The following is a 57671-nucleotide window of genomic DNA, read 5'->3' on the forward strand; positions in this document are numbered from 1 at the left end:
CCGAGCCGAAAGGACCACCCGCTTTCGGGGCCGTGGACCCCGATGCCACCCGACCACATCGGGCGCCTGCTCATGCCCGACCACCGGTTTCACGGCTGAGAAACCCAATCCGAAACCGCTCAGGCCGGCACACGGAACTTACGAAAGATCGAGGTTAATACGAGAATTGATCACGTTCTACATCTGCGTAGGCACCGGTGTCGAACGTGTGGGAACAATGCTCACCTGATCAATACGGCTCCCACGGCGAAGGACGCCGCCACCCTCCCTGTCTGTCTGTCTGTCTGTCTGTCTGTCTGTCTGTCTGTCAGGGTGGCGGCGTTCTCGGGCTCCACAGTGCGGGTGTCAGCTGAAAGCGCTGTCTGCGCCCGAGCCGCTGCCTGTCAACGAACCGAGATCGAAGCACAAGGATCCGGTGCGCCACCAGACCCACACCGCCTAACCAATTCCCACCGTTCCACAGACTTACTCTCTAATATCAAACTCACGCATCGCCCCCTTGCCGATTCGAGAAAAATGTGCACTTGCACATCCATACGCCCAAATCGTGTGCGAATAGCGATTGCCGCAGACAACCGGCTCAGACAACGTGTTCCTTATTCACCACGACACATGCGGGAAGGCGGCCAGCGACTCGAAGCCGAGTTGCTGATTCCGGCGAAAGTTCGGGTTCGCAAACGCCTGTCGACGTGCGGTGACCTTCGGCCACACGGCGCCTGACACCCTCACGGGCCAATCGAATGTGCCGGGATTCCTCGGTGACGTGGATCCGCATCAGGCGGGAGATCATCGGCTGCAGCTCCGAATCCTCGAGTACACGCCGCTGCGTGGCGTCGAAAATCTCTTCACCGGTGAGCGCCGCTACCCACAACATTGTTCCGCGAAATGTCTTGGGCAGCAAGTTGACCACCACTGCCTGATGCCATCGGAGTTGGTACGGTAGTGCGCCCATCCGCTCGATGGCGCGTCCGAACATCGTCATGTGCCTGCACTCATCACCCATCTCGGTGAGCATGTATCGCGCGTGGAGTGAACCCGCACACGCCGACACCATCAAAGTCGGAAGCTACCCCGACCGGGTGGCGATCACCCCCGACGGCACCCACGCGTAGGTCACCGTCAAGTCATTCGGGTTTTCGACGTCGTTGTCGGAGGTGTCGGTGATCGTGATCGACGAGGGACAATCGTCACTCGGCAGCCTCGGTTCACTGGCCTGGCCGATCTGACCGACAGGCTCGGACCACCGCACGAGATATGGCCGCCCACCCCACCGGGGTAGGCGGCCATTCATCGTTCCACCGCCCTCTGCCCAGGCGAGGTGACCCAAAGCCATGAGTGCGCGGCTTCAAAGGTGACGACCTGGGAAAATTGTGCGGGGCAATGCTTCCTCATCGACACGCACGAAGCTCGGTAGCCGGGTTGTTCGAACGGGACTCCTACTGACGAACACAGAGGAACCCTGGTCATCAACGCACTGTTCGGCGTCCCGGCGATTCGAGAGAGATGTGCACTTGCACATCAGCGCGCTCAAATCGTGGGCGAATAGGGGTTGTCGCAGATGATCGGCTCAGACAACGTGTCCTTAATGACCACGACACGTGTGGGAAGGCCTGGATCATCATGGAGACGTATAGCCGGTGAAACGAGGCGAGCCGACGTCGTCGATCGATTTTGCAGCGAAAGGCCACACAGTGGAGGTCTATACAGACGCCCAGAGTCCCCGCGAGAAAGTGCAAGGAGGAAAGCACCGACGCATTGCCCTGGCTGCGTTCACGGGCACAGCGATGGAGTGGTACGACTTCTATTTGTTCGGAACCGCTGCGGCACTAGTTTTCGGTGATGTCTTCTTCCCGTCCGAAGATCCGGTAGCAGGCGCTCTCGCCGCATTTGCGACATTTGCGATCGGATTCATTGCACGCCCACTCGGCGCGATCATCTTCGGACATATCGGGGACCGAGTCGGTCGCAAGAAGAGTTTGATGATCACGATCTGGATGATGGGAATTTCGACTTCCCTAGTCGGGTTCATTCCCGGTTCTCATTCGATCGGGATCATGGGTGCGGTTTTGCTGGTGTCTCTTCGTCTCGTACAGGGAATCGCGATGGGAGGTGAGTGGAGTGGGGCATCCGCAATGATCACCGAGCAGACTCCGTCAGGGAAGCGAGGCTTTTATGCAATGCTTCCGCAACTCGGAAATCCGGCGGGCATTCTCATCGGCACCATTACGTTCAGTGCCCTGACCGCAGTGCTCACCACGGAGGCATTCTCGGACTGGGGCTGGAGGGTGCCATTTATCATGGCACTGCCGTTTATGCTCATTGTCGTTTGGCTTCGGCGCGCGCTGCCTGATGCTCCCGTGGTTGATCCTTCAGAATCAAAGAACCACGGGGCCCCACTGGGAACCGTTGTCAGCACACACAAAAAGCCGTTGTTCATAGGAATTGGCGTTGCCGTACTGGGAGTTGCCGGGTACTATTTCGTCAATACATTCGTTCTCAACTACGCCACGCGCGAACTGGGACTGGATCCAACACCACTCTTGAATGCCTCGCTTATCGGATCAGCAACGAACGTTCTGTTGTTCTTGGGTTGGGGGTTGCTTGCCAATCGGATTGGTGGCGCAAATGTTGGATTGATCGGAGCAAGTGCATCTACCCTACTCGCCCTACCGATCTTCGCAATTGTCGTAGGAGGTACGCAGTACAGTATCGCATTCGCCATGATTGCCGGTTCCGCCTTGATTTCCATATCGTATGCGGCGTGTGGTGAAGTCCTGAACGGTCTATTCCCTGCACATGTACGCCAGACGGCAACTGGCATCGCGTACAGCCTGGCGGGTGTAATTGCCGGACTTGTCCCCTTCTTTGCCACCTTCGTTCTGGACATCACAGATAATTCGATATGGTGGACCGGTTCAATTCTTGTTGCACTTTCCCTGGTCACGCTCGTGTCCCTCCTTTCGGCGAAGCGCCGCCCAGTACTCTTCGACGATTGAAACGATCCACTCTGATAGCTGAGATAGAATATGGGAGCAATCTATATGTCGAACCCAAAAAATGTTCATGAAGTTCTCGGACCTGAGCCCAAACCGGGGTTTCTTGATCCTGAAGAACTCCGCTCCAATTGGGGGCGATCCTGGGGCGCAGCAGATGAGGTAAGTCAGCTCCGCACCGTTCTCATGCGGCCGCCGAACCCTGGCCTGCGCAAGATTCGCGCAGAGGCCTGGAACGAAGAACTCGGCGCCTGCATCGATCCCGACGGCAGCTGGTACTGGAAGGACCGCAACGCACCCAACTGGGAAAGACTTGTCGACCAGTACGCAGGCTACGTTGCCACCCTCGAGAGTCAGGGAATCGAAGTGCTGATGGCTCCTGAACTTCCTGAGACATTTACGAAGTCGATCTACACGCGTGATCCGTTGATTACGGTGCCCGGCGGCGCAGTTGTTCTGCGTCTTGCTCCTCGGATGCGTCGGGGTGAGGAACAGTCGATCACTCGGACTGTCGCCGCGGCGGGTATGCCCATTCTTGGAACGCTCACCGGAACTGCTGTGGCGGAAGGAGGAAGTTTCATGAAGCTGCGCTCAGACTTGGCGGCGTTCGGCACATCCATTCGGTGCAATCACGAGGGCTTTCTTCAGATTCGGCGGCATCTGGAGGCCGTTGGAATGGAAGTCATCGAAGTTCCGCTGCCAGGGTATTGCATTCATATTGATGGAAGCCTGGTAATGCTCGATCATGATCTTGCACTCATCGAGAGCGCTGAGCTTCCCTACGAGTTCATCGTCGAGTTGAATCGACTCGGCATCGAGACAGTCGAGGTGCCCCGGGGCGAGGAGTGGGCAATCAACTCCTTGACTATCGCTCCTCGAAAGGTGATGATCGGCGCCCATCTGCCTCGGACCGCCGAGCTTCTCACGTCGAAGTTCGACGTGGAGGCCATCCCGGTTGAGTATGACGAGATCCAAAAGAATGGCGGAAGTTTGCATTGCAGCACCATGGAGCTGCAACGCGACTGGTAGGCAACGTCGAAGTCCCTGATGGAAAGCGAACATCCCTATGCAAACTCTCATCGCGCTGGATATCGGCACCACAGGCACCAAAGCTACGCTCGCCGCACAGGACGGTCGGTTGCTGGCCAGCGGCTATGCAGGCTATGCGACCTACACAAACTCCGGCTATCGTGTCGAGCAAGAGCCCAACGCGTGGTGGCAAGCGACTCGAGACGCGCTCGCTCAGCTTCGACAAAAGGCCGATCCGCCCGCGCATGATCTGGTCGGAATTACGTTGAGCGGCCAGATGCAGGATTTGATCCTCATCGGTACCGATGGTGCGATTGGGCGCGCCATCCTTTACTCGGACACACGCGCGCAACACGAAGCGCAGGAAATCGCCTCCCAGATAGGCGGAGACGAGTTGCTACGCCTAACCGGCAATACGCAAGATGCGTCCAGCCTCTTGGCAAAGTGGCGTTGGCTGCAGATACACGAAGCAGATCGATTGACAGCGGCGCGAACAATTCTCCTCGGCGCACACAGCTACATTGGCTGGCGGCTCTGCGGTGTTGCCAGCTGCGATTACACGACCGCCAGTACCACCGGCCTGCTGAACCTGCACGAAAATGTTTGGGCGACAGAACTTTTGGAACGTGTGGGGTTGGACGCGCAAAAGCTACCGTGTCTAGCGGCGGCCCACGAACACATTGGGACTCTGACAACTACCGCGGCACAGGAACTCATGCTGCCGCCTGATCTGCCCGTCTTTGCCGGTGCGGGCGATCTGGCGGCCGCAACCGTGGGCGTGGGTGCGGGTGAACCGAATCGCTCCTACTGCTACCTCGGCACCAGTGGCTGGATTGCATCCACTGCGCTGGACACGGTTCAACCTTCCGCGGCCGGCGCGGAGAACGGCATCTTCACATTGCGCCATCCCGACCAGCAGCGTTTGATCCAGGTCGCCCCCATGCTTACAGCCGGGGGCAATCTGGATTGGGTGCGCGGCGAAATAGCGGAGGGAATGGACTATGCAACGCTGAACGCGACCGCAGCAATGGCACCCGTCGGCAGCAACGGTGTGATCTACCTTCCGTACTTGGCCGGCGAACGTTCCCCATTTCGCGATCCCGACGCCCGCGCCTGTTATATCGGCATCTCCAATCAGACCGTGCGCGCCGACCTCATCCGCGCGGTCATGGAAGGCGTTTGCTTTGGTTATCGATCGCTCTTCGAGGCGTTGGGAACAACGGCGCAGACGCTGTACGTAGTTGGGGGTGGGGCCAAGTCGACGATCTGGATGCAAATATTGGCCGATGTCCTGGCACGTGACCTGCAGGTAGTGTCTCAGCCGGAGAATGCCGCGGCACACGGAGCAGCCATCATCGCCGGACGCACACTGGGTTGGTACGAGACGTACGCGCCACCCGGACTATTTCCCGTCGCCCAATCGTATGAACCGCGGGACTCGGCGCGCGCAACCTATGAGGCGCAATATGGTGTCTTTGCGGCCCTCTATCCACAACTGAAAAGCACCTTCACGGACTTACTGAAACCTCGATCCACCGACTGACGTGTGATCGGTGTCGCGGCTGGTATTGCCCATTTGCCTGCGAAATGCCGATCTCTATATGTCCGGCTTCTTCCGTAGGTTCTTCGTCTGTGCGCGCTGCTTCTTCCCCTCGAGTCTTCGTCGATGCGAGCCCTTGGTCGCGGTGGTGGGGCGACGCTTGCGTGGCTCAGTCAAGAGTGCATCTCTCAGCAACGCCGACATCCGCGCCCGCGCCGAGCGCCGATTGCGTAGTTGCGACCTCATGTCGGACGCCGTCACGGTGATCATCCCGTCAACCAGCCTGTGCGCCAGCTGAATCTGCATGCGTCCAAGCTGCTCAGGCGATAGCGTCGACAAGGTCGAAAGGTTGACGGCCAATTGCACCCGCGAGTCCGTAGTGTTGATTCCCTGGCCGCCCGGGCCGCTCGAGCGAGAGAACCGCCAGTGCAATTCCGCAGCGGGAACGATCAACGATCGCGTGATCTCCAGATCGTCGGTAACGTCAGCCTGCGCCGGCCGCGACGTGCTGCCTGCCTCGCGAGCGTGCACCCAGTTCCGCAAAACCTCACTACTGATCCCCAGGTCCCTCGCGACGCCTTCCAGCGTCTTCTCCGGATCTGATAGGTACGACGCGACGGCATCGGCTTTGAACTTCGCCGGGTACGCCTTCATCACCATCATCGGCATCTTTCTCTGGACCTCATGATCCAGTGTCCAAGATGCACACAAGCAAGGAAACCCCGACCACGAGTGGTGGCGCAACTTCTATCCCAGCTCTTGCGCCCCCAGGTCTTCCGCCGATGTCGTCGAGCCATTGCTCACTTAGCCGCAGACTCTCTTGAAACACCTTGATTTCCTCGGTCGATACAGGCCCTGGGGTGAACGCAACCAGCGATAGCCACGTCCAAATCGTCAAGCAGGTCTGCGGGATCGCTTTCGAATTCCGCTCGCACACACAAGCAGCACTGAGCGTACGGTGGTCGCTGGACCCGCCAGTCACGAAAGGGCACGTCCACCCGGATCCGGCGCCCAATGAAGACAAAGGACCCGGATACCGAACAAGGAGCACCACATCATGAACAATTCGCATGCACCCTCACGACGGATTCTCCCCAAGATTGCCAAGATTGTTGTGGCAGGAGCGCTCGTAGCGCTGCCCCTCGGGATCGGAGTAGCGCCAGCTACCGCCGCGCCCGTCGTATCGCACTCGGCGCATTCCACTGAACTCGTACGTGGCCCCGAAGGTTACGGCGGTCCGGGGTTCCACCCCGGACCAGGCGGTTACGGCGGACAGGGATTCCACCCAGGACCTCCCGGACACTTCTCTGGACCCGGTTTCGGAGGTCCCGGCTACCACCCCGGTCACGGCTACTAAAGAGCACATTCACAAACTTGTTGAACTCTCAACCGATCGGCTTACGTAGGCCGCCGTCGGCCGGGAACAGGTGAAACGGGCGGACGGAAGCGGCCCCCTGATGTGAGCACGCGGGCGATAGCTTCGTTCGAATCATTAAGGCGGTCGGCGGGATCGCGTTCGAATTCCGCTCACAAACACAACCAGCACCGAGCGTACGGTGGTCGCTGGACCCGCCAGTCACGAAATGGCGCGTCCACACGGATCTGGCGCCACCGCTGAAGGCCAATGATCCGGATGCCGAACAAGGAGCACCAAATCATGAACAACTCGCACATACCCTCACGCCGGACTCTCGCCAAGATCATTGCCGCCGGAGCGCTCGTCGCGCTTCCCCTCGGGATCGGAGTCGTGCCGGCTACCGCCGCGACAGTCGTATCGCACTCGGCGCATCCCACTGATCTCGTGCGTGGCCCTGGAGGCCCCGGTGGCTTTGGGGGTCCCGGGGGCTTTGGAGGGCCCGGGGGGCCGGGTGGCTTTGGAGGGCCCGGGGGCTTTGGAGGGCCCGGGGGGCCGGGTGGCTTTGGAGGGCCCGGTGGCTTTGGAGGGCTCGGGGGGCCGGGTGGCTTCTTCGGGCCGGGGCCCGGCGGTCCGATGGGTTTCGGAGGGTTTGGAGGACCCCCCGGTGGCTTTCCTCCGGGTCAGATACCCGGATTCCCCGGGTTCGGGTCGCTCTGAGCGGCCAGTTGTCGGGCCCCGCGACGTTACCTCTCCATCGATCCTGTCCTCGCGCATTTCGACGCTGCCTGCCGTTCATTTGATCGGCGGGCAGGGTCGCTCCCGGGGCGGCGCACGTCTTCGGCGAGGTGACGGGCGAGCCGGGTCCGGGCACAGTTTCAGGCCGACTCGCTCGCACAGAACCTGACCAACCCTGCATGTTCAGCCATACTCTGACGCATGCTGACACTCTCGTACTGCCGAGTAGCGGAAAGACATTCCGTTGCTCGATGAACATCGGTTCCCGAGTTCATCGAGTGACAGCGTGACCTACCTCCCGTCCTCAATGCCTGCCACGCGCAAGAAGTGGCCCTGGATCGCTGCCGGATCCATCGTGGTCGTATCCGCGGTCCTCTTGCTCAGCCCGTGGCAGGACGACCAATCATCCGAGGTCGCAGCAGAATCGGCGACCCGCACGGTTGCGAGCCCGGCGACCACGCTTGGTCCATCGCATACCACTTCGACACAGGCACCGGCGGCGTCTGCGCCTGCGTCACCGATCGATCCCCTAATCGCGGGCGCCGTCGACAAGAACGACGCACTGCGCCTGCTCGCCACCCTCGAGATCAAGGGACGCGCACCGAAGACCGGCTATGACCGGGAACTGTTCGGGTCGTCGTGGACCGACGACGTCAGCGTGGAGGGCGGTCACAATGGGTGCGACACCCGAAATGACATCCTCCGGCGCGATCTCGAACAGATCGTGTTCAAGCCGGGTAGCCGTGACTGCGCCGTGCAGACTGGAACACTGCTCGATCCCTACACCGGGAAAGCCATTTCCTTCGTGCGCGGCGAACGCACGTCCACGGCTGTGCAGATCGATCACGTCGTCGCTCTGTCCGATGCGTGGCAGAAGGGCGCCCAGCAACTCGACACCGCCACCCGTAAGAACTTCGCGAACGACCCACGGAACCTGAAAGCCGTCGACGGCCCCGCCAACCAGCAGAAGTCGGACGGTGACGCCGCAACGTGGCTGCCGCCGAACAAGAGCTTCCGATGCACGTACGTGGCCGATCAGGTGGAGGTGAAGGCCGCCTACGGACTGTGGGTTACGCAGGCCGAGCACGACGCAATCGCGCGGGTTCTCCAGGACTGCGGAGCCGTGGAACCCGCCTCGGCCATGGTTCCCAGCACCGATCTCGCGCCGATCGCGTCGCCGGCGCCGGTCGTGCCGGACCCCGCCCCGTACGTCGACACGGCACCGCAGAGCGACGTGTACTACAAGAACTGTTCGGCGGCCAGGGCTGCGGGCGCCGCACCGGTCCGTATCGGCCAAGCCGGCTACGGAACCCACCTGGACCGCGACGGTGACGGCGTGGGCTGCGAAAGCTGACTTACGCTCGACGCAGCGCGGTCCGATCGATCTCGGCGACGGACCTCAGACCACTCAACCCCATCGTGAGGTCGAACTCGGCAATCACGTTGGCCGTGGCGTCCCGAGCACCGGCCTGACCCGCGAGGGCCAGGCCGTAGAGGTGCGGGCGGCCGAGGGTCACCGCGTCCGCACCGAGTGCGAGGGCCTTGAAGACATCTGCTCCCGTGCGGACTCCGCTGTCGAGGAGCAGCTTCAGTCTGCCGTCGACGACGGGCGCGATGTCCACCAACGCGTCGAGCGAGGACACACTGCCGTCCACCTGTCGCCCACCGTGGTTGGACACGACGATGCCGTCCACCCCGGCGTCGAGCGCGCGACGGGCGTCGTCCGGATGGAGTACGCCTTTGAGTAGGACCGGGAGGGACGTCCTGCTGCGAAGGGTCTCGATGTCTGCCCAACTCAACGACGGCCGCGAGTAGATGTCCAGGAACGTCTCGACCGCGGCCCGGGGCTCCGGCGACCGGAGGTTGTCGAGGAAACGGCCAGGGAAGCGCCGGGTCATCGACACCAGCGACCGGATCGCGCCGAGCGTCACCTCGACGTCCGCCTTGCCCACCGTCGCCTTGATCCTGTCGTGCACGATCCTGCGGAACACTGGATCGGAGGTGTACTGCGCGATCCCCTGCCCCTGCGCGAAGGGGAGCGAGCCGAGGTTGAGATCCTCCGGACGCCAGCCGAGCATGGTCGTGTCGAGAGTGACGACGACGGCGTCCGCCCGAATGTTCTCGGCGCGCTGGAGCAGGCTGTCGACGAGGTCGTCGTCCGTACTCCAGTACAGCTGGAACCACCGGGGAGCATCGCCCATCGCCGCCGCGCTTTCCTCCATCGGAGCGCAGCCTTGGTTGGAAAAGATGTAGGGCACACCCAATTCGGCGGCGGCCGCGGCGATCGCGACATCGCCCTCCGGCCGGGCGAGTTCGGAGGCACCAACGGGAGCGAGGAGAACCGGTGCCGGAATCCGGCGACCGAACAGTTCGATGCCGATGTCGCGCCTCGAGACGTCGCGCAGCACCCGGGGAACGATCTGCCACTTGTCGAATGCGTCCCGGTTGGCTTGCATCGTGCGGCCCAGGCCCGCGCCGCCGTGAACGTAGGCCCAGCCCTTCGCGCTCATTTTCTTCCGTGCCCGCCGCTCAAGAGTGTCGAAATCGGTGGGGACGGAAGGGGTACGACCGAGGACGCCGTCGCGATAGATCAGATTCTGGCGGGCCCGGCCCGGGCTGTCCCGGTTCTCGCTCTCAGACATGAGCAGAGTCTTCCACAGCCCCGGACGGCTGGTTGCGGCGCGAACCGCGCATGCTTGCGCCGGACACCGAGTCCATCGACGAGAACTTCATTCTCGACGCGAGGGTAGCGCCGTCGGTGTGGGTAGTGGTAGCTGCCCCCTGGGGTGGCTATGGTCCGCGTATGCGCGACGAGACCGGGATCGAAACTGCCGGGATCTGAACCCGCATCCACGTGAGCGGCGGTGGGTGAGTGCGATCTTCTGCGTGCTCGACGCGGTCTACAGCATCGGTGCCCACTACGACAACCACGTGGTGCCGGTGGTCAAGCGGGTCGCCACAGATTTAGAGGTCTACTCACCGTCTGTGGAGATGTCGGGTCCGTAATCGGGCGATCCCGTTCCGCTCGATACCTTCCTCGACCGCTACCCCGCCGCCGAGGCGCTGCTGGCGACAACGAAGAACCGGCAGAACACCTCGCCTCGGGGCGGGATACGCAAGGCTGACGCGGTACTGCAGTACGCAGCAATTCTGCATGAGCACGGGGTACGGACCCTCGCTGAAGCTCACGCGGTACTGACCGATCCCCTGCGCCTCGACGCAGTGGAAGCGGCGCTGCGGAAGGTGCCCGGCGAGGGCAAGTAGGGTATCCGCCGTGGCTACCTGTGGATGCTCATCGGGGATGAAAACACTGTCAAACCCAATCGGATGCTGCTGCATTGGCTTGCGTGCCACGGCGTGAAGGTGACGGCTGCCGAGGCCCGCATCGTGCTTCGGGACATCGCACAGCAGCTGAGCGCAATGATGGGCCGACAGGTTACTCCGTGGGAGGTCGACCACGCCATCTGGCTCGCGGCGCGTTCCGGACGCTAGCGGAGCACGCTTCTGAGTGAAGACGGAGCGAAGCGAATACCAGGCCGATCGTCATAGTTTCGGCTATCGGAATCGAGGATCCGACGCCCCGACTTTGGGTGTTGGGATGCGGTGTTGGGATGCGGTGTTGGGATGCGGAGAAGCGACGGACCGTCCGACGCGCTTGTCTGCGAGGAGGATACGGTCACGCCACCTTCCGCTCAACAACGAAATCCCGCCCGTCACACCGAGCGGAACCGCACCTACGCCCCCCTTTCGTCCCAGATGTCGAGGAGCGATCGGAGGATCTCTTCCGACATGCCCAGGCCACCGAGATGACTTTCACCTTGCATCATGTGGAACTCGGCGTTGGGCAGTAGCGAGACCATGTGCTGACCGTGCCGCATCGGGATGATGTGGTCACAGTCGCCGTGCCACCATCGCACCGGAGTCGTCACAGAACTCACTTCAAATCCCCAGTCCCTGGTGAACAACACCAGGTCGGCGAACGGCGCACTGAGTTGCTTGCGGGTGCCGTTGAGAAGATCGTCGAGAAACATCGCCTTGAACTCCGGGCGTGCGAGCAGCCGGCGGTCGCCTTCTGGCGACATCCGTCCGTAGAGGTCGATGATCGGAGACGCGAACGGCCTCGCGAGCCGTATTACCGAACTAGCTGCCACTCCGACGGGAATGCCGCCCGCAGCCAACACCGGAGCCACCAGCGACGCAAAATCCATCAGCCCGCTACGGATTGCGTCGGGGCCTTTCGTCGGTGCGACACCTCCGATTACGGCGGTCGCGACCACCCGATCGGGCATGGCTCGGGCTGCGGCCAGCGTGTAGGGCCCGCCACCCGACAGCCCGATCACAGCCATCTGATCGACACCCAGCGTGTCCGCGACCGTTCGGAGGTCGTCGGCAAAGTCGATCACCGCGCCGTAGTGGTGCAGCGTCGACGACCCCACACCCGGCCGGTCGATCCCGATCAACCTGACGTGCTCGCGTTCGGCGAATGCCCTTGCCTCCATCGGAACCTGACGCCTCGCGCCCGGCGTGCCGTGCAACCAGAAGATCGCTCTCCCCTGGGCCGAACCGAACTCCGCGAAACCGAGTCGGCGCCCCTCGCCTACAGCAACCGTGCCCTCCAACTGCGGGCGTGCAATATCCACCATGACCCACAGCTTCGCACGTGACTCCAGTCACGATTCGCCCCGGGACCAGTTCTCCGTCACGCGGCAGATGTGAACTGGCCTTTTGCCGTGTCAGGATCTACTCGGATCGCCGACTCACCCTCAGCGGCCAACCTGAGGCCTGTACCGCGCCGGGTTATGAGCCGATCGGCCATAGTGGATTGCATGACCGTCTCGGCGCCCCAACTCGACGTGTACTCACAGCCCACGCTGTCTACCCTGATGCCGTCCGTCCTCGCCTCGCTGGGCGCCGCCGGCGAGGCCAATCGCCTACACCTGCCGGACAGCCGGCACACCGTGGTCCTGTTGATCGACGGCCTGGGCTGGAACCTGCTGCATCGTCACCGGGAATACGCGCCTTTCCTCGACAGCCTGTCCGGCCGGCCGATCCGCGCGGGATTCCCCACCACTACGGCCACCAGCATCGCGTCCCTCGGTACCGGGTTGCCGTCCGGCAGCCACGGCATCACCGGCTACCAGTCATACGTTCGTGAGGTTCGCGGCGCTCTCAACTGGTTGTCTTGGCAATCGGGGCGCGGCCGGGACGAACGCGGGCGCCTGGTACCCGAGGTCACCCAGCCCTCACCCACGGTCTTCGAACGTGCTACGGCAGCGGGCATTTCATGCCGCACCGTGGCTCCCGCGAAGTTCGACGGGTCCGGACTCACTCGCGCAGTCCTGCGCGGCGGCACGTTCACGGGCATACATGCATATGGCGACTTGATCGCACACGTCGCCGCAGCGGCCCGGGCAGGGGATCGGACCCTCACGTACTGCTATCTCAGCGAAATCGACACATTGGGCCACATCTATGGACCTGGTTCCGAGTCCTGGCTCAATCAGTTGACCCTGGTCGACCGTCTCGTCGAGAACGTCGTCGCGGGCCTCGAGGGCACCGACAGCACGCTCTACGTGACCGCGGACCACGGCATGGTCACCGTGGACGACAAGGACAAGATCGACTTCGATACCGCACCTGCTCTGTCGGACGACGTCGTGACGCTCGCGGGTGAGCCGCGGTGCAGGCACGTCCACACACGGCGGGGTGCCGCAGCCGACGTCGCGGATCGTTGGCGGGCGGAACTGGGACACCGCATGTGGATCGGGACAAGGGATGAGGCCCTCGCCGCAGGGCTTTTCGGGCCCGCCGTGCGATCCGAGATACACGACCGCATCGGACACGTCGTCGCCATTGCGCAGGGCGGTGTCGCCGTGGTCCGGCGGAAAGTGGAATCGAGGCTGTCCGCACTGCCCGGACAGCACGGGGCGCTCACGGACGACGAGTTGCTGATTCCCTTGTTGCACGGCACCACCACTGCCTAGCCGCCCTGGTGCCACTCCATCGTCCCGCCGCTCTCCAGTCCGGCTCCTCCAGCAGCCGGCCTGGCGGGACCGGCTCGGGTCACTTCTTCGCGAGGACCGGCATCGTCACGACCTGAGCCGCGTAGGACAGCCCGGCACCGAATGCGAGCAACAGGGCTGTGTCACCCGGCTTGGTGTCGCCAGACTCCAACATGGCTGCCATCGCCAGCGGCACCGATGCTGCCGAGGTGTTACCGTTCTCGGCGATGTCGTCAGAGACCGGGACGCTCTCCGGGAGCTTCATGCTCCGGGCGATCACCTCCGTGATCCGCGAGTTGGCCTGGTGCGGAACGAACGCGTCGAGATCATCGACCGACAGCCCTGCCTTGTCCAGCGCGGAGAGCGCAACCTTACCCATCTCGAAGGCGGCCCAGCGGAACACCGCGGTTCCGGTCATCTTGATGTACGGGCGCGTGGCGCCCGGCGTCGTGATGTATTCGTACCAATCCATATCCTGCACGATGGCGCCGGACTGGGCGCCGTCCGAACCCCACTCCACCGGCCCGATACCCGCGACGTCGCTCTTGCCGACGACGACAGCCCCGGCGCCGTCACCGAAGATGAAACGAGTGGCGCGGTCGGTCGGGTCGGTGGTGACGCTCATCTTCTCGACACCCACCACGAGTACATAGTCGACGGATCCTCCCCGCACCAGATCTGACGCCACGGTCAGCGCCGTGCAGAAGCCCGCGCACCCGCCGCTGAGGTCGAACGCGCCGGGTCCACCAGTGCCCAGCGCGTCGGCAACCACGGCCGCGGCCGGGGGCGTCAACAAGAGATACGTCGACGTGGCGACGATGACGCAGCCGATCTGCGCGGGATCGACCCCACTCGCCGCGATCGCGTCGCGTCCTGCGGCTATGGACATCGTGACGACGTTCTCGTCTTCCGCCGCGAATCGCCGGTTCCGAATACCCGAACGAGACTGGATCCACTCATCCGTCGAGTCGATCAACTCACAGATCTCGTCGTTGGTGACGACCCGTTCGGGCCGATACACGCCGAGTCCGAGAAGGGCGGACTGCCGACCTCCAGCCGCGGTGGCGATCTGCTTTCCCATCGATCGATCTCCTCATCAGGTCCCGCGTGGTTACGCGCAGTGTCGACTTGCTGTTTTGCACACGTTACGTCGAAGACCTCCTCGCGGGTAGCGCCGGTGGCTGGTTATCGACCGATCACACCGCCAGGAGCGGTATCGGACGGAACGTAGACTCAGAGATCAAGATGCTTGGCGGGGGTCAAATCGACACACCAACGGGAACCAAATTGTTAAACTTCTTGCGATTTCCAGCAGTTGTCACCGCTAGCGGTGATCGGTCGGGCCACACGATTCCGCCTGTTGCTAGAGATTGGAGTGTCCCCTCTTGAAGCGAACGAAAGCTCTCGCGGTGGTGTCCCTCGCCAGCGTCGTGATGTCGTTGATTGCGTTCGCCGCGCCCACAGCGGCCAACCCGAACATCATCAATCCGATACCCGGACTCAACGGCACCAACGGCATCCCCAACCTCACTGGACGCACACGCGCTGTGGCGCAGCAGACGGGACTGCTCAGTGCCAACCGCACCCAGGACGCCAACGTCCTCGGCACCGATCTCGGCATCATGTGGGACAACGGCCGGGGACAAATTCTCACGGCGTTCGGCGACTCCGCCGGACTCGGACTCCCCAATCTGCTGTCGGGCAGTTTGTGGGCCTGGCGCAGCAGCACCCTGTTCCGCAGCTCGGACCGCAACCTCTCCGACGGCATGAGCTTCGACAGCTCCCCACGCGACATCTTCGGCCAGGCGAAGGAGCTCGTCCCGAGCCCCAAGATTCCGTTCGTCGAGATCAGCCGTGTCCCCACGGCCGGCGTCGCGGTCGGTGACACCCAAATCCTGAGCATGATGTCGGTGCGAGACTGGGGCGAGGCCGGATCGTGGCATACCAACTACTCCGGTCTCGCCTACTCGCACGACAACGGTGAGAACTGGGCCGTCGCCCCCGAGACGCAGCGTCCGAACGTCGGCGGCAACGCCAACTTCCAGATGAGCGCCTTTGTCGAGTCCGACGGTTTCGTCTACCAGTACGGAACTCCACCCGGACGCGGCGGGCTCGTGCACCTCGCGCGTGTCCCCGAGGCCCAGATCATGGACCTGAGCGCCTACGAGTACTTCGACGGTGCCGAGTGGATCGAGTCGAACCCCGACGTCGCCAGACCGATCATGCCCGGCAGGGTCGGCGAACTGTCCGTCGCCTACAACGAGTTCCTCGGTCAATACCTCATGCTGACCACCGACCAGTTCAACTCCGTGGTGATGCGTCGCTCACCGTCGCTCACCGGCCCGTGGAGCGAACCCGAGACCCTCATCGACACCAGAGAACTCCCGAGCGCGTATGGAGCCTATATCCACCCGTGGTCGTCGGGGCCGGATCTCTACTTCCTTACGACCGTTCACAGCAACTACAACGTGCTCCTCATGCACACGACGCTGGCGTAGTTCTCGTACTAGCGTCGGGTCCATGGATGCATCGGCATGGGATGAGCGGTATTCGCAGAGCGACCTCGTATGGGGCGTGCCACCGAACGCGGTACTAGTCGAGCAGGCCACCTCACTCCCCCGCGGTTGCGCACTCGACCTCGCGTGCGGCGAGGGCAGAAATGCGCTCTGGCTCGCCACCCGTGGCTGGAAGGTGACGGGCCTCGACTACTCGGTCGTAGCCCTCGACAAGGCCGCCCGGGTCGCCGCCGAAGCGCCCCGGTCGGTCCGCGAACGGCTCGACTATCGGGTTGCCGATGTCACCGGTGCGGACCTCGGCGGCGAGTACAACCTCGTCCTGATGATCTACCTCCACCTCGCCCCGACGGAACGTCTACAGGTTGTGAACCGCGCCATATCCGCTCTGAAACCTGACGGAATCCTCATGATTTTGGGCCACGACGCCGTTAACCCGACGCAGGAGGTCGGAGGTCCGCAGGATCCCGAAATCTTCTACACACCAGATGATTTAGTAGCATCGGTCAAAGGCAAACTCGAGGTCGACGTTGCCGAACGACGCTACCGGGAGACCGACGCCGGCACCGCGATCGACGCGCTCGTGGTCGCGCACCGCCCTGGTCTTGGCAGTCAGGAAAATGGGGCGTAATATCGGGCAATGTTACCGACGAGTAATAACTTGGGCGGTACTTGCTGATAGACCGCACCATCTCACCGGGAGAGATAGAAGACATGGGCCATTACAAGAGCAACGTCCGCGACCTGGAGTTCAACCTCTTCGAGGTACTCGGTCTCGAGCAGCCGCTGAGCGAAGGCGTGTGGGGCGATCTCGACGCCGACACCGTCCGCAACATGCTCAGCGAGGTTGCCCGCCTCGCTGAGGGGCCGCTGGCCGAGTCGTTCGCCGACGCCGACCGCAACCCCCCGGTCTTCGACCCCGAGAACCACACCGTCACCCTGCCGGAATCCTTCAAGAAGTCGTTCAGCGCCCTGTGGGACGCCGAGTGGTACCGCATGGGACTCTCCGAGGAAATCGGTGGCGTCCCCGTCCCCCGATCCGTCGTGTGGGCCATCAACGAGCTGATCCTGGGCGCGCAGCCCGCGGCGCACATGTACCAGGCCGGACCGGCGTTCGCCGACGTGCTCTTCGGCAACGGCACCGACGAGCAGAAGCGGTGGGCCACCACCGCCGTCGAGCGCGGCTGGGGTGCCACGATGGTCCTCACCGAGCCCGACGCCGGCTCCGACGTCGGTGCCGGTCGCACCAAGGCTGTCAAACAGGACGACGGTTCCTGGCACATCGAGGGCGTCAAGCGGTTCATCACGTCCGCCGACTCCGACGACCTGTTCGAGAACATCTTCCACCTGGTCTTGGCCCGCCCAGAGGGCGCAGGCCCCGGCACCAAGGGACTGTCGCTGTTCTTCGTCCCGAAGACACACTTCAATTTCGAGACCAACGAGTTGGGCGAGCGCAACGGCGCCTTCGTCACCAACGTCGAACACAAGATGGGCCTGAAGGTCTCCGCCACCTGCGAGCTCACCTTCGGTGGCCACGGCATTCCCGCGCAGGGCTGGCTCGTCGGCGAGGTCCATGACGGCATCGCCCAGATGTTCGACGTCATCGAGCACGCCCGCATGATGGTCGGCACCAAGGCCATCGCCACGCTCTCCACCGGCTATCTCAACGCCCTCGACTACGCCAAGGAACGCGTCCAGGGCGCCGACCTCACGCAGATGACCGACAAGGCCGCTCCGCGCGTCACCATCGCCCATCACCCCGACGTCCGTCGCGCCCTCGCGATGCAGAAGGCGTACGCCGAAGGCTTGCGCGCCGTGTACCTCTACACCGCGGCGCACCAGGACGAGGCCACCGCCAAACTGGTGTCCGGCGCAGACAAGGACCTCGCGTTCCGCGTCAACGACCTGCTGCTGCCGATCGTCAAGGGCGTCGGCTCCGAGCGCGCGTACCAGTACCTGACCGACAGCCTGCAAACCTTCGGTGGCTCCGGCTTCCTCCAGGACTACCCGATCGAGCAGTACATTCGCGACGCGAAGATCGACTCCCTGTACGAGGGCACCACCGCCATCCAGGCGCAGGACTTCTTCTTCCGCAAGATCGCCCGCGACCGTGGTGTGGCACTCGCGCACGTTGCCGGCGAGGTCAAGAAGTTCATCGACAGTGAGGCAGGCAACGGTCGCCTCAAGACTGAGCGAGCACTACTGGCCACCGCACTCGAAGACGTCCAGGCCATGGCCGCCACCCTCACTGGGTATCTCATGGGTGCGCAGGAACAGCCGGCCGAGCTGTACAAGGTCGGCCTCGGCTCCGTCCGCTTCCTGATGGCCGTCGGCGACCTGCTGATCGGCTGGCAGCTGCTGCGTCAGTCGGAGATCGCAATCAAGGCTCTCGACGAGGGCGCATCCGCTGCGGACAAGGCGTTCTACGAGGGAAAGGTCGCCATCGCGTCCTTCTTCGCCAAGAATGTTCTGCCCGAGCTGACCGCGACGCGCGGCATCGTCGCCAATATCGACAACGACATCATGGAGTTGGACGAAGCCGCCTTCTGATCGGCTCCTGATTTCCGCACGAAAGCACCCCTTCTCCGGTTCGGAGAAGGGGTGCTTTCGTGTGCGGCGGCTACTCGCCCCTTTGTGGCTTCGGCCTGGACGTAGTGGTCTTCGGACTTTCCGGCGGGGAGGACGGCGCCCGCGTGGCGGCGGGAGTCTGCTCGGCAGGCTTGGGCATCGCGGCGGGTGAGCGTTCGGCCGATTCGGGTGCGCCGGCGGGTTCCTCGCACTTGACGATCGGGATGGGGTCGTAGCGAACCGTCCTCGTATTACGAGAGATCTCCCGCCCGGTGTCGTGATCGGAGATCACCCGGGTGTCGCTGGCGGTGAACCCCGGTGCGCCGCTGGTGGGGATGCAATTATCACCGGCCGGCAGGGTGACTGTGTCCGGTTGGGTCGGCTTCGTACGGTTGCCGGTGATGGACTGGACATCGACCGTCTTGGTTCCCCACATCCTGATGGTCAGATCCGAGCTTCCACCGATGGCCTGGATCAGTACGCCGGTGTTGGCCGTGTTGCGGAACTGGAGGTCGATAACATCCGCGAATACGGTGGCCTCGCGAGCCTCCGGGTACCGCGAGATGTAGTACGAGTGCTCGGTGTGAGCGACGTCTTCCATGCCCGCGAAGTACGAAGCGTTGTACAGAGTCGTCGCCACCTGGCTCACGCCGCCGCCGACAGCAGTATCCGGGCGACCGTAGTTGATGATCCCCGACTCCACATAGCCCTGGTCCCTGCCACGTGGGCCGGTGTACCCGTTCAGCGAGAAGGTGTCGCCGGGCTTGATCAACGCGCCGTCGATCTGGTCGGCCGCGAGTCTGATGTTCGTGCCGGACGCCGCAGAGAACCCACTGGTGGTGAACTCGCTGATCACTTCCTTTACCCCGAGCGCCTGCGCGTCTTCCGTTGTCAGAGCAGCGGGGACGGCTCCATATACGGCGTTGATTTCGTGAGAATCGTTGCCGCGCAACAATTCGGGCAGCGCATCCAGAGTCTCGGGCCACTGCACCAAGTCACCTACGACGGCCGGAACCACTGTGGGTGATCCCCCGCTGAGCATGATCGTCGCATCTTTGGGCTCAACCTCCGTCGATACCAACTGTGGCGCCAGAATACCGATGGCCGCCTCGACGTTGTACGTAGGATTCAGCCCCCCGTCGCCGTCCGGTTCGAATCCGAGGATGGCGCCGATCTGCTGACGCGGCACGGTCGCGGCTTCACCGTCACGTCCGGTGACCACCAGGTCCGCGGACGCGGCGGGCGTCGCGATCTCGTCGAAAGCCTTCTGGACGCCTTCTCTCGTCACCGTCACGGGCACCACGTCGACGGGCAGTTCTACCGTCCGACCGAATGCCCATTCTTCGGTCAACGCCGACGCCGCCCCCTCACCGTTCAAGGTCTGCCCCCTCAACGGGTCGACCGGCACAGGGGTGGCGTCCTCGAACACGACTGTTCCCTCACGCGGAGCGCGGTCGGTCTGTCCGCGTAAGTCGTCGACGGCCGCAGCCATTGCGGCGGCGTCGCGGGTCGACACCACGCCGATCTCGTCGGTGGTGAAGAACGACGCAAGTCGGGTGAACGGGTTGAGCGGTTGTGCATCGGCCCGGTCGAGTGTGGACTCCCAGTCGACGCCGAGACCGGCGGCAGCGGGCACGAGTTCCGCCGACACGTCGCCTGCCTGCACCGCCACCGGTTGATTCACGCGGGGCTCGACCTGGGCCTCCAACTTGACGGCGGCCGCCTCGCGGGTCATACCACCCACATCGACGCCGACCACGGTCACCCCACGCGGGATTTCCCCGGAAGACACGGCGAGGTCCGCGGCATAAGCGATACCGATCACCGCGATGATTCCTCCGGCGATTGCGGCAATCTTCGCCCAGGGCGCGCGGGCCGAGGTGACGGCAGGTTCGGGCTCCGAGGCCGTCGGCGAGACCTGAGCGTCGACGCTCGCAACCGGCACGGTGGGCTGCTCTGCTGCCGAGGCGTACGCCTGCGCCGACTCGGAAAGAGGACCCGGAGAAACCGCAGGGATCACCTGCGTGGCGTCGGCATCGGCCCCCGGTTCCGCCCGCGTCGAGGCTTCCGAATTCAGCAGTTCCGGATCCACGCCGTTGAGGTTTTTGCCTAGGTCACCGAGGTACATTTGCGTCGTGGGTGCTTCGTCGGAGTTCGGCTCGGGCGGCGCCCCTTCGGGTGTAGCACTCCCTGTATCGCCGTCTTCGTCGCTCACCGTGGCCCTCTCACCGAGTTGTCCTTCGTACGGGTTGTCCTTCGTACGGGCCTCGGCTTGCCGTTGATGCTCGTTGCATTTCAGGCGGGATCCGATTCGAGCGAGGTCCGGTTCAGACCCCGCGACCCTACGACAGACTACCGGCGCCGGAAACGCGAGAGCCCCGCGCTGCTGCCAGGTCGGGGGCCAGGCAGCAGCACGGGGCTCATAGAGATATCGCCAGTTAATCTCCAGCGTTACACCTGTCGCAAGGAGTTTTCGGAAGATCCGACCAACTCCTCGTTGCCGGATGCCCGTTCGCCATGCGAACATGCTGGCCTTTCCGGACTGTCAGCTACCGGAAAGACCAGTCGGATCACGCCTCTATGATTGCCGTCACGCCTTGACCACCAGCTGCACAAATCGAGATCAGCCCGCGTCCCGATCCCTTCTCGGCGAGCGCCTTGGCGAGCGATGCGACGATGCGGCCGCCGGTAGCAGCGAATGGGTGACCCGCGGCCAACGACGACCCGTTGACGTTCAGCTTGCTGCGATCGATGTAGCCGAGTGCTCCGTCGAGACCCAGCCGTTCCTTGCAGTACTCCTCCGATTCGAATGCCTGCAGCGTCGCCAACACGACGGACGCGAAAGCCTCGTGGATCTCGTAGTAGTCGAAGTCCTGAAGTGTGAGGCCGTTGCGGGCCAGTAGGCGCGGGATCGCATACGTCGGCGCCATCAGGAGCCCGTCCTTGCCGTGGATGTAGTCGACAGCCGCGGTCTCGGAGTCGACGAGATGAGCGAGCACCGGCAGCTTGCGCTCGGCGGCCCACTCGTCGCTGGACAGCAGGACCGCCGACGCGCCGTCGGTGAGCGGGGTCGAGTTGCCCGCCGTCATCGTGGCATCGCCCGCCTTCACGCCGAAAGCCGGCTTCAGCGTCGACAGCTTCTCGACGGTGGAGCCGGGACGCAGGTTGTCGTCACGGGTGAGCCCCAGGAACGGCGTCACCAAGTCGTCGAAGAATCCGCGGTCGTAGGCGGCGGCCATGTTCTGGTGGCTGGCGGCGGCCAGTTCGTCCTGGTCCTCGCGGCGGACGCCGAACTCCTTGGCGGTGATCGCCGCGTGTTCACCCATGGAGAGGCCGGTGCGAGGCTCGCCATTACGCGGGATCTCGACACCAAGCATGGACGGGCGCACATTGCCGAGGAGCTTGATGCGGTCGGCGGTGCTCTTCGCGCGGTTCAGCGACAGCAGGAAGTCGCGAAGCTCGTCGTTCACGCCGATCGGGGCGTCGGATGTGGTATCGACGCCGCCACCCACTCCGGCGTCGATACGTCCGGCCGCGATCGCATCGCCGACGGCGACGATCGACTGCAGGCCGGTGCCGCACGCCTGCTGCAGGTCGAAGGCCTGAGTGTAGGGGCTCAGCGCGCTACCGAGGACGCATTCGCGCATCAGGTTGAAGTCGCGGCTGTGCTTGAGGACGGCGCCGCCGGCGACGAGGCCGAGCTTCTCGCCCTGCAGGTTGAAGCGGCTGACCAGCCCGTCGAGGGTGGCGGTGAACATGTCCTGGTTGGACGCCTGCGCGTACGCCTTGTCGGAGCGGGCGAAGGGAATACGATTTCCGCCGACGATGGCGACGGGACGCTGCTGCTTTCCGCGCGGCTTCGGCGCCGCTGCGGACTTCGAGTTGGTGCGAGCTTTGCTGGTCACTGAACGTCTCCAAGGATCTGGTGCGATTACCTGTTGGCTACTATTCTTACTCAGGAGTAAGTTTCTTGTCGACACCGACACCGTATTCGGTGCCCGGTGACTGACCACCCAAAGACGACAGAAGGTAGGACAGTGGCAGCCAGCAAGGGAGCTCCCGACATCTATTCCCAGTTCCTCTCATCCGCGCCCGGCGCGTTCATCGCCGCGAAGGCGGGACTGCCGCGTCCCGAGAACCTGCGGCGGTACAAGCACGGCGAACCCCCGCTCCCCGGCCCTGTCCTGATCGGCGGGAAGGGCCGTCTCGCCGAGCCGCTGCGTCAACTGCTGTCGGACTACCCCGCCGCAAGCCCCGGCGACGACGTGTACGGCGCCCTCGTATTCGACGCCACCGGCATCGGTTCAGTCACCGAGCTCGAGCAGCTGTTCCAGTTCTTCCAGCCCGTCATCCGCAACCTCGCGCCGTCCGCGCGCGTCGTCGTGATCGGCACCACCCCGGAAGAAACGTCCGGCGTAGACGAGCAAATCGCCCAGCGCGCGCTCGAGGGCTTCACCCGCAGCGTCGGAAAGGAAGTCAAGCGCGGCGCCACGGCTCAGCTCGTCTACGCCTCGCCTAATGCCTCCGCCGGATTGTCGGGCCTCGAATCCACCCTCCGCTTCCTGCTGTCGGCCAAGTCCGCGTTCGTCAGCGGCCAGGTCATCCGAGTCGGCGACGAAGACTCTGTCGCGCCCGCCGACTGGGACAGGCCCCTCGCAGGCAAGGTTGCCATCGTGACGGGTGCGGCCCGCGGCATCGGCGCCACCATCGCCGAGGTCCTCTCCCGCGACGGCGCGCATGTCATCTGCGCCGACATCCCGGCCGCCGGTGAGGCGCTCTCCGAGACGGCGAACAAGGTGGGCGGCACGTCCCTCGCGCTGGACGTCACCGCCGACGATGCGGCCGACAAGCTGGCCGAGTTCGTCCTCGAACGGCACGGCGGCGCGGACATCATCGTCCACAATGCAGGCATCACCCGCGACAAGACGCTCGCCAACATGGACGAGGGCCGATGGAACATGGTGATCGGCGTCAACCTTATTGCGCCGCAACGAATCACCGATACTCTCGTCGCCAAGGGCGCCCTGAAGGAGGGCGGCCGCGTGGTCGATGTCTCGTCCATCGCCGGCATCGCGGGCAACCGCGGCCAGACCAACTACGGTACCTCGAAGGCCGGCGTCGTCGGTTTGGTGCAGGCGACCGCGCCCGTGCTGGCAAAGAAGAAGATCACCATCAACGCCGTCGCACCTGGCTTCATCGAGACGGCGATGACCGCGGCGGTCCCATTCGCCACACGCGAGGCCGGACGCCGCATGAGTTCCCTACTGCAGGGTGGTGAAACCGTCGACGTCGCCGAAACCGTCGCCTACTTCGCCAGCCCCGCTTCCAACGCCGTCACGGGGCAGATCGTCCGGGTCTGCGGCCAGAGCCTGCTGGGTGCGTGATGGCGGGCAAGATCGTGCAACTCACCGAGAAGCCCCGCACGCTGGACATCTACACTCGCGCAGTCCGCAGTGCGATGCCTTTCATCGGGGCCAGTGGGCACGACGCCCCGGACACCACGCTCGTCCTCAATGGCATGCGCGTCGACACCGACAACTTGGCGGCCTACGACCGGGTCACCGGCCTGCGCTTCGGTGACGTCCTTCCGGTGACGTACCCATTCACCCTGGTGTTCCCGATCATGATGAAGTTGATGGTGTCGGACGGGTTTCCCTTCCCTGCCATCGGATCCGTACACGCGGAGAACGTCATCGAGCAGTTCCGGCCCATTTCGGTGAGCGAACCGCTCGATGTGTCGGTGCGCGCGGCGAATCTGCGCGAGCACCGCAAGGGTCTGCTGATCGATGTGATCAGCGAGATCAAAGTCGGACGCGAACTCGTGTGGAGGCAGACGTCCACCCTGTTGCGCCAGCAGAAGACGTCGCTGTCCGGCCAGAAGGGTTCCGAGCCGAAGGCCGAGGAGCAGCCGCCGCGCCCCTTGCGGACGCTACGGGTCGATCAGAAGACGATCAGCAGGTACGCCGCCGTGTCGGGTGACCGCAACCCGATTCACGTGTCGTCCTTGGGCGCCAAGGCTTTCGGATTTCCGAAGACCATCGCGCACGGCATGTGGAGCGCGGCTGCCGTCCTCGGCTCCGTGGAGGGGCGGATTCCGGATGCCGTCACCTACAGCGTCCGCTTCGGCAAGCCCATTCTGCTTCCGTCCACGCTCAACGTGTACGCCGATCAGACCGACGACGGCTGGGATCTGTCGGTCAAGCACCCGAAGAAGGGTTACCCCCACCTCACGGCGACGCTACGGTAGCTACTCGCCGGGTGAATGTACCTTTCGGCGCCGCGAAGGCGTCGAAAGGTACATTCACTCCGACTTCTTCTCGCCGGCGAGGCCGCGCCACGCAAGAGACTCCAGCAGATCGGCCGCCGTAGCGACCTCGATCTCGCCGCCGGCGACACGGTCGGCCACGGCCTCACCCGCGCCGACGAGGGCGATCGAGATCAGCTCGAAATCCTGACCCACATTCGGGTCCCGCGTGCTCGACTCGAGCAGGTGCGCGGTCAACTCGATCAGACGGTCTCGACTCGACTTCACCGTACCGACGAACGCCTGTTGCCCCATGGCCTGGCGATACAACACCATCCACGACTTGCGGTGCGTACTCACGAACCCGAGAAACCCCTCGAGTGCGCGACGCAACTGTTCCCGCGGGCCCAGGCTGGGATCTCCCGCCGGAGCGAGCGCCTCGACGAAGAGGAGACCCTCCCGCTTAATGCAGGCGGAAAACAATTCGTCCTTGGAGCCGTAGTACAAATACAGCATCGGTTTCGAGATTTCCGCCCTGGCCGCAATCGCGTCCATCGACGTCTCATGAAATCCTCTGTCGGAAAAGACGTCGACAGCCGCATCCAGCATCTGCTGCTCGCGCACTGCGCGTGGCAGTCGCTTGGTGCCGCCGGCCATACATCCTCCATCGATCGTCGAACCCGGTATCTTACTTTACGGTAATAAGCTGGGTCCGGTCGACAGACGAGAAGACGGCGCCGAAGAGTCGGTGGAAACCCATGGCGTGCGTGGTAGTCGCTAGCAGGCGAGCGCACCCTTGGCGCGCGCAACCGTCAGAACCGCCTCGTCGACGCGCTGCTGAGGCAATTTACCTGATGCCACAACGCTTTCGAGGTGATCAAGTACCTGCGGAACGTCGTCGGTGGTGAGCCACAGTGCGATGTCCACACCCGATTCCAGCGCGGTCTCGACCGCCTCGGCGATGTCATAGCGGTCGGTGATCGCCTTCATGCCACTCAGGTCATCGGTGAAGATGGGTCCGGCGAACGGCGCCGCGCCGTATCCGATGCCGCCGCGCAACAGCGCCACCGCGTCGGGACTGATACTCGCAGGCACGCCCGGGGCTGTCAGGCCCGGGACTTCGAGGTGGCCGAGCATGACGCCGACACCCGTCGGCCCGAGGTCTCGGAACGGAATGAGATCCTTCGCCCGCAGCCGGTCGAGTGGCGGGGTGGTGACTGCACCGGTGTGCGAATCACCGGACGCCGACCCATGGCCGGGAAAGTGCTTGATCACGGGCAGGATTCCGGCGTCCCGCATTCCGCGCGCATAGGCGCCGGCGTAGCGGGTGACGACGGCAGGGTCGTTCGAGTACGAGCGGTCGCCGATAACGCTGTTGTCAGGTTGGCTGCTCACGTCCACGTCGGGGGCGAAATTGACCGTGACTCCCAAGTCCTTGAGCCCTCGGCCGCGCTCGAGCGCCATCTGATAGGTCTGCTCCTCCGTCATTGTCGCTGCGGTCTGCCGGGCGGACGGTTCGGGCCCGAGAAGGTTCTCGACGCGAGAGACGCGGCCACCTTCCTCGTCGATGGTCACCATCAGCGGCAGCGACGACGCCGACGCGACCTGAGCGACCTCACGGTTGGCCAGCAGGGACTCGTCGGTCCAACTGCCGATGAAGATGCCGCCGACCTGTTCATCGAGAACCACCTGCACAGCGTCTGCGGTCCCGGTAACACCGACATTCAATAGCTGAGCAAGCTTGTGCCGCAACGACAAAGACTGCAGGAACTCCGTCTCACACGTCGCCGGCGCGGCCACGGGAGACTCGGCAGCGGCGTGCGAAACCGGCCCGGCGGGGGAAGATTCCGGGACAGTGCCGATGCCACCCTGGGAACATCCGGCGACGAGGCCGGTGCACGCAATGAGCGCAAGTGCATACTTGATCCGCATGTGTTCGACGGTAACCCAGCCCATCACCGACGCTTCCGCATCGGGGCCCGGAATCGGGTAGCCGTCGTTGCCCGTCTTGCTAACCTGTGTGTAGCGGAAACCCGTACTCAGGAGGTTCTGGTGCCTGCAGGTTTGATGTTGATCGCTTACGACGGATCCGACGACGCCAAACGTGCGGTGGAGTACGCGGGTCGGTTCATCGCTTCCGATCGCGCTGTTGTGGTGACGGTGTGGGAGCCGATGGCCCGGCAGGCCGCACGGATGTCCGGAATCTCGGGTGTGATGCAACCCGAGTGGGTGCCCGACGAGGAGACCGAAGACATCGCGCTCACCGACGCCAAGGTCACCAACGCGGAGGGCACCGAACTCGCCGAGGCCGTCGGCCTGATCACGGAAGGCCGGTGCATCGAATGCAGCACAACCATCTGGGCGGCGATCGTCGAAACGGCCGACGAACTCGCGGTCGACATCATCGTCGCGGGCACCCGCGGCACGACGGGCCTGCGGTCGCTGCTGCAGAGCAGCGTGGCGGATCACGTCCTGCGACACAGCCATCGCCCGGTTCTGATCGTGCCTCCCGGGAAGTAGTCCGACGGCCCCGACTACTGTCAGGTCCACCATGGACGGTTTTATACTCTCCCGTGCAGATCGGACGTTGCGTACGTTCGGCGCACGGTACACATACGACACCGCGGCGGCCTCTATCGCCGCCCTCGCGAGCGGTGATGCCGAGCTGATCGTCGGCGCCCTGCCGTTCGACCCAGCGCGGCCCGCCGCTCTGACAGCACCCGAGTTCTGGAATTTCACCGAGGGCCCCTGGCGGCCCGATACCGTTCCCGACCTCCCGAGCGTGCGCCTGACGCGGGAGATTCCCGCTCCCGCCGAGCACGTGGCACGCGTCCAGTCCCTTCTCGAGCGCCTGCGCGGGGGGACGCTCGAGAAGGTCGTTGCCGCACGTAGCGTTGCTCTGAGCGCCGACACCCCCATCTCTGCAGAAGCCCTGGTCGCGAGACTCATTCGCCTGGATCCAGCCGCCAACGGATTCGCCGTCGACCTCACGGCTGCCGGCGACGGATTCCGTGCCCACAGCCTGGTCGGTGCCAGCCCAGAAGTGCTGCTCAGCCGGCGCGGTCGACGGGTCACCTGCCGCCCACTTGCCGGAACCGCACCGCGGCGTGTCGATCCCGATGCCGACGAACAGGAGGGCCGCGCCCTGCTGGAATCCGCGAAGAACCTGGCCGAGCACGCTTTCGTCACGGCCTGGATCAAGGAGGTCCTGGCCCCGATGTGCACCGAACTTTCCGTTCCGAATTCCCCCGTCCTGACGAGCACGCGTGAGGTGTGGCATCTCGCCACCCCAATCGAGGGCGTGCTGCGCGACCCGGCGACGAGCGCCCTGAGCCTGGCGACTGCCCTGCACCCGACTCCCGCCGTGTGCGGAACGCCCACCGACCTCGCCCTGGCGACCATAAAGGACGTCGAGGAGGACCGGCGGTTCTACGGCGGCGCCGTCGGATGGTGCGACTCGGAAGGCGACGGCGATTGGGTGGTGGCCATCCGATGCGCCGAGATCGCCGCGGACGGTCGCGAGGCGATCGCGACGGCGGGCGGTGGCATCATCGCCCAGTCCGACCCGGAGGCCGAACTCGACGAGACAAGCACCAAACTACGCACCCTGATGCATGCACTCGTCCTGGCGCAGGGACAAGGCACCAAGCCGTCGAAACATCACTACCCGGCACCAATCTGCAGTTCCATGGCCCTCGGGTGATACCTTGACCCAAACAATTCGTACGCGGGAACACCCCGCGTACGTCGAGAAACGACGGTGGGAGATGTCTGATGGGGAAGTTCCTTGTGCCCGGCGCGGTCAGCGCTGTGGTCGGTCTTGCGCTCGGCACTGTGGCAACGCTCGGCATCACCGCAGCCTCACAGAACAACACGCGTCCCGAAGTCGACCGCAACGGCAACGCGGATTCCTCACTGCTGAACCAGGTTGAGTACGGCAGCCGCTGAGAGCGCCGGCTTCACGAGTTCCCGCACTTCCCCCGAGTCGGCGGCCACCATGGCGCCCTCTGGGGAGCCTTTGTCGAGACGGTGGCTGTTCGGCGCCTCTGTCGTAGCGCTTCTTCTCACCTTTCTCCAAACCCCTGGTCGGCTCGCCGCTGACACCAAATACGACCTCTCCCAGAATCCGATCGGATTCCTGGAACGGGCGGCGCATCAGTGGAGTAGCCAGGCCCCCATGGGCCAGGTCCAGAACCAGGCCTACGGATACTTCTTCCCGCACGGCGCATTCTTCGCGCTCGGCGATATCTCGAGTGTTCCGGCATGGATCACTCAGCGCGTGTGGTGGGCTCTGCTGCTCGTTGCCGGATTCTGGGGAATTATTCGGGTTGCCGAAGCTCTCGGCATTGGTAGCCGCTCCTCTCGCCTCATCGCCGCAGTCGCATTCGCATTCTCTCCGCGCGTCCTCACCACCCTGGGTTCGATCTCTTCGGAAACCCTGCCGATGATGCTGGCCCCGTGGGTGCTTCTACCACTGGTCGTGGCCCTTGGCCGTGTGAGCGGCACCGGCCATGCGATTGGCACCGTGCGCGGGGACGCACTTTTGCGCTCACCTGCACGGTTGGCGGCGCAGTCGGCGCTGGCGGTCGCGTTGATGGGGGCGGTCAACGCTGTCGCAACCGCGGCCGCATGCCTCGTCGCGGGCCTGTGGTGGATCTCCCACCGGCCGAACCGACGCTGGTGGACGTTCACAGCGTGGTGGTTCCCATTCCTGGCCCTGGCCACCACGTGGTGGATCGTTCCACTGCTGCTGCTCGGCAAGGTGAGCCCCCCTTTCCTCGATTACATCGAGTCGTCCTCGGTAACGACGCAGTGGACGACCCTCGCCGAGATCCTGCGCGGCACCGACAGTTGGACGGCGTTCGTTTCCCCCGAGCGCATCGCCGGCGCCGTCCTCGTCACCCAGCCCGCCGCGGTCGCCGCGACCGGCCTCATTGCCGCCGCGGGCCTCGCCGGACTGTGCATGCGATCGATGCCCGCGCGCGGCCGCCTGGCACTGATCCTTTTCGTCGGTATCGCGGGACTCGCGGCCGGATACCTCGGCGAACTGGGCTCCCCGTTCGCCGAACAGGTGCGACTGTTCCTCGACTCCGGCGGTGCCCCCCTCAGGAACGTGCACAAACTCGAACCCCTCGTCCGACTGCCCCTCGTCCTCGGACTGGCGCATCTACTGGCGAAGGTCCCGCTGCCTGGTTCGGTGCCGTTCGCCCGCTGGCGCAGCGCGGTTGCACACCCCGAACGCGAACCGATGGTCGCAGTCACCAGCCTGATCCTGGTTGCTCTCACCCTGGCGACGTCGCTGGCCTGGACCGGCAAACTTGCCCCACGCGGCACCTACACCGCGGTACCCGGCTACTGGCACCAGGCCGCCGCGTGGCTGGCGGACAACGCCGGAGGCACGAGCCCGGACGGCTCGGACGCGGAGCGCGCTCTCGTCGTTCCCGGCGCACCGTTCGGTAGCCAGGTGTGGGGGCTCACCCGGGACGAACCACTGCAGGCATTGGCGTCGACACCATGGGCCTCGCGCGATGCCGTCCCGCTCACCCCGCCGGGAACCATCCGGGCGATGGACTCTATCCAGCGACTCATCGCGGACGGCCGACCCTCGGACGGCATGGCGCAGACCCTGCTCGGCCAGGGCATCCACTACCTCGTCCTCCGCAACGACCTCGACCCCGACACGTCGCGGTCGGCCCGACCCATTTTGGTTCACCAGGCAGTCACCCGCTCTCCCGGATTCACCCAGGTCGCCGAGTTCGGTGAGGACATCGGGCCCAGCGACGTCGACGGCCTGGTGATCGACAACGACCTGAGGCCCCGGTACCCGGCCATCGAGATCTTCGAGGTGTCGATGCCCGACGGTGCTCCGACCACGAGCGGCCCATACGTGGCGGACCTCGACGGGATCCCGCGGGTGCAGGGCGGGCCGGAGTCGCTGCAGCGTCTACGCGAGAACGGTGCCCTGCCCGGCGCCGGACCCGTGCTGCTGGCCGCGGACGCGCGGCGCGCCGGACTGCCGGTCGACGACATTACCGTCACCGACACACCCCGAGACCGCGAAACCGACTACGGGCAAGTCGACAACCACAGTTCGGCGCTGCGCAGCCCCGACGACGCGCGGCACACTTTCAATCTCGTGCCCGATTACGCCGTCGCCGACACGCCATTGGTGGAGGGGCAATGGGAGGGCGCGAGACTGAGCGTCTCCAGCGCTGCGTCCGACGCCACCCAACTTGGCGGCACCTCCCCAGCGAGCAGTGCCGCGGCGACCGTCGACGGTGACTCGGCGACGGGTTGGTTCAGCAACGTCATCGAGCGGGCACTCGGCCAGTGGATCCAGATCGATTTCGACACCCCGCTCACCAGTTCTCTGCTGCACATCACGACAAGTCCGGCCGCGATCGGCGCCCCTGTCCGCTGGATGGAGGTGTCGACGCCTAACGGCACAACGGCAGTCAAGGTGGACGCCCCGGGCGAGCCGATCACAGTATCTGTGCCCGGCGGTGCCACTCCCTGGGTGCGGATCACTGCGACAAGAACCGAAAATGGCTCCGCTGGAACACAATTCGGCATCAGCGAGTTGTCTGTGGAGGACTTCTCAGATCCGGACGGCCCAGTCACCGTCCCGATCCGATATCACACGGCGCTGCCCCCCACCCCTGTCGGCACGTCTGTCTCGAGGTGGGACCTGAGTCAGGAACTTCCGGGTCGCAATGCCTGCGCCGAGTCCCCCGACCGCGTCCGGTGCAGCAACGCCCACATCCTGCCTCCCGAGGAGGTCGGTGTCTTCGAGAGAACTCTGTCGGTGCCCGAAACCACTGCGGTCACACCTCAACTCACAGTGCGGGCACGGCAGGGAGCCGCGCTGGAAGAGTTGCTCACCCAACGGGGTCGACCCTCCGCGCACGGAACGAGCGACATCGGTGACCTGCGCGGTTCCGCATTCGCCGCCACCGACGGCGACCCGCGCACCAGTTGGTCGGCGGCGCTGGACACCACGAACGGCAAGGGCGCCAAACCCACCCTCGTCATCGACCTCCCCGAACCCACGCTCGTCACCGGCCTCCAACTGACACCCAGCCTCGGCCCCGTACCCGCCGCTCCCAACCGAGTCGCAGTCGACCTGGGGAGCGGTCCGCAGGTGCGCGACGTGGACGAGGACGACGGGACCGTCGCCCTCGAACCACTGGTGACCGACCGAATCGTGCTCAGTCTCGTGTCCTGGAAGAACATCCTCGATCAGAACGTTCTGGGATTCGCTCAGTCACAGCCCGCCGGACTCGCGGACGTCGGGGTGCTGGGCCGGGGCGGCGCACTGCTGCCCGGTTCGGGTCCAACCGACGATCCGGGCGCCCGTACCGTCACCGTTCCCTGCACTGAGGGGCCTGTCGTCACGATCGGCGGGCAAGCCGTTCGCACCAGCATCACTGCGCCTGTCGGACAAATACTCTCCGGCGCTCCGGTGCCCGCCACCGTGTGTGACCCTGCCGGCCCGGTGACTCTGGGCGCGGGCTCCCAGGACGTCACAGTGGATCCAGGGTCGGCGTTCTTCGTCGACAGTCTTCGCCTGAACGCAGGGGCACCGGCGACGCCGATTCCGACCGAGCAGGTCGCAACCACCGCGTGGACCGAGAACCACCGGGAATTGACGATGCCGCGCTCGGATTCGGAGCGACTCGTCGTCGTCCCCGAAAGCACCAATGTCGGCTGGGCGGCGACCGCCCCGGACGGCACCGAACTGACTCCCGTCGTGGTGGACGGTTGGCAGCAGGGATGGGTCGTTCCTGCAGGAACCGAGGGCACCGTGACCCTCGATTTCCCCACCGACCGCTGGTACCGACTGGGAATCTTCGGCGGCCTGCTGCTGTTGATCCCGCTGATCGCCGTCGCAGTGTGGCCGCGCCACTCGCGAAACCGCGGGCGTGACCTGGGTTCGGCGCCCAGAACCTGGGGCAGCGCGTCGGTCGGGTGGCTGGGCATCTTGGCGGCCGCCACCGTGATCGGTGGACCCGTCGGCGCGGCAACGACAATCGTGATGACCGCACTCGTCGCCGCACTCGTCCGCCTACGCGGAACCATCGCCACCGCAAGGATCCTGGTCGGCATCGCCGGTGCATCGGCGATGCTCGGTATGGCGATACTCTCCACCGGCCCGTGGCGCGCGCCCGGCGGATACGTCGGGCACTCGTTCTTCGTTCAGTTCCCGCTGCTGGTCGCGCTGGTCGCCACGGGTCTGGCCGTGCTCCCGCTCGGACGTTCGGCACTGCTGCGCCGGATCTCCCAGCGCCTCACGGCGCGGCGTGCCGGTTCTTCTACCAGTGCGTAGCTTGCCGACGCAACGGCGATGCTCATCACGGTTGTGAGCAACAGGGCGTAGGCGAAGTTTCCAGCGAACGGCACCAGTCCGAACACCTGAAAGACCGTCGCCAGCACCGCGAGATGCCAGATGAAAATGCCGTACGACCATCGACCGACAGCCAGCGCACCGGGACTCGTAAGGAACCGGTGCCGCGACCTGTCGGACAGAACCAGCGGAGCCATCAGCGCGAAACTGATCACCGCCCCCAGCACTATCTTGATGGCGAACTGCCACGGCTCGAGACGCACCAACCCCGCGGGCCCTGCCAGATCAGTCGCGGTGAGCGCGAATGCCACCGCGGCGACTATCGACATCCGGACCCGATGTCGCGCCCAGCGGTGCATTCTTCCCGGCGGACTCATCGATAACTCTGCCAGCAACATGCCGGATCCGAACCACGGCAGATAGCCAGGCAGCCAGTTTTCGTGATGAATGCCATTCGGGGCCGGAACGGGTACGAACGCCCATACGAGGCTCACCGCGATCACCGCAAGGATCACCGGAACACGCAGCCGTGCAGTAGAACCCCGTAGCCGGAACAACGCGAATGCGAATATCGGAAGCACCAGATAGAAGGCCACCTCCACCGACAGGCTCCACATCTGGGTCAGGCCGCTGGTGAGCGTGAGCGGCACGAACACCTGGACCAGACCGAGGTTCGCCCACCACGTACGAAAACTCCCGTCCGCAGTGGGCAAGAACATCAGCACCACCGCCACCGCCACCCAGTACGCCGGCAGAATGCGCGTCACGCGCGAGATCCAGTAGCGGACGGCTCCCTGCGCCGGACCCACGCCGCGGGCCGCCCCGGCGTGAGTGCGCCACAACAGGAATCCTGACAATGCGAAGAACACCGCCACTGTCAGATCTAATCGTTCCACGATTCGCCCCAGGACGGGAACCTGCGTAAACCCGGTTTGGAACGCGACGTGCGTCACCAGCACGCCTAGCGCCACGAGACCGCGCAGTCCCTCGAGTGCGGGAATAAAGCCCCGAGAGACCGGCGGGGCAGCCGATGCAGGCGTTTCCGAATTCGTGACCGATGTGCTCATCATGAACAGTGTGCCTGTGCCCGCGCTGTGACGAAAACCTCCGGCCGCGCCATTTCGTCTGCGAATCCGCCGACGCGATTACTATCCGATGCGGCAAATGCCCACTCGGGACTGTTAGTGTTTTGCCTCACGTGGTGTCGATGTGGACTCCATGCGATCCGTGCAGCCATGCTGCCGGTGGGGGAATCTCAACCGACAGATTTGAGTTAGGAGAGACAGCATGGCGGAGCGCTCAGGGCCGAGCCGGATACTTGCTTGCATTCTGGTGGGCCTCGGTGCCTTCCTCTTGGCCGTCGCTATTCTCATTCCCACCTACACGGTGGGCAAGTTGGAGAAGACGCCCTTGGACCTCGAAGTGACCACGATCGCCACCGGCACCGGCAGCGTGCTCGACTCGGCGTCTCTTCTCGCAGGCAGTGCCCAGGTAGATACGAACGTTCCGCTGGTGTCACAGCGTTACGTCACCACCGAAGAACCCTCCAACTCGGAAGTGGTCACGCTCCAAGCCGGTCAGACACTGCTTCGGACCGACAAGCAGGGCGACACCGGCCTGCTGAATGCGATCGTCGACCGCAGCACCATCGACCGCAAGACGTCGATGCCGACCAACGACCCGGTGGGCACCATCCAGGCGGACGCGGACCAGCCCGCCCAGGAAGTTCCACGCGACGGACTGCAGTACAAGTGGCCGTTCAACGCGGAGAAGAAAAGCTACCCCTACTTCGACCTGAACTCTCGCGCCACGCAGGACATCGACTTCGTCGAGGAGACGGAGATCAACGGCCTGAAGGTGTACCACTACAGCCAGACCATCGATCCTGTCGACCTGTCGGTGGCGGTCGGCTCGCCGACAGACAAACTGGAGCTTCCCGCCGATGCCTGGGGCGTTCCCGGTGGCACCCTCCCCGTGACGATGACTCGCTGGTACACCAATGTGCGCGACGTGTGGGTCGAGCCCGAGACCGGTGTCGTCATCAGGGGCCAGGAACAAATGCATCAGTATTACGCCCGGAACCAGGACAGGCCGGAGATCGACGTCCTGAACGTGACATTGCCCTTCGATGAGCAGACTATCGAGTCCCAGATCGGGCAGGCCAAGGACGGCATGGACACGATCAACACATTCGGTCGCACCGTCCCCATCATTGCCGGCGTCCTCGGCATCATCGCTCTGATCGCCGGACTCGTTCTGGGACTGCGCGGCGGAAGGAGTGAGGCGCCCGCGCCCACCACAGGTGACGACGACGTGCCCCCGAGCCAGGGCGGTCGCCACTACGAAGATTCGGACGCGCCCACGGAGCAACACGACTGGACCACGGACAAGACGGAAGAGATTCCCGTCACAGATCCGCGAAGGCACGACGAGTAGTAGCAACGCTGTGCAATAGCAGCGCTGGACAATAGCAGCGCTGTGCAGCAGTAGTCCTGGGCAGCCGAACGTTACACAGTCGGCATCGAAGGGGACCTCGGACGAAGATCGAGGTCCCCTTCGATGTGTCCGGAGAACGCTACTTTCGTCGCCCGATGTGACGTCGCCCGATGTGACATTGGTTCCGTCCGACTAGACAGATGCGGCATCGGGCGGAAACAGATCAAGCGGCCACAGCATCACGTCGCGCGCTGCGGACGGCACGGACGCCGACGACCAGCGCGGTGCTCGACGCGGCGGCGACGGCGATTCCGATGAACTGGCCGATTGTGGACGCGACGGTGAGCATCGCAATCATCTCGACGGCCAAACCGATCCAGGCAATCACCGCCAGATGCGTTCTTTCCCCCGCGATCGCCGAGAGAAGTGCGCCCTGCAGTACAGCCAGGCAGGCCCCCTGCAGGGCGAACAGCCACAGTAGCGACTGGACGGGCTGGTATGCATCGCCGACGAGGAGTGGGGCGAGGGGTGCGGCCACCGCGACCCCCGCCACGAGCACCGCGCCGAGGGCGACCAGGATGACCAAAGCCGAGCGGATGGCCTGCACGGACTGGGCAGGATTCGCCATTCGGGGATAGAGGACGACACCGACGGCCTGAGGTAGCCAGAACGCTGCCTTGGTGGCAACGGCGCCGAGCGCATAGAGGCCGGCGTCGTCGTTGCTGAGGACGATCCGGGCGATCACGAGATCCATCGACGACAGCGCGATCAGCGCCAACTGCACCTGTGACGCCTTCAGGACGGCCCCGACGCCGATCCGGGTGCTCGCCTCCCCCAGTACGCCGGAGTCGGCGAACAGTCTCGTGACGACGGCGACCAGTCCGGTTCCGGTCGCGCTGGCTGCGAGGGCGAATCCCGGCCCGGCTCCGGCGGCGAGCACCACAACGGCGGGAACCACCTTTGCGACGCCTGCCGCGGCGAGAACGACGCTGAGCGGACCGAACCGTGCCGCCCCCTGTAACAGACCCTGTTCGGTGGCGAGCAGGACCAGTACGGGCGCCGTGATCAGTGCCGAGGATGTGGCGAGGATGCCGGTGTCCAGAGCCCAGGAGACCACGGGGACGAGCAGTGCGGCCACCACGGCAACGATCACGGCGCAGCGGTACCCGAGCAGTCGCACGGCGTGGGCACCCTTGCCCCGAACCACCTCGCGTGCGACGACGGTCTGCAGCGCCAGTGCGGGCACGGCGAGGACGAGTTGGGCTGCCAGCAGACTCGCGAACTCCCCGTACCCGGAAGGGCCGAGCCAGCGACTCGCGGGCAAATGCAGCAGGTAGGAGGCAATATTCGCGATCATCGAACCCGCCGTCACCATCGTCACCCCGGCGACCGCCGAGTTGGTGCGGGTCTGGCGTGGCATTCGCTCATGATGCACTACGTACCGTGCGAACCGGGTCAATGCACCACGTAATGTGGCGGCTCATGACCGCCCGGCCCCGCGCACCGTTCGTCCCGGCCGTCTACAGCCTGATTCTGGCGATTCTGATCCTCGGACCTCTGCTCGGCCCCGGCTATCTGCTGATGCGCGACGCGGTCAGCACTCCCCGCTCGTATCTGACCGACTCGGCTCTCGGACTGACCGACGCCGCTGCACGGGCGGTGCCGCAGGACGCACTCCTTGCCACGATGAGCGCTGTTGTCGACGGCGGTCTGGTGGTCAAAATGATCCTGCTCGCGGCGTTATGGGCGGCCGGGTGGGGTGCGGCCCGGATGGTCCGCGCCGTGCTGCCGACGGCCGGGCTCGGACCGCAACTCGTGGCCGTGACGGTGATGGTGTGGAACCCTTATGTCGCCGAGCGCCTGCTGCAGGGGCATTGGAGTCTGCTGGCCGGGTATGCGGCCCTGCCGTGGACGGTGTGTGCGGCCGTCGCGATTCGCCGGGGTCACACGCATGGATGGTTCGCCCTCGCCGCCTGTCTCGCGGCCGCCGGGCTCACCCCCACCGGGGTGTTACTCGCGACCGTAACGGCGCTGGCGATGCTCGCTGCCCCAGGTGGAAGGTCTGCCCCGTGGCGTCGGGTAGCCGGTGCGCTGATCCTATTCGTACTCGCAAGCGCGCCCTGGCTGGCGGCGACGGCGCTGTCCGGGGGCGGGGACGGTTCCGACCCTGCGGGGGTCGCGGCCTTCGCAGCGCGAGCCGAGCCGGGACTGGCGACCGTCGGCAGCCTCGCCGGACTCGGTGGAGTTTGGAACAGCGCGGCCGTCCCGGATACCCGGACGACGCTGTTCGCCCTGGTCGGCACAGTGCTGCTGCTGGGCGTAGTCCTGTCCGGACTGCCCGCGCTATGGCGCCGGCGCAGGCATCCCGTCGTGTCGGCGCTCGCAGCGCTCGCACTGGTCGCGGTGCTGGCGCCCACTTTCGGCGCAACGTCCTGGGGTCTCGACCTAGGTCGCTGGGCGGTTCAGAACCTGCCCGGCGCGGGATTGCTCCGGGACTCCCAGAAGTGGGTGGCGCTTGCCGCCCCGCTGTATGCGCTCGCCGCCGCGGCCGCCCTGTTGCGACGCCCGAGTACGTGGTCCGTCTCTGCCGTCCTCGTCGTGCTACTCGCCCTCCCCGACCTTGCGTGGGGAGTTGGGGGCGCGCTGCGCCCGATCGAGTACCCGCGGTCGTGGCAACAGGTGGCATCCCAACTGGACACTGACCCGAACAGCGGCGATATCGCGGTCCTGCCCGCCGGCATGTTTCGTAAGTTCTCCTACACCGGCCCGGCACCCGTCCTGGATCCTGCCCCGAGGATGCTGCCCGAGGACATCCTGCAGACCGGCGAACTGGTGGTGGCCGGCGGTGTCGTGCAGGGCGAGGGTTCACGCGCACAGCAGGTGGAACGAGTGCTGCTCACAGGTGGTTCCGCGGCCGATCTCGCCTCACTCGGTGTCCGATGGGTTCTGGTCGAGCGCGACACGCCCGGGCTCCTAGGCGAATCCGCAACAACGCTGGCCGGTCTGGATCAGCCGTTTTCGGACGAGTATCTCGAGTTGTATCGCATCGACGGCGACGTCGCACCGCATCAGGCGTCCGAGCGAACACGGGCAGCGGCGATATCGGCCCACGTGCTCTGGGCGCTGTTGCTCTCCGGAGGTCTACTCGGCGCGGGCGTCCTCGATGCCTACGCGCTGCGGCAGCGGCGACACCAGCCCTGACGTCCGCAGGCCCGCGGCGGTGCCCGCAAGTACCTCGTGGACGCCGTTGCCGGTGTGTTCCCAGGAGAACTCGCCGGCTCGGATACGCGCCTTCTCGCCGAGCACCAGTCGCGTATCCGGGTCGAGCAGGAGTGTGTTGACGCCTTCGGTCAGGGCGCCGACATCGGCCGAGTCCCCCTCGGCACTGCCGACGAGAACTCCGGTCACACCGTCGACAATCGAATCCGTCAGACCCTTGGAACTGCGATAACCGATGGTTGGAACGCCGTGCTGCGCGGCCTCGATGACCGCCAGACCCCAGCCCTCCTTACGGGACGGCATCACGTGCACCCACGATCGAGACAGCAACTGATGCTTCCGGGTCTCGTCGACGTGGCCGTGGAACGTGACGGCGTCACTGATTCCCAACTCGTGTGCGCGGTCGCGGAGATTGCGCTCCCACCACCCACCACCGATGACGTCGAGGTGGACGTCGGCGATGGTCGGGCGCAGACAGGCGACGGCCACGAGGGCGTCCTCGATCTGTTTGTGCGGCACCAATCGCGAAAGGACACACACGCTGGGATGTGCGGTCCGTGTGTCTGCTCCGCCGGCGGCGGCACCGCCGGGGATATCGTCGGCGCCGTTGCGAACCACGGCGATGCATTCGCGGTCGACGCCGAGGTCCACCAACTCTTCAGCGGACGGGAGCGACACCGTGAGGTACTGGTTGTCCCGATGGGCGCGCGGGGACAGCCGCGATTCGACCCACCAGCCCACCTTGCCCAGCAGCCGTCCCGCCACCGGCCACTGCTCGCGGTGGCAGTGGTGCACGAGCAGAGTGACGGGCGCGTCGGCGACAGCACGGGAGAAGAACGGGATGCCGTTCTGGGTGTCGATGACCGCGTCAGGCCGGATGCCCCTGAGCGGACCGAATCCGAGTCGGCCGGCAGCGATCGCGGCGAGCGCGCGGGGGTAGACGCTGTAGCGTCCGCCGCCGCGGCTGATCTCGATGCCGTCGACGGTCTCCTTCTTGGCGGCTCCGCGGTAGCGGGCGGTGCGGAGGGTGACCTTGATTCCCCGCGCCGCGAGTTGCGCACCGACCTCCTCGAGGTAACGCTCACTGCCTCCACCCTGTGGGTGGCCGGTGTCGCGCCAGCAGAGCAGCAGAACCTCTCGCACGTTCATGTACTCCCGTTGTCGGTGCGGTATCAGTTGTCTCGAGACGGGGCATTCCGCGCCTTGGCCCCCGAACACCATATCGGTCGAATTCTGCCGGATAGTGCAGCCACGGCGGGCGGCTTGTTGCCCGGACGTCTGCACTAGCTAAAGTTCACCACCGTGATGACACCTCCCGTGACCCGACGATTCGGTCGACGGGCAACACTGAAACGGTCGTTCGGCCTGCTCAGCGACTTCCGGCACGAACAGAGCGCCCCCGAGCTCTTCTACGGCGCGCTCGCCCGCGATTCCGTCGAACTCATCGGTGACCTGTACGGCGGTCTCACCGAATCCGACCTGTCCGGTATCACGGTGCTCGACGTCGGCGGCGGACCCGGCTACTTCGCGGAGGTCTTCCAGAAGGCAGGCGCCCGGTACGTCCCGGTGGAACCGGATCCGTCCGAGATGCATGCCGCGGGCCTGGCTGTCGGCGGAGCCGTGCGCGGTTCAGGTCTGGCGTTGCCGTTCCGGACGTCATCGGTCGACATCTGTTTCTCCTCCAATGTCGCCGAGCACGTCAGCGAACCGTGGGCAATGGCCGAGGAGATGGTGCGCGTCACCAAGTCCGGCGGCCTGATCGTGCTCTCGTACACGCTGTGGTGGGGCCCGTTCGGCGGACACGAGACCGGACCGTGGCATGCGTTCGGGGGCGAGTACGCCGCACGGCGCTACTTGCGGAAAAATGGCCACGAACCGAAGAATCGCTACGGCAAAACTTTGTTCGAAGTGTCTGCGACCGAGGGGCTTCGGTGGGCTCGGTGTACCCGCGACGCCGAATTTCTGGCCGCCTTTCCCCGCTACCACCCGCGGTGGGCGTGGTGGATCGTGCGAATCCCGGGGATCCGCGAGTTCCTGGTCAGCAACCTCGTTCTCGTGCTGAAGAAGCGTTGACAATGGCCGCGCTGGCTCTCGACATCGGCGGCACCAAAATCCCCGCCGGGATTGCCGATACGGACGGAACCGTTCCGCACCCGGCCACCGCTCCGACTCCCCCGTCCGGAGTCTGGGACACGTGCGCGGCCCTGCTGCGCGAAGTCGTGGGATCGGCGCCGGTCACCTCCATCGGCATCGCCTCCGCCGGCCCCGTCGACGCCACCGCTGGCGCGGTGTCGCCGATCAACATCGACGAGTGGTCGGATGGATTCGGGCTGCTCGGGGCCGTGCAACGCCTGTTTCCCGGCGCCCCGACGCGACTGGCGATGGACGGCGCGGCGGCCGCACTCGGCGAGCATCATCACGGCGCCGGCACCGCGGTACCCCCGACCTGCTCAGCCTCGTCGTGTCGACCGGTATCGCGGTGTGATCCTCGGCGGTCGAATCGCGACCGGCCGAACCGGCAATGCGGGACACATCGGCCACATGGTGGTTCCCGGCGGCACCGAACCCTGCACGTGCGGCGGCATCGGTTGCCTGGAGACGGTGGCGAGCGGACCGGCGTCGGTGCGCTGGGCCCGCTCCCACGGGTGGCGCGGTGCGACTGGTGTCGAGTTGGCGAAGGCCGCCGCGGACGGGGACGCCGTCGCCATGGCCGCACTCGATCGCGCGGGGACCGCCCTGGGGCAGGCCATCGCGTCCGCCGCCGCCCTGATCGACGTCGACCTGGCAGTGATCGGTGGCGGGTTCGCGCAGGCCGGACCTCCGCTGTGGGATCCGCTGCGAAGGGCCGCCGAACGCCACGCGCGGTGGTCGTTCGTGTCGAATCTCCGCGTGGTTCCCGCGGAACTGGGGGCCGCGGGAACTCTGGTCGGAGCGGGAGGCCTGGCGATCTACGGGAGCTGATTAAGCGGGATCTCACCACCTGTTCCCAAATTCTGTAACGTGTTCTAGTGTTCAGAGTCACAGCACGTTCAGGGGAGGAAATGACCGTGAGTACGACCGCTGCCCGATCTGCCGACGATTCCGACCACCTGTCCGAAGTGGCCCGCCCCAGCGACTCCCGTCGAGACCCTGAAGTCCTGCGCGAGGCGCTGCACCACTGGCTCGCCACGCAACTACCCACCGACACGGCACCCGAGATCACGCACGTCCAACTCCCCGAGGCCAACGGCATGTCGAGCGAGACGATACTGTTCGACGCCTCGTGGGCGGGCAAGGTGCATCCGCTGGTCGCGCGGGTAGCCCCGGCCGACACCACGATGCCGGTCTTCCCCAGCTACGACCTCGAGAGCCAATTCCAGGTGATGTCTCGGGTCCGGGAGCATTGCGCCGTTCCGGTCCCTGTCGTCTACTGGTCGGAGTCCGATCCCGGACCGCTGGGCGCGCCGTTCTTCGTGATGGCTCGCATTGCGGGACAAATCCCGCCGGACGTGATGCCGTACAACTTCGGGTCATGGGTCACGGAGGCAACCGACACGCAGCGCGCACTGCTCCAGCACAGTTCGGTGAATGTGCTTGCCCAACTCCACGACATCGAGCAACCCTGGGAGCGGTTCTCCTTCCTACGACTGCCGGGTTCCGGCCCGGCCGTCCACGAGGCACTCGCCGCGCACATCCGGCAACAGCGCGAATTCTACGAATGGACCACACAGTCGGGTCCGCGCTCCCCTCTGATCGAGCGCGGTTTCGCGTGGATCGAGGAGAACCGTCCCAACGACACCTCTCCCGCCGTCTTTTGCTGGGGCGACGCCCGGATCGGCAACATCATGTACGACGACTTCCGACCGGTGGCGGTACTCGATTGGGAAATGGCCACATTCGGCCCACGAGAACTCGACCTCGGCTGGATGACGTACCTGCATCGGTTCTTCGAGGACATCGCCACAGACGCCGGACTCGAGGGGATGCCCGACTTCCTGCGGCCCGGCGACCTCGCCACCCTCTACGAAGAACTGACCAGCCACACACCCCGAAATCTCGAGTACTACATCGTCTATGCAGCCCTGCGCCACGCCACCATCATGCTGCGGATCCAGACTCGCGCCATCCATTTCGGACAAGCCGTCGCACCGGAAGACCCCGACGACCTGATCCTGCACCGCGCCCCACTCGAGGCGATGCTCGACGGCACGTACTGGGAAAAGATCCGATGAGTGCCGACTATACCTCCAACCCTCTCTCCCCGATGGACGACTACCCCATTCATCAGGTGGCGGAACCTATTCGGCGGGTCGCGACATCCGACCGCAACTTCTACGACCGCTACTACTTCAACTGTTACCCGTCCACCGATCTGAATCTGTTCCTCATCATCGGGCTCGGCCAATACCCCAATCTCGGTGTGACGGACGCTTTCGCGGTGCTCCGCCGCGGTGACGACCATATTGTCGTGCGCGGGTCGGCGGCGCTGGGCCACGACCGCAGCGACACAACGGTCGGGCCGTTCCGAGTCGAGGTCCTCGAGGGCCTGCAACGACTGCGTGTGGTACTTGCACCCGGCGAGTACGACCTCTCCTTCGACCTCACCTTCGACGCCACGATTCCCGCGACGCTCGAGCCACGACACTTCCGCAGGCAACTCGAACGCGTCACGTTCGATACCAGTCGTTTTGTCCAAACTGGCACCTGGACAGGCAAACTCGTGATCGACGACCAGTCCCGGTCCGTCACTCCTGACACCTGGCGTGGCAACCGCGACCGGTCCTGGGGTGTTCGCCCGGTTGGCGAGGCCGAGCCGTCCGGAAGGCGTGCAGTCGACGGGATCCAGAACTTCTTCTGGATCTACGCGGTAATGCAGTTCGATCACTACTCGATCTCGGTCATCTTGCAGGAAGACGAGCGCGGCAGGCGCATAGTCGAGGAAGCCGTCCGCATCTGGCCGGAGCCGGACACCGAACCAGAATGGCTGGGCAGGCCCGAACATCAGTTGGTGTTCGCACCGGGAACGCGGGACGTCACGTCGGCTTCACTCACCTTCCACCGGCCGACCGGCGAGATCATCGCCGTCACCTGCGAGTTGCTGCTGCCGAACTACATCGGGATCGGTACCGGATACGGCCTGGAGGCGGACTGGCGGCATGGCATGTGGCAGGGCGAGCACGTGGTGCAGGGACTGCGCAAGCGGGCATCCGAGATCGAGCCCGGCCTGCGGATGTTCTGCCCCGTCGACAATCTCACCCGATTCCATGTCATGGACAACGGCGAGACCGCCGTCGGGACCGGACTGTTCGAGGTTGCCGCGATCGGGCCCCACGCACCTTACGGATTCGACAATTTCACCGACACAGCCTCCCAGCGGGGGGCGCCGACAAAGGGAATGGACCGATGACCGACTACGACAAGCTCTACATCGGCGGCAAATGGGTAGCGCCTGCGACCGATCAGGTGCTCGAAGTGTTCTCCCCCGCAACCGAGGAACGCGTCGGTAGTTGCCCGGTCGCGTCGCCGGCCGACATCGACGACGCCGTCGTTGTGGCCCGGCGGGCGTTCACCGAGAGCCCCTGGCCGCACACCACGCCTGCGGAGCGGGGCGAGATCCTCGCGAAGGCAGCCAAGCTGATCGAGGAGCGCAGCGAAACTCTCAACTCACTGATCTCGTCCGAGATGGGACAGCCGCCCGCCATGGTCGGCATGATGCAGCAGATACCCTCACTGGCGACCTTGAACTTCTATGCCGGTCTGGCAAACGAGTTCGAGTGGGAACAGACCCGTACCGGCGTGTTCGGCCAGACGCGGGTGCTGCGCGAGCCCGTCGGTGTGGTGGCCGCCGTCCTCGCCTGGAACGTGCCATTGTTCCTGGCCGTCAACAAGCTGGCGCCGGCATTGCTGGCCGGGTGCACCGTTCTGCTGAAACCGGCCCCCGAATCTCCACTCTCTACACATCTTCTCGCCGAGATCTTTGCCGAGGCTGGCGTCCCGGAGGGAGTCATCTCCGTCCTACCCGGTGGCGCCGAGACCGGCGAATACCTCGTCTCGCATCCGGGCATCGACAAGGTGACATTCACCGGCAGCAGCCCGGTCGGCCGCCGAATCGGGGCGATCGCCGCGCAGAACCTCAAGCGCTGCTCGCTCGAACTGGGCGGGAAGTCGGCGGCAATCATCCTCGAGGACGCGGATCTCGCAGCCACGATGCCGATGCTGGTGATGTCCGGGCTGATGAACACCGGCCAGGCGTGCGTCGCGCAGACGCGCATCCTCGCGCCACGCTCGCGTTACCAGGAGGTGCTGGACGCTCTGGTGGCGGGCGCCGAACTCATGACCGTCGGGGCTCCCTCCGACCCAGCTGCCCAACTCGGGCCGCTGATTTCCGAGAAGCAACGCAACCGCGTCGAGGGCTACATCGCAAAGGGCAAGGAGCAGGGCGCTCGCATCGTGCTCGGTGGCGGACGACCCGACGGGCTCGACAAGGGCTGGTACGTCGAGCCCACGATCTTCGCGGACGTCGACAATTCGATGACCATCGCCCGCGAGGAGATCTTCGGGCCAGTCCTGGCTGTGATCCCCTACGACACCGAGGACGAGGCGATCAAGATCGCCAACGACTCCGACTACGGACTCGCCGGATCGGTCTACACCACCGACGTCGAGCACGGTCTCGCCGTCGCGAAGCAAATCCGCACCGGCACCTACGCGATCAACTGGTATGCGTTCGACCCGGGATCCCCGTTCGGCGGCTACAAGGCCTCCGGCATCGGCCGGGAGAATGGGCCGGAGGGGTTGGAATCCTTCTGCGAAACGAAATCCGTCCTGATGCCGCTCGGCTACACCGGATAGCCGGTTGGGTGCCGGGTAAGGGTTCTATCTGTACTTGGACCCGGGTGAGCAATTGGTTGTCGCAGCGGGCGCATTTGGAGGCCTGGGGTGACGATTTGCGCGGCTGCGCAGGTCTGACTTGCGCAGCTGTGGCACCCGCACTCACGTCACTCATGCAGTGGTTCAACAACCGTGGTGGAATATGTCCTGGTGGGAAGCTCGAGATCAACTGGGGGAACCCCTTTAGCCTGGGGATCTATGAGTTCAAGTGCGTGTGATGTCGGAGGTATCTGGTGAAGCGCTATGTCAGTGAGACTTGGCGTGCAGTCCCGCGGCGAGGCCTCCGGGTTCTAATCCCCTTGGTCTTCGTCATGACGGGTAGCAGCTGGGGCGCCCAGGGCTTCAGCGTGGCCGCGGGCGTCTTCGTGGCAGGCATGACATGTGGGGCGGTGGTTCTGCTGCTTCAGGCCCGCGCATCGCTGAACTCGGCGGGTACTGAACGCTAGTTAGTTCCAGAACTACTGGCATTGCAAGCAATGCCACGCATACGGTTCGGGGTCGATGCGGGCGCGAGAGCGCTCGCGGATGTGGCCGAGTTCCCCGACGAACGCGAGTGCGGTGGTGTAATCGTCGGCGGTCAGTGGTGGCAGGTCTGGAGGTAGGCCTGTTCACCGTGGCGCGGAAGTAGCGGCCGAGTTGGTCGACGGCCTTGGCCGTGTTGGGTGGGTCCATTCTGATCGTCGAGTCGACGATGTTGCGGGGGTTGTCGGTCACCACCGGGTCCCTTCTTGCGGGGTGGGGGGTGGTTCCTGTGCCGGTCTGCAGTCTGGCCAGTGCCGATGTTTCTTCGCCTGCAGGCGCTCTCTTGCCCGTCGTTGCGGCCGCGACAGCCCCACTGTTGGATCGGCGCGACCCGCGACCCGCGACCCGCGACCCGCGATGACGACTGTGCGAACGATCTGGTCAACCGAGGCAAAGTGGCGGCGGTGATCGCGCCCGTGGCAGACGGAGCGTTCGTTCGACCGAACGAACTATCGGCTGGTTTGGTCTGGAGGACCGAAGATCGGCGTCCGGTTGTCCTGGATCAAGTAGCGGAAGTGGAGCTCGCCGGCCCTTCGGCGTCCGTGCGGGCTAGCTACCGAATCCGACGCCGCTCAACGGACCACCGACCAGGATGATCTGCGGCATCGTGGCCTGGGGACTGGTCAGATCAGTCAGCGACAAGCATTCGCCTATTACTGCGTATGCCCCGTCCGGGAGTGCCGGCGTTGTGAACGTTTTAGCCGCGTTGCCTGCGCCGTTCGCAAGAACCCTCTCGAGCGGGTTGGTGGCCCACGCCGTGAATCCCGGCTCGAGAATGACCGAGGGATCGGCCAGTACGGCGGGCAACTTGATGGCGTCGAATGCCATGGCACCGCAGGACTGGAACTCCGGCAGAGTCAGGCCGTTGGGATTCGCTATGTTGATGTCGAGACTGTTTCCGTTCACCGCGGATACCACGGTGGGTGGCTGGACGCCCGACGCCGCCGAGGCAGTCGCCGGCGTGATCATGGCAACGATGACGGCCGCCGTGGTGGCGAGGACGGCACTTCCCGCGAATCGTGTCATGCCCCTGCTGAACTTCGTCTGCATCTGCAATCCCTTCGTCGTGCGTGAACTTCGAGAGTCGACGCCGTCACAGACCGAATGGTATGAGTTTGCGGACCAACCATCGCCTGAAACGGCGAATGTCACAGTGGTTCAGTTGAACTGAACCACTGTGACATTCGCTCACCGATGAGGGACTAGCCCAGGCGTTGCTCGAGTGCCTCGAATTCGTCGCGGATGCCGGACGGGACCTTCTCGCCGAGGAATTCGAACCATTCCTTGATGAGCGGCAACTCCTGCTTCCACTCCTCGACGTTCACCTTCAGCGCCTCGTCGACATCGGCGGCGTTCACGTCCAGGCCGTCGAGTTCGAGATCTGCTGCGGTCGGCACGAATCCGATCGGGGTGGACTCGGCACCCGCCTTGCGCTCGATGCGGTCGACGATCCACTTCAGCACGCGCGAGTTCTCGCCGAATCCTGGCCACAGGAAGCGGCCGTCCTCGCCGCGACGGAACCAGTTGACGTAGAAGATCTTCGGCAACTTATCGGAGTCCGCGTTCTTGCCGAGGTCGATCCAGTGGTTGAGGTAGTCACCGGCGTTGTAGCCGATGAACGGGAGCATTGCCATCGGATCGCGGCGAACGGTACCGACGGCACCCTCGGCGGCAGCGGTCTGCTCGGACGACAGTGTCGCACCGAGGAATGTACCGTGCTGCCAGTCGAAGGATTCGCTGACCAGCGGAACCGTGGTCTTGCGGCGTCCACCGAACAGGATCGCCGAGATCGGCACGCCCTGCGGGTCGTCCCACTCGGGGGCGAGGATCGGGCACTGCGACATCGGGGTGCAGTAGCGCGAGTTCGGGTGCGCGGCCTTCTCGTCCGACTCGGGCGTCCAGTCGTTGCCCTTCCAGTCGATGAGGTGCTGCGGGTCTCCCTCGAGGCCCTCCCACCAGATGTCGCCGTCATCGGTCTGGGCGACGTTGGTGTACAGCGAGTTACCGGCTTCGAGTGTCTTTACCGCGTTGGGGTTCGAGCCGTAGTTGGTGCCCGGTGCGACGCCGAAGAAACCGAACTCTGGATTGACGGCGTACAGGCGGCCGTCTTCACCGAAGCGCATCCAGGCGATGTCGTCACCGAGAGTCTCGGCGCGCCATCCGGGAATGGTGGGCTGGATCATCGCAAGGTTGGTCTTGCCGCACGCACTCGGGAACGCGGCCGCGATGTAGTACGGCTTGTTCTCGGGCGAGATCAACTTGAGGATGAGCATGTGCTCGGCCAGCCAGCCCTCGTCGTGGGCCATGGCCGACGCGATACGCAACGAGTAGCACTTCTTACCGAGGAGGGCGTTCCCGCCATAACCGGACCCGTAACTCCAGATCTCGCGATCCTCGGGGAAGTGGGTGATGTACTTCGTGTCGTTGCACGGCCACGGGACGTCGGCCTGGCCCTCAGCGAGGGGTGCGCCCACCGAATGCAGCGCTTTCACGAACGGCTTGTCGGTGCCGAGCTTATCCATCGCTGCGGCACCCATGCGCGTCATGATGCGCATGGACACGACGACGTACTCGGAGTCGGTGATCTCGACACCCAACTTGGGGTCTTCGGCGCCGAGCGGGCCCATACAGAAAGGCACTACGTACATGGTGCGCCCGCGCATGCTGCCGCGGTAGAGATCGGTCATCAGCGACCGCATCTCGGTCGGTTCCATCCAGTTATTGGTGGGACCGGCGTCTATCTCTGTACGCGAGCAGATGTAGGTACGCGACTCGACGCGCGCGACGTCCGACGGATCGGAGTTGCCGACGAACGAGTTCGGCTTCTTCTCGTCGTTGAGGCGGGTGAACGTGCCAGCCTCGACGAGCTGCTGGGTCAATCGATCCCATTCGGCATCCGAGCCGTCGGCGAAAACTACGCGGTCGGGCTGAGTGAGTTCGGCAACCTCTCGAACCCAGGTGAGCAGCTCACTGTGTTCCGTGGGGGGCGTGCCGTCAGTTCCGGTCAGACCGGGAATGGTCGCTGAGGTCATCAAACTCTCCTGGGGTGAGCCGGAACCGGACCCATCTGCCGTCCGCTGAGAAATTCACAGCGAGTGCCAGAAGATCCGATTTCCCCCTCTCGGCGGGGTCCAGCCAGGCCGTCCATGCCACATGGAAGACGCGGGCGCCGGGTGTCCTATCCATAGAGGTTAACGCCGCCGGTCCCATCTCGGGGAATCGGGCGTGGTCGGAAAGGTCACAGAAACGATTCAGATACGCTCCCAGGTGCCTTTCCCGATCCTGGAGAGCGATTTTCGGGGTGTTCAGCCGTTACCGAGAGTCCCCTCGTCGCTGCGTTCCCAGTGAATGACTCCTTCACCGTCGCGATGAAACTCCCACGCGGCGTAAGCGCCGTCCTCATGAATCATCGTCACGTGGTCGACGTCGCCATCCGCGTCCATGTCCGAGGCGATGACCGCCGCGCGTCCGGTGGTGAATGTTTGGGTGTCGAAAATGCCGTCACCATCGACGTCATATGCCGGATCTGTCAGCGCGACCGCTCCAGCGTCGTGACCGAACGTATCGGGGTCTATATCCGGCACATCCAGCACCACAAAGCCCTCCGTCGCCATTGCGACCTCCCTTTCACCTCGAGAACAGTTTCACCCACAAATCGCGGGATTTCAACGTGGTCGGACGCGAAAGCCTGCGAACTGTGCCGAGATGCAGCGAACATCGTCATGACCGGGCGGACCGCTTATCGCGACGAGGTTGAAGGAGGCGGTGTGGCGACCTGCGCACCGCTGCAAGGCAGCGTGACCCCAGAGGGCATGAACTCCGCATGCCCGGAACTATCCATACCGTGTCGCGAGCGCGATGACACCAGCCACAACACATAATGGAACCCGTCCACGATCCGGGGAAGGCACCCCGTCGACCGAACTCTCTGCGGTTTTGCCACTGTCAGTCGCTAACAGGAAGTTATCTACCAGGAGGAGAGCCCATGACGGACGACAAGGCCGGCCAGGACATCGACGCGAAGTTCCCAGCGACTCTCATCGCTGACGAACGCAGCGGGTGGCCATGCGTGCAGATGCCTGGCTCAGCCGAGTTCTTCGGCACCGGTAAGGCCGTTAAGGTCGCGGGAACCGTGGACGGTCACGACTACGAGGCCACGATGCTGCCCACCGGAGGCGGAGTGCACATGATGCCACTGCGCGCGGCGTTCCGGAAGATTCTCAAGAAGGACGTCGGCGACGAGGTGACGATCCACCTGACCCGACGCGTGTCCTGACCCTGGCGTTGCCGCCGTTGCAGGGCCGGTTCGCCGTGCCCGGCAACGGCGGCGCTGCGTGGCAACGCACGCTTAGCTTCGGGCAACTCCACCCCCTGGGCGCTGTGCGCTGGCGTTCGAGTTGGTCGTCACCATGCCAGTACCTATTCTCTCTGCCATCGCTACGGCTTCTCCGGAACGAGAAACCCTCACACTCAATGTCGCGGCGGCGCGGCTTCACCCCTCAATTGGAAATGCTTCACCCCTCAATTGGAAATATTGACAAGCTGATTCGCGTAAACACTCTGACGCCACAAATTTCCGCGGCCACAGTGAAGGAGCTGGCCGGTCGTTCGTCGCTCCAGGTTTCGGACGGTGAACTGACCGTGCTGCGCACTGATGCACGGCAGGACGCGTACCCCGACGACGACCGGAAGTTCATCGGTTTCCACACCGAACACACGGACGACCAAATCGGGGCGGCCAGCCTCCGTTGGTAGCGCTCCTCACCGGCTCGTGTTCTCGATAACGAGCTCTGGGCGGTCACTGTCTCGACCATCCCGGTAGCGGTCTACCAAGTCACCGAATATGCCGATTCCATGATCAGGCCGGGTGAGAACCAGCCTCGCCACTAATACGCCGGAAAGCTGTTGGCGCGTGTCTATTCGGGGATGGGCGAGGTAGCGGTTCGAGGGACTACGCCTGGTCACCGACGACATGCGGTTGAGCAGATCATGATGAGTACCCGCCTCGCGGTATCTAACGGTGGGCCGATCGGATACCTCGAACCCTGACGAATGTTGTCGAGAGCTGGCCTGGACCGAAAGGCGTCCAGGCCGGCCAACTCTCGTCTTTGCCATCTCACGCGGTGAGCGACGCAGGGGTTGTTCCACCGAATCTGAAGCAGGCAGGGACTACGGGCATCACGCCCTAGTCAATCTGGCGTCGGACTTCGCTGATCCTCGCTGCATCTCGATAAGCTGCGACCGGACACCTGTGTATTCAGACACCTATGTATTCAGACGGTCCGCCGCCAGGTTCGGTTCTCCCGCTCGTCCCTGAACGTGCTGCAGTCCGCGATCGACGGCAGCAAGGTCGCGCTCGCACGATGACAACTGCCCGTTACGTCTGGCGGCCAGTGAACGGAGTTCGCCTTCGATCTGCGCGACCCTCTCGTCCACCTGCTGGACGCGAACCCGGCTCTCGGCGATGACCGCCTCACCGACCTGGGTTTCGACGGCAAGCAGTTGACCCAGAACGAACTGCTCCCACTGGGACCGGGCGTGAGCCAACACATCGGTGGTCCACCGCCGTACATGGGCACGCTCCGCGATATGTCCGCGAGCCCTCGTTAGCCACCACGCCGCGACGGCTCCCAGAGCGAGGGTCAGGGGAATGGTCGCGACGTCGAGCACGGGCACCATCGACAACGGCGAGACCGCCAGCCTGCCCAGGCCCAGGCCCACAGACGCTCCAACCAAAATCGTTATCCGATCCTCGAGTCCGCGATGCCGTCGCTGCGGCCCTTCCGGAGAGAGCGCGTCCGTCAGAGGAACCTCGGACCCCAGCGCTGACGGTGTGACGCCCATGCAGGTGCGGAGATCGTCGAGGCGCGCGGTCGCGGCGGCGTCGACCACGGCGCTCTTCTCGCGGATCAGTTGCGCCAACCGGTCCGGGTAGCAGGCGAGGGCCGCACGGCCTGCGCGATCGATCTCCGCGCGGGCGGTCGCTCCCGCCGCACGCACCTGAAATGCCACCTCGTGCATCAACTCGACCCTGGCTAGCTGGACGTGGCCGCGCAACTGCGCCGCACCTTCGGTCCGCCAGCCGTCGCGGTGCGCCAAAGCGTGAACTCGCTCGGCGCGCAATTCCGCGCCCGGGTCGGTCTCTCGGATTGACCGCGCGGTGGACACGATCATCCGCCGGGTCTGTTCGAGCACGGTTTCGGCGGCCGAACGCACATCACGTGCCTCGCCGCGGGACGCGAAGAGTATTGCCGCGAGCAACGCCTCGACGCCGGACCCGGTCGACGTCACCGTCACCGGATGGATCTTCACGTTGGCGAACCGCACCGAATGGCGGGCCAGCAGCATCCCGTTGCGCTCGCTCACTCTGGCCCAATCGCGGTGGACGTCAGTTTTGGTGAGAGCGAATATCACCGGGCATGCGGGTGGTGCGACCACGTCGAGGACGGCCAGTTCTTCGCGTCCCAGCGGTGCCGCAGCATCGAGCACCATCAGTACGACGCCGGCCTCGCCCGGATTCTCCACGAACGCGAGTGCCGATGAGTCGAGCGCGCGAAGCCTGCCCATCAGCCTGGATTTCCCCGCGCGAGGCGGCCCCGCCACGAACACACCGCGACCCGGACTCCGGCCGGACTCCAGTTGCGCAACAGCAACCGGGTTCCAGCGGGTGACGACGGCTACTGCATCGGCCGGCAGATCCGATAGCTGTGACTGTGGCGTCGTCACGCGCTGCGACTGCCGCTCATCTGTTGCCAGAGGCGGATGTAGTGGCGACGGATCTCGACGACGGCCCGGCGCTGACGGGCTGACAGTTGCCCGGAGAGTTGCGCTCGCCACCAGTCTGCACACCGGACTGCGTCATCGGCGGTCTGCGGCAACCCCGGTGCATCCGAGGCCCAGTCCCCTAGGTGCAGTCGTGCTGCCTCTGCGCCGAGCGCGACGGCGTCGTCCCCGGCGAGATACTTCTCCAGCACGTCGCGGGCCGAACCGCTGCGCACCGCAGGTGACCGCAGAGCGCGAAGCAGTCCCTCGGCCCGCTGCGCCCGGATTCGCTCGACCCGGTCGGTGACCGCGGCCGACATTGCACCGCTTCCGCTCGCGTCACGCAGGAGTGCACCGAGACCGGCGGCGTCGAGTTCCGGGTTCGCCGCTACGGCCACCCCCGCACAGGCCACGCCGTAAGCACCCCACCGACCTTCGAGGTCTCCCGGGCAGGTCAGGAGAACGGCTAGATCCGAATCCGACGGCACAGCGGTGATAGCGAGCGAACCGATCAGTGGCAGGGTTGCAAAGCCGCAGTCGGCCGCGCAGTCCGCCGCGCGGGCGACCGCAGAAGACCACACGACGTCGGGAGCACGCGACTCACCCACGGTGTCCGACTTGTTGAGTACGACGAGGACCCGGGCCGAATCAAGGGTCCGCACGGCCTCCCGGTCTGCGTCACGTAGCGATTCGACCAGAACGTAGACCACCACGTCCCCGTCGAGCGTCGGATCGGGCGCATCGGGCACGTCGACCGCGTCCGATTCCTCGATGACCGCACCTGTGATCTCACTCGCGGTCAGCGCCGCGGCCACCGTGGATCTGCCCACGCCCGCGCGACCGGTCGTCTGCACACGAATCGGTGCCCGAAACGCGGTTGCGGCTTCGCGGACGCTGTGTCCGGCCACCCGGTCCAGTGCCGCGACCTGTTCGACGAGTCGCGACAACTCGCCCCTCGCATCCACCGTGCTCATGACGCAGCCACCCCTTTCGCAACGCGCCGATTCTGTCAGATCCCGATCGAACCGGCGTAAGCAACGGTGCAGGCTGGGCACGGATTATCAAAATGCCTCGGCGCGAAGTTCGGACCCGTATGCCGGAATCGGCCCTCATGCGTGACAATGGTCCGGTGAACCACGCCGATCAGGACATACCCGCCGGCCCGGAGGGAGGTCAGACGAAGGACGCGAAGAGGTCCCGTCTCCACCCGCGGGTAACGAGTTTCCGCTCACGCAGGGGTGCCCTGACCGCCGCGCAGCAGGCCTCGTGGGACCGGCAGTGGCCGACGATCGGCGCAGATGTGTCGGACAATCGCCTGGACCCGAACGCGTGGTTCGGTCGGGACGCCCCCCTGATTCTCGAGATCGGCTCGGGCACGGGCACCGCCACGGCGGCGATGGCACAGGCCGAACCCCACGTGAATCTGATAGCCGTAGAGGTCTACCGGCCAGGACTCGCGCAACTGCTGCAGCAGATCGAACGGGACCAGATCCCAAACATCCGGGTACTCCGCGGTGATGCCATGGACGTGCTGGAAAATATGATCGAACCGGAATCACTCACAGGTGTCCGGGTATTCTTCCCAGACCCCTGGCCGAAAGCCCGACACCACAAGCGGCGCCTTCTGCAATCCCCTACTTTCGCACTGATCGCGAGCAGACTGAAGACTGGCGGTGTGTTGCATATCGCAACAGACCACGCCGAGTACGCCGAAGCGATCGCCGAAGCCGGCAACGCGGAACCTCTGCTGACCTCGCTCGATTGGGAATCACCGATGACGCACGAGCGTCCGGTGACGAAGTTCGAGGACAAGGCCCACCGGGTCGGCAGTGCGATCACCGAGTTGATTTGGGGGAAGATCAGGTCATGAGCGTCAGCGAGCAGTACTCCGATACGGCCGACACGGCGCCCGCGGGCACCGCTGGCGCCGTGACGTCAGGATCTCCCACGGTGGGTACTCGTGACGCGCGTCATCAGAAACGGGTCCTGCTCGTCTGGGATGCACCCAACCTGGACATGGGACTCGGCTCCATCCTCGGTGGCCGGCCAACGGCCGCCTACCGGCCACGATTCGACGCGCTCGGTCGCTGGCTGCTCTCCCGAACCGCAGAACTGTCCGCGGCCGACACCTCCACCCTCGAGGCCGAGGCGACGGTCTTCACCAACATCGCGGCTGGCAGCGCCGATGTCGTGAGGCCGTGGGTCGAGGCCTTGCGTAATGTGGGTTTTGCGGTGTTCGCCAAGCCGAAGATCGATGAGGACAGCGACGTCGATTCCGACATGCTGGACCATATCGCGCTTCGTCTCGGTGAGGGTCTGGCCGGTGTCATGGTCGCTTCCGCCGACGGTCAAGCCTTCCGCGAACCGTTGGAGGGCATCGCTGCGACCGGCATTCCGGTTCAGATAATCGGATTCCGCGAGCACGCCAGTTGGGCAGTGGCGTCCGAACTCTTGGACTTCGTCGATCTCGAGGACATCACCGGCGTGTTCCGGGAGCCACTGCCTCGGGTCAGCCTCGACACGCTGCCCGACGAGGGCGCCTGGTTGCAGCCGTTCCGACCGCTTTCCGCCCTGCTCGTCGGGCGAAAAAGTGCTGCCGAGTAGGAGTTGATCTGTGTTCGCGAGCTGGGGAAGCGTCGTCTACCGGGCCCGATTCACCGTCATCGGCATCATGGTTGCCTTGTTGCTCGGTTCGGCCGCCTACGGACTGAGCCTCGAGAAGCATCTCAGCCAGAGCGGCTGGGACGATCCGGGTTCGGAGTCAGTCGCCGCGGCAGAGCTGGCTGACAGCACCTTCGGTCGCGACACCACCAGCGACGTCATAGCGCTCTATACGGCGCCCGAGGGCAAGACGATCGAAGATCCGGAGTTCCAGGCGAAGATTGTCGAGAACCTGGAATCGCTGGTCGCGAACAACCCGGACAAGGTCCTCAGGATCACCGGTGGCTACTTCGAGGTGGGCAACGGGCTACAACTCGCCGCCGCGTCGGATGCCGACAAGCAGCACGCAATCGAAAGTGTGGCGATCGTCGGCGATAACGACACCGAGGTCACGAATAACTTCGGTGACATCAAGGACGAGTTCTACATCGACGGTATCGATGTGCAACTCTCCGGGCTCCAGCCCGTCGCCAACGCTTTGACCGACACGATGGCCAACGACATCCGCCGGATGGAAATGCTGGCGATTCCCGCCGTAGGCATCCTTCTGTTCTTCGTGTTCGGCGGCGTCGTCGCAGCGGCGTTGCCGCTGATCATCGGAGGTCTGACAGTCGTCGGCGCCAACGGCATCGTCCGTCTGTTCACCAACTTCACCGAGGTCAACTCATTCGTCGCACCCGTGGTCTCCCTGGTGGGCCTCGGCCTGGCCATCGACTACGGGTTATTCATCGTCAGCCGATTCCGAGAAGAGATGGCGGAGGGGCACGACACCGCCTCCGCCGTCCGTAGAACGGTCATGACCGCGGGTCGCACCGTGACCTTCTCCGCAACGATGATCATCGTCAGCCTCGGCGGGCTGATGCTGTTCCCACAGGGCTTCCTGAAATCGGTCGCCTACGGCGCCATCGCGACGGTCGGACTCGCCGCACTGACGTCCATCACGATCCTGCCGGCGATCCTCGGCATCCTCGGCAAGCGAGTCGACGCCCTCACCCTGGACCGATTCCGTCAAACCAAGAACACCGAAGAAATCGAGGCGAGCATCTGGGGTCGCCTCACCCAGTGGGTGATGCGCAACCCGCTCAAGGTGACCATCCCGATCGTCGTGGGTCTCCTCTTGCTGATCATCCCGCTGACGGGGATCAAGTTTGGTGGCATCAACGAGACCTACCTTCCCCCGAACAATCAGACCCGCGAGGCGCAGGAAGAGTTCGACGAGATCTTCCCGAATCTGCGCACCGAACCGATCAAACTTGTCGTGTCCGACGCGGACAACCAGGAACTCGGCCAGATCATCAGGGATGCCAGCGACGCACCTGGCCTGATCGAAAGATTCACTCCTGAGGGGGCCACCAAGGACGGCGTCGTCGTCCTCAAGGCCGGCCTCGTCGACCGCAACGAGTCGAAGCCGGCCATCGACTACCTCCGTGCCATGGACAATCCCGACGGCGTGCAGGTGCTGGTGGGCGGTACCCCGGCGATCGAGCAGGACAGCATCTCGGCGCTCCTCGACCACCTGCCCACGATGGTGATCTCTGTCCTTTTCCTGACGACGCTGCTGATGTTCCTGACGTTCGGCTCGCTGGTGCTGCCGATCAAGGCGGCCTTGATGAGTGCGCTGGGCCTCGGTTCCACGCTCGGCATCCTGACTTGGATCTTCATCGACGGTCACGGTGCGTCGTGGCTGAACTTCACTCCGGGCCCGATCAGTTCGCCCGTCCTGGTGCTGATCATCGCGATCGTCTACGGCCTGTCCACCGACTACGAGGTGTTCCTGCTCTCGCGCATGGTGGAGGCGAGAGCCCAAGGGGCAAGTACGACGGAATCGATCCGCATCGGCACCGCGCACACGGGTCGCATCATCACCGCGGCAGCC

General features: G+C 64.7%; 44 protein-coding genes and 5 pseudogenes (1 of these 49 running past the window's edge). 30 read left to right on the forward strand and 19 right to left on the reverse strand.

Features of this window, described 5'->3' with window-relative positions:
* Window positions 1-618: 618 nt before the first annotated feature.
* A pseudogene (locus RM2_RS10565) lies at window positions 619-1033 on the reverse strand (diiron oxygenase); the annotation flags it as partial.
* Between the two features lie 33 nt (window positions 1034-1066).
* Window positions 1067-1291 (reverse strand): hypothetical protein, encoded by a 225-nt coding sequence (locus RM2_RS10570; protein ID WP_169846708.1) that lies wholly within the window; start codon window positions 1289-1291, stop codon window positions 1067-1069.
* A gap of 346 nt (window positions 1292-1637) precedes the next feature.
* Here RM2_RS10570 and RM2_RS10575 point away from each other — a divergent pair, with 346 nt between their 5' ends.
* The 3 genes from RM2_RS10575 to RM2_RS10585 are packed head-to-tail and all read left to right on the forward strand — an operon-like array spanning window position 1638 to window position 5565.
* Complete coding sequence (locus tag RM2_RS10575; RefSeq protein WP_084721731.1) at window positions 1638-2996, forward strand: MFS transporter; 1359 nt, start codon at window positions 1638-1640, stop codon at window positions 2994-2996.
* A gap of 30 nt (window positions 2997-3026) precedes the next feature.
* Window positions 3027-4022, forward strand: a complete 996-nt coding sequence (locus RM2_RS10580; protein WP_072688922.1) for a dimethylarginine dimethylaminohydrolase family protein — start codon at window positions 3027-3029, stop codon at window positions 4020-4022.
* Between the two features lie 37 nt (window positions 4023-4059).
* Window positions 4060-5565, forward strand: coding sequence for a xylulokinase (locus RM2_RS10585; RefSeq protein ID WP_072688924.1), 1506 nt, complete (start codon window positions 4060-4062; stop codon window positions 5563-5565).
* Window positions 5566-5619: 54 nt separating this feature from the next.
* On the opposite strand, the gene arfB is transcribed toward RM2_RS10585, so the two are convergent.
* A complete protein-coding gene (gene arfB / locus RM2_RS10590) occupies window positions 5620-6033 on the reverse strand; it encodes an alternative ribosome rescue aminoacyl-tRNA hydrolase ArfB (RefSeq protein ID WP_245813844.1) in 414 nt (137 codons plus the stop codon).
* A gap of 18 nt (window positions 6034-6051) precedes the next feature.
* Window positions 6052-6231 (reverse strand): annotated as a pseudogene (locus RM2_RS25145) (transposase); the annotation flags it as partial.
* A 388-nt stretch (window positions 6232-6619) separates the two neighbouring features.
* On the opposite strand from RM2_RS25145, the gene RM2_RS23435 reads away from it, so the two are divergent.
* Entirely contained in the window at window positions 6620-6919 is a 300-nt protein-coding gene (locus RM2_RS23435; RefSeq protein WP_084721732.1) for a hypothetical protein, read from the forward strand.
* 1021 nt (window positions 6920-7940) lie between these two features.
* Complete coding sequence (locus tag RM2_RS10605; protein WP_072688927.1) at window positions 7941-9008, forward strand: GmrSD restriction endonuclease domain-containing protein; 1068 nt, start codon at window positions 7941-7943, stop codon at window positions 9006-9008.
* 1 nt (window position 9009) lies between these two features.
* On the opposite strand, the gene RM2_RS10610 is transcribed toward RM2_RS10605, so the two are convergent.
* Window positions 9010-10296 (reverse strand): lactate 2-monooxygenase, encoded by a 1287-nt coding sequence (locus tag RM2_RS10610; protein WP_072688928.1) that lies wholly within the window; start codon window positions 10294-10296, stop codon window positions 9010-9012.
* Window positions 10297-10346: 50 nt separating this feature from the next.
* On the opposite strand from RM2_RS10610, the gene RM2_RS24470 reads away from it, so the two are divergent.
* Complete coding sequence (locus RM2_RS24470; RefSeq protein WP_169846707.1) at window positions 10347-10496, forward strand: hypothetical protein; 150 nt, start codon at window positions 10347-10349, stop codon at window positions 10494-10496.
* A pseudogene (locus tag RM2_RS26135) lies at window positions 10493-11146 on the forward strand (DUF8548 family protein). Before RM2_RS24470 ends, RM2_RS26135 begins: the two are co-directional and overlap by 4 nt.
* 242 nt (window positions 11147-11388) lie before the next feature.
* Here RM2_RS26135 and RM2_RS10620 read toward each other — a convergent pair.
* Entirely contained in the window at window positions 11389-12297 is a 909-nt protein-coding gene (locus RM2_RS10620) for an alpha/beta fold hydrolase (RefSeq protein ID WP_072688929.1), read from the reverse strand.
* 183 nt (window positions 12298-12480) lie between these two features.
* On the opposite strand from RM2_RS10620, the gene RM2_RS10625 reads away from it, so the two are divergent.
* Window positions 12481-13638 (forward strand): alkaline phosphatase family protein, encoded by a 1158-nt coding sequence (locus RM2_RS10625; protein WP_072688930.1) that lies wholly within the window; start codon window positions 12481-12483, stop codon window positions 13636-13638.
* Window positions 13639-13717: 79 nt separating this feature from the next.
* Here RM2_RS10625 and RM2_RS10630 read toward each other — a convergent pair whose 3' ends face one another.
* A complete protein-coding gene (locus RM2_RS10630) occupies window positions 13718-14737 on the reverse strand; it encodes a beta-ketoacyl-ACP synthase III (protein ID WP_072688931.1) in 1020 nt (339 codons plus the stop codon).
* Window positions 14738-15041: 304 nt separating this feature from the next.
* Between RM2_RS10630 and RM2_RS10635 the strand changes: the two genes are divergently transcribed.
* The 3 genes from RM2_RS10635 (at window position 15042) to RM2_RS10645 (ending at window position 18719) form a co-directional block, all read left to right on the forward strand.
* Window positions 15042-16154, forward strand: a complete 1113-nt coding sequence (locus RM2_RS10635) for a glycoside hydrolase family 183 protein (protein ID WP_072688932.1) — start codon at window positions 15042-15044, stop codon at window positions 16152-16154.
* Between the two features lie 22 nt (window positions 16155-16176).
* Window positions 16177-16800, forward strand: a complete 624-nt coding sequence (locus RM2_RS10640) for a class I SAM-dependent methyltransferase (RefSeq protein ID WP_072688933.1) — start codon at window positions 16177-16179, stop codon at window positions 16798-16800.
* Between the two features lie 83 nt (window positions 16801-16883).
* On the forward strand, window positions 16884-18719 hold the full coding sequence (locus tag RM2_RS10645) for an acyl-CoA dehydrogenase (RefSeq protein ID WP_072688934.1): 1836 nt from the start codon (window positions 16884-16886) through the stop codon (window positions 18717-18719).
* Between the two features lie 70 nt (window positions 18720-18789).
* Here the strand turns inward: RM2_RS10645 and RM2_RS10650 are convergent, their stop codons facing one another.
* Together RM2_RS10650 and RM2_RS10655 are read right to left on the reverse strand one after the other, a co-directional pair.
* Window positions 18790-20952, reverse strand: a complete 2163-nt coding sequence (locus tag RM2_RS10650; RefSeq protein ID WP_373863322.1) for a VanW family protein — start codon at window positions 20950-20952, stop codon at window positions 18790-18792.
* Between the two features lie 355 nt (window positions 20953-21307).
* Window positions 21308-22642 carry an acetyl-CoA C-acetyltransferase gene (locus tag RM2_RS10655; RefSeq protein WP_072688935.1) on the reverse strand — a complete coding sequence of 445 codons (1335 nt, stop codon included), beginning with the start codon at window positions 22640-22642 and terminating at the stop codon, window positions 21308-21310.
* Window positions 22643-22774: 132 nt separating this feature from the next.
* On the opposite strand from RM2_RS10655, the gene RM2_RS10660 reads away from it, so the two are divergent.
* Both RM2_RS10660 and RM2_RS10665 read left to right on the forward strand, forming a co-directional pair.
* Window positions 22775-24121 carry a 3-oxoacyl-ACP reductase gene (locus RM2_RS10660; RefSeq protein WP_072688936.1) on the forward strand — a complete coding sequence of 449 codons (1347 nt, stop codon included), beginning with the start codon at window positions 22775-22777 and terminating at the stop codon, window positions 24119-24121.
* A complete protein-coding gene (locus tag RM2_RS10665; RefSeq protein WP_072688938.1) occupies window positions 24121-24984 on the forward strand; it encodes a MaoC/PaaZ C-terminal domain-containing protein in 864 nt (287 codons plus the stop codon). Before RM2_RS10660 ends, RM2_RS10665 begins: the two co-directional genes overlap by 1 nt.
* Before the next feature lie 54 nt (window positions 24985-25038).
* On the opposite strand, the gene RM2_RS10670 is transcribed toward RM2_RS10665, so the two are convergent.
* Both RM2_RS10670 and RM2_RS10675 read right to left on the reverse strand, forming a co-directional pair.
* Window positions 25039-25638: a TetR/AcrR family transcriptional regulator gene (locus RM2_RS10670; RefSeq protein ID WP_072688940.1), complete on the reverse strand. Its 600-nt coding sequence runs from the start codon at window positions 25636-25638 to the stop codon at window positions 25039-25041.
* Between the two features lie 120 nt (window positions 25639-25758).
* Window positions 25759-26913, reverse strand: a complete 1155-nt coding sequence (locus RM2_RS10675) for a glycoside hydrolase family 3 N-terminal domain-containing protein (RefSeq protein ID WP_072689073.1) — start codon at window positions 26911-26913, stop codon at window positions 25759-25761.
* A gap of 120 nt (window positions 26914-27033) precedes the next feature.
* Here RM2_RS10675 and RM2_RS10680 point away from each other — a divergent pair, with 120 nt between their 5' ends.
* The 4 genes from RM2_RS10680 to RM2_RS10695 all read left to right on the forward strand — a co-directional run bounded on the left by RM2_RS10680 (window position 27034) and on the right by RM2_RS10695 (window position 33307).
* Window positions 27034-27501, forward strand: coding sequence for a universal stress protein (locus tag RM2_RS10680; protein WP_072688942.1), 468 nt, complete (start codon window positions 27034-27036; stop codon window positions 27499-27501).
* A gap of 31 nt (window positions 27502-27532) precedes the next feature.
* Complete coding sequence (locus RM2_RS10685) at window positions 27533-28684, forward strand: isochorismate synthase (RefSeq protein ID WP_084721733.1); 1152 nt, start codon at window positions 27533-27535, stop codon at window positions 28682-28684.
* A gap of 71 nt (window positions 28685-28755) precedes the next feature.
* Window positions 28756-28929, forward strand: coding sequence for a DUF2613 domain-containing protein (locus RM2_RS10690; protein WP_072688944.1), 174 nt, complete (start codon window positions 28756-28758; stop codon window positions 28927-28929).
* 49 nt (window positions 28930-28978) lie between these two features.
* On the forward strand, window positions 28979-33307 hold the full coding sequence (locus RM2_RS10695; RefSeq protein ID WP_072688946.1) for an alpha-(1->3)-arabinofuranosyltransferase: 4329 nt from the start codon (window positions 28979-28981) through the stop codon (window positions 33305-33307).
* Between the two features lie 20 nt (window positions 33308-33327).
* On the opposite strand, the pseudogene RM2_RS10700 reads toward RM2_RS10695, so the two are convergent.
* A pseudogene (locus RM2_RS10700) lies at window positions 33328-34395 on the reverse strand (acyltransferase family protein); the annotation flags it as partial.
* 217 nt (window positions 34396-34612) lie between these two features.
* On the opposite strand from RM2_RS10700, the gene pgfA reads away from it, so the two are divergent.
* On the forward strand, window positions 34613-35761 hold the full coding sequence (gene pgfA, locus RM2_RS10705) for a cell envelope lipid trafficking protein PgfA (protein WP_072688948.1): 1149 nt from the start codon (window positions 34613-34615) through the stop codon (window positions 35759-35761).
* A 223-nt stretch (window positions 35762-35984) separates the two neighbouring features.
* Here pgfA and RM2_RS10710 read toward each other — a convergent pair whose 3' ends face one another.
* Window positions 35985-37181: a polysaccharide biosynthesis protein gene (locus tag RM2_RS10710; protein WP_072688950.1), complete on the reverse strand. Its 1197-nt coding sequence runs from the start codon at window positions 37179-37181 to the stop codon at window positions 35985-35987.
* 62 nt (window positions 37182-37243) lie between these two features.
* Here RM2_RS10710 and RM2_RS10715 point away from each other — a divergent pair, with 62 nt between their 5' ends.
* Entirely contained in the window at window positions 37244-38962 is a 1719-nt protein-coding gene (locus RM2_RS10715; protein WP_072688952.1) for an MmpA family trehalose lipid delivery protein, read from the forward strand.
* Here the strand turns inward: RM2_RS10715 and RM2_RS10720 are convergent.
* Window positions 38903-40123 carry a glycosyltransferase family 4 protein gene (locus tag RM2_RS10720; RefSeq protein WP_072689077.1) on the reverse strand — a complete coding sequence of 407 codons (1221 nt, stop codon included), beginning with the start codon at window positions 40121-40123 and terminating at the stop codon, window positions 38903-38905. The genes RM2_RS10715 and RM2_RS10720 overlap by 60 nt on opposite strands.
* A 174-nt stretch (window positions 40124-40297) precedes the next feature.
* Between RM2_RS10720 and RM2_RS10725 the strand changes: the two genes are divergently transcribed.
* From RM2_RS10725 to RM2_RS25615, 6 genes and pseudogenes are all read left to right on the forward strand, one after another.
* Window positions 40298-41053, forward strand: coding sequence for a class I SAM-dependent methyltransferase (locus RM2_RS10725; RefSeq protein WP_084721734.1), 756 nt, complete (start codon window positions 40298-40300; stop codon window positions 41051-41053).
* A 2-nt stretch (window positions 41054-41055) separates the two neighbouring features.
* Window positions 41056-41941 (forward strand): annotated as a pseudogene (locus RM2_RS10730) (ROK family protein).
* Window positions 41942-42021: 80 nt separating this feature from the next.
* Entirely contained in the window at window positions 42022-43191 is a 1170-nt protein-coding gene (locus RM2_RS10735; protein ID WP_072688956.1) for a phosphotransferase family protein, read from the forward strand.
* The gene (locus RM2_RS10740; protein WP_072688958.1) at window positions 43188-44366 is read left to right on the forward strand and encodes an Rv3169 family protein; all 1179 of its coding nucleotides are present in this window, start codon (window positions 43188-43190) and stop codon (window positions 44364-44366) included. The genes RM2_RS10735 and RM2_RS10740 overlap by 4 nt, the downstream gene beginning before the upstream one ends.
* Window positions 44363-45811 carry an aldehyde dehydrogenase gene (locus tag RM2_RS10745; protein WP_072688960.1) on the forward strand — a complete coding sequence of 483 codons (1449 nt, stop codon included), beginning with the start codon at window positions 44363-44365 and terminating at the stop codon, window positions 45809-45811. The genes RM2_RS10740 and RM2_RS10745 overlap by 4 nt, the downstream gene beginning before the upstream one ends.
* Window positions 45812-46161: 350 nt before the next feature.
* Window positions 46162-46296, forward strand: a complete 135-nt coding sequence (locus RM2_RS25615) for a hypothetical protein (protein WP_281250409.1) — start codon at window positions 46162-46164, stop codon at window positions 46294-46296.
* Between the two features lie 625 nt (window positions 46297-46921).
* On the opposite strand, the gene RM2_RS10760 is transcribed toward RM2_RS25615, so the two are convergent.
* The 3 genes from RM2_RS10760 to RM2_RS10770 all read right to left on the reverse strand — a co-directional run bounded on the left by RM2_RS10760 (window position 46922) and on the right by RM2_RS10770 (window position 49986).
* Complete coding sequence (locus RM2_RS10760; protein ID WP_245813836.1) at window positions 46922-47422, reverse strand: hypothetical protein; 501 nt, start codon at window positions 47420-47422, stop codon at window positions 46922-46924.
* A 152-nt stretch (window positions 47423-47574) separates the two neighbouring features.
* On the reverse strand, window positions 47575-49404 hold the full coding sequence (locus RM2_RS10765) for a phosphoenolpyruvate carboxykinase (GTP) (protein WP_072688966.1): 1830 nt from the start codon (window positions 49402-49404) through the stop codon (window positions 47575-47577).
* Between the two features lie 273 nt (window positions 49405-49677).
* Entirely contained in the window at window positions 49678-49986 is a 309-nt protein-coding gene (locus RM2_RS10770; RefSeq protein WP_072688967.1) for a DUF6802 family protein, read from the reverse strand.
* A gap of 371 nt (window positions 49987-50357) precedes the next feature.
* On the opposite strand from RM2_RS10770, the gene RM2_RS10775 reads away from it, so the two are divergent.
* Both RM2_RS10775 and RM2_RS24475 read left to right on the forward strand, forming a co-directional pair.
* The gene (locus tag RM2_RS10775; protein ID WP_072688968.1) at window positions 50358-50648 is read left to right on the forward strand and encodes a DUF1905 domain-containing protein; all 291 of its coding nucleotides are present in this window, start codon (window positions 50358-50360) and stop codon (window positions 50646-50648) included.
* Between the two features lie 311 nt (window positions 50649-50959).
* Complete coding sequence (locus RM2_RS24475) at window positions 50960-51127, forward strand: hypothetical protein (RefSeq protein WP_169846709.1); 168 nt, start codon at window positions 50960-50962, stop codon at window positions 51125-51127.
* A gap of 510 nt (window positions 51128-51637) precedes the next feature.
* Here RM2_RS24475 and RM2_RS10780 read toward each other — a convergent pair.
* Together RM2_RS10780 and RM2_RS10785 are read right to left on the reverse strand one after the other, a co-directional pair.
* Window positions 51638-53098 carry a GTPase Era family protein gene (locus tag RM2_RS10780; RefSeq protein WP_072688969.1) on the reverse strand — a complete coding sequence of 487 codons (1461 nt, stop codon included), beginning with the start codon at window positions 53096-53098 and terminating at the stop codon, window positions 51638-51640.
* A complete protein-coding gene (locus RM2_RS10785) occupies window positions 53095-54108 on the reverse strand; it encodes a hypothetical protein (RefSeq protein ID WP_072688970.1) in 1014 nt (337 codons plus the stop codon). Before RM2_RS10785 ends, RM2_RS10780 begins: the two co-directional genes overlap by 4 nt.
* A gap of 119 nt (window positions 54109-54227) precedes the next feature.
* Here RM2_RS10785 and trmB point away from each other — a divergent pair, with 119 nt between their 5' ends.
* The 3 genes in view from trmB to RM2_RS10800 are tightly spaced (at most 10 nt apart) and all read left to right on the forward strand, a layout consistent with a single transcriptional unit that may run on beyond the window.
* Window positions 54228-55004 carry a tRNA (guanosine(46)-N7)-methyltransferase TrmB gene (gene trmB, locus RM2_RS10790; RefSeq protein ID WP_174553849.1) on the forward strand — a complete coding sequence of 259 codons (777 nt, stop codon included), beginning with the start codon at window positions 54228-54230 and terminating at the stop codon, window positions 55002-55004.
* Complete coding sequence (locus tag RM2_RS10795; RefSeq protein ID WP_072688971.1) at window positions 55001-55738, forward strand: NYN domain-containing protein; 738 nt, start codon at window positions 55001-55003, stop codon at window positions 55736-55738. Before trmB ends, RM2_RS10795 begins: the two co-directional genes overlap by 4 nt.
* A gap of 10 nt (window positions 55739-55748) precedes the next feature.
* A protein-coding gene (locus RM2_RS10800; protein WP_072688972.1) for an MMPL family transporter crosses the window boundary here: on the forward strand, window positions 55749-57671 show its 5' portion. The gene runs 1095 nt beyond the window's last position; the window shows 1923 of its 3018 coding nt (coding positions 1-1923); it begins with the start codon at window positions 55749-55751; its stop codon lies off the right edge, out of view.

The organism is Rhodococcus marinonascens NBRC 14363, assembly GCF_001894885.1.
GTDB lineage: Bacteria > Actinomycetota > Actinomycetes > Mycobacteriales > Mycobacteriaceae > Rhodococcus_F > Rhodococcus_F marinonascens.

What these genes read in the sequence shown, in the direction of transcription:
- RM2_RS10570 (WP_169846708.1), bottom strand. Translation starts at nt 1,291, where the DNA reads ATGAATGGCCGCCTACCCCGGTGGGGTGGGCGGCCATATCTCGTGCGG.
- RM2_RS10580 (WP_072688922.1), top strand. Translation starts at nt 3,027, where the DNA reads ATGGGAGCAATCTATATGTCGAACCCAAAAAATGTTCATGAAGTTCTC.
- RM2_RS10585 (WP_072688924.1), top strand. Translation starts at nt 4,060, where the DNA reads ATGCAAACTCTCATCGCGCTGGATATCGGCACCACAGGCACCAAAGCT.
- RM2_RS23435 (WP_084721732.1), top strand. Translation starts at nt 6,620, where the DNA reads ATGAACAATTCGCATGCACCCTCACGACGGATTCTCCCCAAGATTGCC.
- RM2_RS10610 (WP_072688928.1), bottom strand. Translation starts at nt 10,296, where the DNA reads ATGTCTGAGAGCGAGAACCGGGACAGCCCGGGCCGGGCCCGCCAGAAT.
- RM2_RS24470 (WP_169846707.1), top strand. Translation starts at nt 10,347, where the DNA reads ATGCTTGCGCCGGACACCGAGTCCATCGACGAGAACTTCATTCTCGAC.
- RM2_RS10620 (WP_072688929.1), bottom strand. Translation starts at nt 12,297, where the DNA reads ATGGTGGATATTGCACGCCCGCAGTTGGAGGGCACGGTTGCTGTAGGC.
- RM2_RS10625 (WP_072688930.1), top strand. Translation starts at nt 12,481, where the DNA reads ATGACCGTCTCGGCGCCCCAACTCGACGTGTACTCACAGCCCACGCTG.
- RM2_RS10630 (WP_072688931.1), bottom strand. Translation starts at nt 14,737, where the DNA reads ATGGGAAAGCAGATCGCCACCGCGGCTGGAGGTCGGCAGTCCGCCCTT.
- RM2_RS10640 (WP_072688933.1), top strand. Translation starts at nt 16,177, where the DNA reads ATGGATGCATCGGCATGGGATGAGCGGTATTCGCAGAGCGACCTCGTA.
- RM2_RS10645 (WP_072688934.1), top strand. Translation starts at nt 16,884, where the DNA reads ATGGGCCATTACAAGAGCAACGTCCGCGACCTGGAGTTCAACCTCTTC.
- RM2_RS10665 (WP_072688938.1), top strand. Translation starts at nt 24,121, where the DNA reads ATGGCGGGCAAGATCGTGCAACTCACCGAGAAGCCCCGCACGCTGGAC.
- RM2_RS10670 (WP_072688940.1), bottom strand. Translation starts at nt 25,638, where the DNA reads ATGGCCGGCGGCACCAAGCGACTGCCACGCGCAGTGCGCGAGCAGCAG.
- RM2_RS10675 (WP_072689073.1), bottom strand. Translation starts at nt 26,913, where the DNA reads ATGCGGATCAAGTATGCACTTGCGCTCATTGCGTGCACCGGCCTCGTC.
- RM2_RS10685 (WP_084721733.1), top strand. Translation starts at nt 27,533, where the DNA reads ATGGACGGTTTTATACTCTCCCGTGCAGATCGGACGTTGCGTACGTTC.
- RM2_RS10690 (WP_072688944.1), top strand. Translation starts at nt 28,756, where the DNA reads ATGGGGAAGTTCCTTGTGCCCGGCGCGGTCAGCGCTGTGGTCGGTCTT.
- RM2_RS10695 (WP_072688946.1), top strand. Translation starts at nt 28,979, where the DNA reads ATGGCGCCCTCTGGGGAGCCTTTGTCGAGACGGTGGCTGTTCGGCGCC.
- pgfA (WP_072688948.1), top strand. Translation starts at nt 34,613, where the DNA reads ATGGCGGAGCGCTCAGGGCCGAGCCGGATACTTGCTTGCATTCTGGTG.
- RM2_RS10710 (WP_072688950.1), bottom strand. Translation starts at nt 37,181, where the DNA reads ATGCCACGCCAGACCCGCACCAACTCGGCGGTCGCCGGGGTGACGATG.
- RM2_RS10715 (WP_072688952.1), top strand. Translation starts at nt 37,244, where the DNA reads ATGACCGCCCGGCCCCGCGCACCGTTCGTCCCGGCCGTCTACAGCCTG.
- RM2_RS10735 (WP_072688956.1), top strand. Translation starts at nt 42,022, where the DNA reads ATGACCGTGAGTACGACCGCTGCCCGATCTGCCGACGATTCCGACCAC.
- RM2_RS10740 (WP_072688958.1), top strand. Translation starts at nt 43,188, where the DNA reads ATGAGTGCCGACTATACCTCCAACCCTCTCTCCCCGATGGACGACTAC.
- RM2_RS10745 (WP_072688960.1), top strand. Translation starts at nt 44,363, where the DNA reads ATGACCGACTACGACAAGCTCTACATCGGCGGCAAATGGGTAGCGCCT.
- RM2_RS25615 (WP_281250409.1), top strand. Translation starts at nt 46,162, where the DNA reads ATGACGGGTAGCAGCTGGGGCGCCCAGGGCTTCAGCGTGGCCGCGGGC.
- RM2_RS10760 (WP_245813836.1), bottom strand. Translation starts at nt 47,422, where the DNA reads ATGCAGACGAAGTTCAGCAGGGGCATGACACGATTCGCGGGAAGTGCC.
- RM2_RS10765 (WP_072688966.1), bottom strand. Translation starts at nt 49,404, where the DNA reads ATGACCTCAGCGACCATTCCCGGTCTGACCGGAACTGACGGCACGCCC.
- RM2_RS10770 (WP_072688967.1), bottom strand. Translation starts at nt 49,986, where the DNA reads ATGGCGACGGAGGGCTTTGTGGTGCTGGATGTGCCGGATATAGACCCC.
- RM2_RS10775 (WP_072688968.1), top strand. Translation starts at nt 50,358, where the DNA reads ATGACGGACGACAAGGCCGGCCAGGACATCGACGCGAAGTTCCCAGCG.
- RM2_RS10785 (WP_072688970.1), bottom strand. Translation starts at nt 54,108, where the DNA reads ATGAGCACGGTGGATGCGAGGGGCGAGTTGTCGCGACTCGTCGAACAG.
- trmB (WP_174553849.1), top strand. Translation starts at nt 54,228, where the DNA reads ATGCCGGAATCGGCCCTCATGCGTGACAATGGTCCGGTGAACCACGCC.
- RM2_RS10795 (WP_072688971.1), top strand. Translation starts at nt 55,001, where the DNA reads ATGAGCGTCAGCGAGCAGTACTCCGATACGGCCGACACGGCGCCCGCG.